Below are 54,318 nucleotides of genomic sequence, written 5' to 3'. Positions count from 1 at the left end.
CTGGCCATCGCCATGGGCACCAGCCACGGCGCCTACAAGTTCACGCGCAAGCCCGACGGCGACGTCCTGGCCATGAATGTGATCGAGGAAATCCACCGCCGCCTGCCCGACACCCATCTGGTCATGCACGGATCATCGTCGGTTCCGCAGGACCTCCAGGACATCATCAACCAGTACGGCGGCGAGATGCCCCAGACCTGGGGCGTGCCGGTCGAGGAAATCCAGCGCGGCATCAAGCACGGCGTGCGCAAGATCAATATCGACACCGACAACCGCATGGCCATGACCGGCGCGATCCGGAAGATCCTCGCCGAGAAGCCCGGCGAGTTCGACCCGCGCGCCTATCTGAAACCGGCCAAGGAGGCGATGCGCAAACTCTGCCAGGAGCGCTTCGTCCAGTTCGGCTGCGAAGGCCAGGCGTCAAAGATCCGCCCCTTGTCGACGGCCCAGATGGCCCAGCGCTACGCCAGGGGCGAGCTGAACCCGCATTTCGGCTCGACCACGTCCAAGGCCGCCTGACGCGCCTGATCGCGGCGCCCCGACGCCCTACCAGCCGCCGTATTGACCCTGGAAACGCCAGCGCACGTCCCGGACGTCGCGCTCGGCGTCGTCGATCGCATCCTGGGCCCGGCGCCATTCCCGCTCGGTGTCCGCGCGCTCGCGCCGGATCTCCTGAATGCGGTTGCGGATCGTCTCGCGCTGCTGGTCGGTCAGCCCCTCGGCCCGCGCCTCGGCCTGTTTGGCCGTGATCTTGTCGTCCAATTCCTCCAGCCGGTTCCCCAGCGAGTCCGCCTGGCTGCGAACGTTGACCAGGGCCTGCTCGACCTGATGAACGATCTGTCCGTCGCGATAGGCGGGAAGGAAGTCCGCTTCCAGATACGATGGACAGACCCCGCCGTAGCTGGAACCGGCGCGGCCCTCCCTGAACCCGCGATCCGGCCTGCAATACTGGACGAGGCCCTGCTCGCGTCCCGCGCCATAGACGGCGGCGTCGGGCGTGATCCCGTGTTTGGCGCAGGCCTCGGCATGGTCGTTGAGGCGGCTCATGGTCAGGCCCGCCGCGCCGTCCGCAAAGCCCTGTCCGGACCAGTCCCCGGCCATGCACTGCTCCGCGCTCATCGTCGCGCAACTGCCCAGAACCATGACCGCGCCGCCTGCGGCAGCCGCGAGAATCCACGATCGCATGACCCTCCCTCCGTAAAGCCAAGCTTAACCATGACTCAGAACGGGAGAGCCGCCAAGCGCGCCTTGTATTTCAGGCTGCCCGCCGTGCTAGATCAGCGACCGCCCGCTGAGCGGCGGAGCCGCCCTTGTCCGACGAACCTCTCCTTTCTGAAGACCTCCTCGCCGATGAGGAAAGCGCCACCATCCTAGAGGCGCGCCTCGAGACGGGCGGGGTCCGTCTCGACAAGGCCCTGACCGACATCTTCCCCACATTGTCGCGCGCGCGGCTGCAGGCCCTCCTAGCCGAAGGCGTCGTCAGCCGTGACGGCGAGCCCGTATCCGTGGCCTCCGGAAAGGCCCAGCCTGGCCTCTACGCCATCGCCCTGCCAGCCGTCGTCTCCGCCATTCCGCAACCCGAAGCGATCGCCCTCACGGTGCTGTACGAGGACGCCCACCTGATCGTCGTCGACAAACCGGCTGGCATGGCCGTCCATCCGGCGCCCGGTAGTGAAACCGGCACCCTGGTCAACGCCCTGCTTCACCATTGCGCGACGTCCCTGTCCGGCATCGGCGGCGTCGCCCGCCCGGGCATCGTACACCGGCTGGACAAGCACACATCCGGCGTGATGGTCGCCGCCAAGTCCGACGCGGCCCATGCCGGTCTCTCGGCCCTGTTCGCCGCCCACGACATCGAACGGACCTACATCGCCCTGACCCGCGGCGCGCCACAGCCGGAGAAGGGCCGCATCGTCTCCAACCTCGGCCGCTCGACTGGCGACCGCAAGAAGATGGCGGTGCTGAGAACCGGCGGACGCGAAGCCATCACCGACTATGTCGTCGAGCGGCTCTTCGGCGCCGCGCCCCAGAAGGGCAGCCGCCCCGCCGCCCCGCCCCTCGCCGCCCGCGTGGCCTGCACCCTGCACACCGGCCGCACCCACCAGATCCGGGTCCACATGGCCTCGAAGGGCGCGCCCCTGCTGGGCGACCCGGTCTATGGCACCGGCAGTCCCGCCAACCTCGTGCGCGCCGCGATCGCCGCGGCTGGCCTGACCCGCCAGGCCCTCCACGCGGCGATCCTCGGCTTCGTCCATCCGATCACGGGAGAGGCCCTGCGTTTCGAAACCCCGCCTCCCGAAGACATGCGGGTGCTCGAAGAAGGCCTGGCCCGGCTCTAGTCCGTCTTGATTAAGGACGCACTATCCGGTATACGTCCGTCATTCGGTGCCGTGGCGCCGGGGCAACGGTCACGCCGCGGTGTGACGATCCGCCTCTGACAAAGGCGGAAACCCGACCCTATTTCATCGGTTGAGGGGTGAGGCGACGGCGCACATCGGGTGGCCGCTTCCGGAGAGCCCGCTCGTTTTGACGGTCGGAGGGACCATATGGCTGTAGCTAGATCACTCGCGGTGATGTCGCCTGAACAGGGGCTTTCGCGATACCTGACGGAAATCCGCAAATTTCCGATGCTGGCGAAGGACGAGGAGTTCATGCTCGCCAAGCGCTGGACCGAGCACCAGGACCCCGAGGCCGCCCACCGTCTGGTGACCTCGCACCTGCGTCTCGTGGCCAAGATCGCCATGGGTTATCGCGGCTACGGCCTGCCGATCGGCGAGGTGATCTCCGAGGGCAACGTCGGCCTGATGCAGGCCGTCAAGAAATTCGACCCGGACAAGGGCTTCCGTCTCGCGACCTACGCCATGTGGTGGATCCGCGCCTCGATCCAGGAATACATCCTGCGCAGCTGGTCGCTCGTGAAAATGGGCACCACCGCCGCGCAGAAGAAGCTGTTCTTCAACCTGCGCAAGGCCAAGAGCCAGATCTCTGCCTTCGAGGAGGGCGATCTGCGTCCGGAACACCTCTCCGCCATCGCCACCAAGCTGGGCGTGTCCGAGGAAGAGGTCACCAACATGAACCGCCGTCTCGGCGGCGACTCCTCGCTGAACGCTCCAATCCGATCGGACGGCGAAAGCGAGTGGCAGGACTGGCTGGCCGATGACACCGCAGTGTCGCAGGAAACCGCCCTGGCCGAGAGCGAAGAGAAGTCGATCCGCATGGGCCTGCTCGAGGAAGCGATGCAGGAGCTGACCGACCGCGAGAAGCATATTCTGACCGAGCGTCGTCTCAAGGACGATCCGGTGACGCTGGAAGAGCTGGCCGGCCAGTACGGAGTCTCGCGCGAACGCGTCCGCCAGATCGAAGTCCGGGCCTTCGAGAAGCTTCAGAAGGCCATGCGCGCGGCGGCTGACGAGCGGAACCTGGTCGACGCCTGATGAACCCTCCCTCCCCGCATCGCGGGGAGGGACTCAGGTCACGGCCGAAAGGGCCTGGAACCTTTCGTCCCGCCAGCTCCCGCTGTCGAAAATGTCTCCCAGCACCTCGACCGCATCCCATACATCAACGTGACGCACGTACAGCGGCGCGAAGCCGAAGCGGATGACGTCCGGGCGCCGGAAATCCCCGACCACCCCGCGCGCGATCAGGTTCTGCATCACGGCCCAACCGCCTGGATGCGCGAACGAGACCTGACCGCCACGGGCCGCTGCGTCGCGCGGCCCGACCAGCATCAACCCATGCGCCGCGCATCGCGCCTCCACCCTTTCGATGAACAGATCGCCCAGCGCCGCCGCCTTGGACCGCGCCTGGGCCATATCCACGCCGTCGAAGGCATCCAGCGCCGCATCCAGCGCCGCCAGGCTGAGGATGGGCGGTGTCCCGCACAGCCAGCGGTCGATCCCGGCGGCCGGCTCGTAATCGTCCACGAAATCGAACGGCCGGGCGTGACCCATCCAGCCCGACAGAGGATTGCGCAACGCCGCCTGATGCCGCCTCGCCACGAACAGATACGCCGGTGCGCCGGGCCCGCCGTTGAGATATTTGTAGCCGCAGCCCGCCGCCAGATCCGCCCCGTCCCGGTTGAGGTCGACGTCCAGCACCCCCGCGCTGTGGCTCAGGTCCCAGAGACTCAGGGCCCCGGCGGCCCGCACCGCCGCGCTTTGCGCCGCCATGTCGCGCACGGCGCCGCTTCGGTAGTGAACGTGACTGAGCAGGACCAGGGCCGTCCGGTCGTCCAGCGCCGTCTCGAACGCCCCCGGCTCGACGACCCGCAGGTCGATCTCCGGCATGGCCCCGGCGAGACCCTGCAGGATGTAGAGATCGGTCGGGAAGTCGCCCCGCTCGATGACGACGGCCCGCCGCTCCGGCCCCCGGGCCCGAACGGCCCCCGCGGCCAGTTTGAACAGGTTCACCGACACCGAATCCGCCGCCGTGACCTCGTCCGCCTCCGCGCCAATCAGCCGGGCGATCTTGCCTCCCACCTGTCGGGGCAGGTCAATCCACCCATGGCGGTTCCAGCTGGAGATCAGGTCCCGGCCCCACTGTTGCTCGGTCGTCTCACGCACCCGCGTCGCCGCCGCCAGCGTCAGGGCGCCCAGGGAATTCCCGTCCAGATAGACGACCCCGTCCGGCAGACTGAACCGGTTCCGAACGCCGCCCAGCGGATCAGCGGCATCCCGATCAAGACAAGTCTGGCGGGTCGTCATTCGGGAGGCTCCTGTTGCCGGGCGGCTATCGCTCTCTACAGTGAGCCGCCACGCCGGTGAAACGGCGACATCGACAGGATCGCCCGGAATGCGCCCGCCCTTGACCGTCTTGGCCGCATCCCTGTCCGTCGCCGCCTGCATGTCCTCTCCCGCGCCTGTCGATCCGGTCGAGACCCGAACGCCTATCACCTTCAGCCAGCTTCTGAGCCAGCCTCGCGCGAGCGCGGACTTCCGCATCGCCTATGGCGCCGACCCACTCCAGTTCGGCGAGCTGTGGATTCCGAAGAGCGGCCGTCGCCATCCCGTCATCGTCCTGATCCACGGCGGCTGCTGGCGCGCGGATCTGCCCGGCGTCGAACTGATGGACTACATGGCCGCCGACCTCCGGGACCGGGGCTACGCCGTCTGGAATCTTGAATATCGCCGCATCGGCCACGCAGGCGGCGGCTATCCCGGGACGTTTCAGGACATCGCCGCCGGCCTGGATCATCTGCGCGCCCTAGGGCCGCAGTACGGCCTGGACCTGCGCAGGGTCGCGGTCTCCGGTCATTCCGCCGGCGGCCATCTGGCGCTATGGGGTGCGGCTCGAGACCGTCTTCCGTCGACCAGCCCGCTTCGCATCGTCGGCCCCCTTCCGGTGCGGGGGGTCGTAACGCTGGCCGGCATCGCGGATCTGACCGCCTATCGCGAGACGGGACCAGACGCCTGCGGCGGCCCCTCGACCATCGACGCGCTGGTGGGTGTTCAGGGAAGGGACGCCCCCAACATCTTCGCCGACACCTCGCCCCCCGCCCTGCTGCCGTTGGGCGACCGGCAGATCTTGGTGTCGGGCGCGCTCGACCACATCGTGCCGCCGCGGTTTGGCCAGGACTATGCGGCCGCGGCCGTATCGGCGGGCGATCCCGCGACGTCCGTGGTGTTGGAAGGAGCCGGGCATTTCGAGCTTGTCGACCCGACCTCGGCCGTCTGGCCGCGCATCGTGGCGGCCTATGCCGGCCTGCTTGGGTAGACTGCCGGGTGCGGGAGTCTCAGCCCGCGCGCTGCATCGGCGTGATCGGCGCCATGGCCAGCAGCGTCCCGATCGGGGCCGCAAGGGTCGCCTTGGTCACGGGTCCCGACGCCAGGGTGACCTCCAGCGCGCCGACCGCCACCACGAGCCGTGAATCCGACGCCTTGAGGGCCAGCGCCTTGAGCTGGGACGCCTGTTCCCGCACGGCGCGCACCGCCTGCATCGGATCGCTGTCGAACTTGTCCAGCGCCGCCGCCAGAATGCGCATGGCCTGATCCTTGGTAGCCGCGGTCGCCTCGGCTCCGGTGGGGGCCTCGTCCGCTTTTCTCTTGCCTGGCCCCGAAAACTCGCCCGAATTGAACCGCCGACGGTCCGGTCCGATATAGCCGACCGCCTCAACCCAGTCCCGGGGCTTAAGCGCGACGTTCTCGACCCGCTTGAACAGGTCGGCGCTGGTGAAGGGCTTGCGCAGGAATTCGTGCACCCCCGCGTCGCGCGCGCCCAGGATCGTGGTCGCCGTAGCCTCGGTCGTCACCATGATGATCGGCGCGCGGCGGCATCCCAGATGCGACCGCCTCAGCTTCCGCGCCAACGATTCTCCGTCCAGCTTGTCGCCGGTCCGCTCAGTGAACACTATGCCGGGCTCGAGTTCCGCCGCCCTCTGAAGCGCGCGATCCTCGGTTGGCTCGACCAGGATCCGGGCGGCGCCCAGTCCCTTGATGATCTCGCTCAGTATGCGTGCGGAATGGGGGTTCGGATCGACGATCAGAACCCGCCTCAGCATCGGGGCCATTCTTGCCAGCACTCGACGATCGGCAGCAAACAAGACGCAACTCTCCTCAGGGACGGTCATCCTTAACCGGCGCCGGTTAAGGCCGGTTGAATGCCCGGCCGCCCTCAGCCCCGGAAGGGATCGTGCATCATGATGGTGTCGTCGCGTTCGGGACTCGTCGACAGCAGGGCCACCGGGGCGCCGATCAACTCCTCGATCCGCCGGACATACTTGACCGCATTCGCATTCAGATCCCGGAAGCTGCGCGCGCCGGCTGTGCTTTCGCTCCAGCCTTCAAGTTCCTCGAACACCGGTTCGGCCGCGGCCTGGGCCTTCAGGCTGGACGGCAGATAGTCCAGCACCTCACCGTCGATGCGGTAGCCCGTGCAGATTTTGAGCATCTTCAGCCCGTCCAGCACGTCCAGCTTGGTCAGGGCGATACCGTCAATCCCGTTGATCGCCACCGACTGGCGGACCAGCACGGCGTCGAACCAGCCACAGCGGCGCGCCCGGCCGGTATTGACCCCGATCTCGCGCCCCACCGTCGCGAGATGGATCCCCACCTCGTCATTCAGCTCGCAGGCGAACGGCCCCTCGCCCACCCGGGTCGTATAGGCCTTTACGATCCCCAGCACATAGCCGACCCCGCGCGGCCCGATGCCCGATCCCGCCGCCGCCTGTCCGGCCACGGTGTTCGAGCTGGTCACATAGGGATAGGTGCCGTGGTCCACGTCCAGGAAGGCGCCTTGGGCTCCCTCGAACAGCACCCGTTTGCCGTCCCGCCGCGCCTGATCCAGCACCCGCCAGGCCGGTTGCACATAGGGCAGGATCTTGGGCGCAATCTCCAGCAGCTGCGCCAGCAGCGCCTCCGGATCGATCGGCTCGAGCCCCAGCCCCGCCCGCAGCGGATCATGGTGCGAGCGCAGGCGGTCGATCTTGACCTTGAGGTCTTCCACATTGGCCAGGTCGCAGACCCGGATCGCGCGCCGCCCCACCTTGTCCTCGTAGGCCGGACCGATGCCCCGCCCGGTAGTGCCGATCCGCGCGCCCGGTGCGCTCGCCGCTGCCTCGCGCGCCACATCCAGCGCCGGGTGGATGGGCAGGATCAGACAGGCGTTGTCGGCCACGATCAGCACCTCGGGGCTGATGTGGATTCCCTGCGCCTCGATTTTCCCGATCTCGCCGACCAGGTGCCAGGGGTCGACGACCACGCCGTTGCCGATGATCGAGGGCTTGCCCTGCACCACGCCGGACGGCAGCAGCGCCAGCTTGTAAACCTTGCCGTCCACGACCAGCGTATGACCGGCGTTGTGCCCGCCCTGGAACCTGACGACCATGTCGGCCCGGTTCGACAGCCAGTCGACGATCTTGCCCTTGCCCTCGTCACCCCACTGGGCGCCGACCACCGCGACGTTCGCCAAGACTGTTCTCCGCTGTCCGGGATTTCGGAATGCGGGCGCAGCCTATAGCGGGGGAATCGGCGGGTGTCCCGCCGCGGAGCGATTATTCCGCCAGCGCCGTCTCAAACGCCCAGTCCAGCCAGGGCGTCAGCGCCTCGATATCCGCCGTCTCCACGGTGCAGCCGCACCAGATCCGCAGACCCGCGGGGGCGTTGCGGTGGCTCTCGATGTCGAAGGCCGCGCCCGCATCCTCGACCAGCGCCTTCATCCGCATGACCAGCGCCCGGCGCGCATCGTCGTCCATGGCCGCCACGCGCGCATCCACGAACTTCAGGCACACCGAAGTCGTCGAGCGCGTCGCCGGGTCTCGCGCCAGATAGTCGACCCAGTCCGTCCGCCGGACCCACGCGTCGAGCGTCGCCGCGTTGGCGGCCGTCCGCGCGATCAGGCTGTCCAGACCGCCCGCCGCCAGCCCCCACTGGACCGCGTCGATCCAGTCCTCGATCGTCCACACCGAGAAGGTATTCAGCATCGACCCGTTGGCCAGCATCCGGTCGAAGCCGTTCGCATCCCGCAGCCGCAGCACCTTGGGCACGCTGCGCGGCGGTTCATAGCGGTCCAGCCGCGCCACCGCCCGTGGCGACAACGCCGCTACCCCCAGGCCCGCCTCGCCGCCCAGCGCCTTCTGGAAGCTGAACGTCACCACGTCCAGCTTGCCCCACGGCAAGGGCATGGCGAACGCCGCCGAGGTCGCGTCGCAGATCACCACGCCTTCGCGGTCGTCGGCGATGAAGGTTCCGTTCGGGGCGCACACGCCGGAGGTCGTGCCGTTCCAGGGAAACACCAGGTCCTTCTTCGGATCGACCTTCGAGGTATCGGGCCACCCGCCCCACGGCGCCGTCAACACCTCCGGGTCCAGTCTCAGATGCTCGACGGCGTCGCTCGCCCAGACCTTGCCGAAATTCTCGAACGCCAGGACCTGGACGGGCCGCTCGCCCAGCATCGACCACATGGCCGCCTCGACCGCCGCGGTGTCGGACCCTGGCACATAGACCAGCACCCAGTCCGCCGGGACCTCCAGCAGTTCCCGCGTCAGTCTCAGGCCGTGCGCGAACCGCTCCACCACCTCCGGCGCGCGGATGCCTCGGCCCAGCAGCTCATGAGGAATCGCCTGCGACGACCATCCCGGCCGCTTCGCCGTCGGCCCGGACGAGAACCACGGCCGCGCCGGTTTCACGTTCGGCCGATTGGCCATCAATCGCGCCACGGCTTGTAGGGGCCCGCGTCGCGCATCGCCTGCGCCAACTTGGTCAGCGCCGCGTTTTCCTCCTCGGGCAGCATGACCATCAGCCTGGCCAGAAGGTCGCCGCGCTTGCCGTCGGCGAACGCGCCTCGCCCTTTGAGCCGCAGCACCTTGCCTGAGCTCGACCCCTTGGGAATGGTCATCGAAACCGTCCCCTCGGGTGTCCGCACCGGGATCTTGCCGCCCAGAACGGCGTCGGTCAGGGATACCGGCAAGTCCATCGTCAGGTCCGCCCCGTCCCGCGTGAACACCGGATGCCGCGCGATCTTCAGCGTGATCAGGGCGTCGCCCGCCTCGCTGCGGCCCGAGGCACCGGGCGCGCCCTGACCCCTCAGCCGGATCGTCTGGCCGTCCGCCGCGCCCTTGGGGATGGTAACGTCCAGGGTTCGTCCATCCGAGAACTGGATTCGCCGCGTCGCGCCCGAGATCGAATCCTCAAGGCTGATCTCCAACGTCGCCTTTACGTCGGCTCCGCGACCCAGACCCGCATTGGAGAAGCCGCCGCCCCTCGCTCCGCCCGGCCTCGTCCCGCCGCCGAACATGCCACCGAACAGCTCGTCCAGATCGATGTTCTCGAAGCCCTGTTGCCGCGCCCCGCCCTGGCCGAACGGATTGCCGCCCGAACCGCCGCGGGTCGGTCCACCCGCGCCGAAGCCGCGGAACTGCTCACGGCCGTCGGCGTCGATCTCGCCGCGATCGAATTTGGCGCGCTTCTCCTTGTCGCCCAGCAGGTCGAACGCAGCCGTGATCCGCTTGAACCGCTCATCGGCCACGGTGTTGCCGGGGTTCTTGTCGGGATGCAGTTCCTTGGCGAGCTTTCGGAACGCCTTCTTGATCTCGTCAGCGCTCGCGCCCCTCGAAACGCCCAGTTCCTTGTAGGGATCGCCCGCCACGTTCGAAACCGCTCCTGCGCCGGGCTCAAGCAGCGCGAAGCGCATCAGCCCACCAATACCGAAACGATCAGTTAGGCCATCGAGGGGATTCCCGAAAGGCGCGCGGTCGAAATCTCTGGCGTGGCGATCAGCCGAGCGCCGCCCTCGCCTCGACGCCCCAGCCGTAGCCATCCCCCCACTGCGCCACGGCGATCGTCGCTCCCGGGCCGGGCCCGGCGGGAAAATCGATCGCGACGTCCGCCGCCGGATAGAGCGCCGCCACGCCCTCGGCCTCGAACGTCCGGAGCACCGTCGCTTCCGCCAGGATCCTGACCCGGAACCGCAGCGGATCGGCGGACGCCGGTTCGCCCTCCCAGCGGTCCCCGTCGATACGGGACCGCGCGACCCAGCCCAGGTCGAACCCCCCGTCAGCCCGGGCGCCCGCCCTCAGATGCGAAGGCGACCAGGGCCGGTCGTGGACGCCCGTGGCCGTATGGACCACCTCGCTGACCGCCGCCCCGCCGGGAGGTCCCCCCGTCGGACCGGCGCGCCAGATCAGCGGCAGCCCCCGCTCGGTCCGCGGCGACTCCGCCCGCGCCGGCGTAGAGTCCAGCAGAACCACCAGGGCCCCCGCCGCTGCGCCGGCCGCCATGGCGTTGTCTGTCCCCTGCTGCGCACGCAACAATCCGCCCAATCGCCAGACGCCGTCGCCCAACAACTCAGCCGTCCGGAATTGCACCATCTCCCAGCCGTCCTCCGTCTCGACGGCCGCCGCATTGCCGCCCGCGAGCACCGCGATGGCGGGACGGCTTTCCGGAGTTCGTCCCTCGACCCGGACAGCCAAGGTGTTCACCGCATCCCAGCGATGTCTGGGGCCTGGAGCCAGCGGTTCCGTCAGCACGCCCACGGTCGCAGGTCGCGGGATCTCGCCTCGCGCCGCCAGGGCATCCGTCGACGGTCCCGCGAACACCTGCATCGGCCGCCATGGCTCCCCGGCGGCGACCGGGATCGGTCGTCCGTCGATCTCGGCCCCGGCCAGGGGCGGCAGTTCCATCATCCGAAAGAAGGGCGCACCCACCATCGTGCTCGTCCTGTCGGCCCTGGGCCCGCCCTCGTCCGCCCCGGCGTCCACCGACGATATCCGCTCCAGCATCGCGGACGGCGTCTCGTCCATGTCCAGCCGCATGACGCGCCAGTCGCCTTCCCGACCTTCGACCGAGACCCGGTCCCCCGGTTCCAGCCGCATGGCCGCCAGCGGCCCGAGCGCCGCTGTCAGCCGTTCGTCCGCGAGTCGTTCGAGGGCCCGTTCCGCAGCCGCCCGCGCCAGCGAGGCCGAACACACCGCCGGCAAATCCAGGTCGACCCCGCCGCCCTCGCCCGCTGACCGCATGATCGCCGACCCCGTCCGATAGTCCGCGTCGCCGTCGATGAACCTTACCCGCGCCGTCCCTGGCGACCCCTCCAGCGTCCGATCCGCCCGGATGCTCGCGCCGTCCTCCGGCAGCCCCAGAGCCTCCGTCGTCAGCGCCGCCTCCGCCAGACCTTCCCCAACCACCGCGACCTTGCCGCCCCGCTCGGCCGCGACGAGCCCCAGCGCGGCCAGAAGCGGCTCCAGCGCGTCCCGCGTCCGCATCGGCCTGTCGATGACATAGCCCTGCACCGCCCCGCTCACGGCCCCCACCTCGAAATCTTGCGCGGTCAGCCCACCACGCTCCAGAACCGCCGCGATCAGATCCCGCGTCTCGCCCCCCAGCCGGCCATTCAGCCAATGCCCGGTCCGCCACGCCCCCGCATCCGCCCACACGTCTCCGCGACCCGGAAACGCGGGCCAGGGCCGCGCGTCCCAGCACCAGGCGTCCGCCCCGTTCAGCATCGGTCCGCCATAGACCGCCGACACCGGATTGTTGTCCGGGACCGCGTAGTGCCGCAGGACCGCCTCCAGCGCGCGTCGCTGCATCCGGTCGTCGCGCACCCCGTTTGAGAAGGGCGGCAGACCGCTCTCGGCGCTCTTCGGATCCTGGAACAGGTTGGGCGCATTGCCGCCCCGGTCCACGGCCGCGCAGCCGAACTCCGTCAGCCGGATCGGTTTCATTCCGGCAACCCAGGCCGTCGGGGCCGAATTCCGTACGCCGCCCGGCCGGTCATGATGCGCGTTACTCCACCAGCCCTTCAGGTCCTTGGGCCGGAACATCCAGTCCTCGCCATGCGCCGTGTCGGCGATCGCCGTGCGGGTCTGGATGACCCGGTCGGCCTCCGAGGCGTAGAACCAGTCGAACCCCTCTCCGCCCGCCACTTGCGCCGTCAGATAGGCGGGGTCGTCGGGCCCGGCGAAAAGCATGCCGTCCACGCCGCCGTCGCCGGCCCGCCAGTCGCCCAACGGCGGATACCAGTCGACGCCCACATAATCGATGTTGGCGTCGGCCCACAGCGGATCCAGATGGAAGAGCGCGTCGGCCCCCTCATGCCGCCCGAAATATTCGGACCAGTCGGCCGCGTAGCTGATCGCCACGTCCGGTCCGACCACCGCCCGACACTCGGCCGCCAGCGTCCTCAACTGATCCACCGCCGGAAAGCCGCCGACGTCGTCGCGGGTCCAGGTCAGCCCACGCATCTCGGAGCCAATCAGCAGCCCGTCCGCGCCGGTCTCCGCCGCCAGCGCCGCATAGTGAAGCGCCAGCCGCCGCAGGCCCCGGCCCGCCGCCGTCCCGAACATGGCCTCGACGTCCGCCGCCGCCTGACCGCCGTCACGTCCCCTGACCCGTCCCCGCCACGGATAGGCCGCCTGTTCCGTTCCGCCGTAAGGGTCTGGCAGGCTGTTCCTCGCCGGCACGTCCATGAACACGAAGGGGTACAGCGTCACCTCCAGCCCCCGCGCCTTCAGTTCGGCGACGGCCTGCCGCACGCTCTCGTCCGATGGGGTGCCGCCATAGGCCGGGGCGCCGCCGCTCTCCGAGATCACGTGCGCTTCCGCACGCGCCAGCCCCGCGACCGACCAGCTCAACGGCTCTGTCGCCTTCCCGACCCGCTCCACGCCGGGCCGGATCGTGCACTGCGCCGCGCGCAGGTCGGTCCCGAACCAGCCGATGACCAGGCTGACCCGCTTCAGACCCGGGGCCTGGGCCATCAGTTGATCCAGCGATACGATGAGGTCCGTCCGCCCGTCCCCGCCATGGACATTCTCCGCCGTTGTCCGCGTCAGCCCTTCACGGCGCGTGACGACATCGGTCGCCAGCACGAACTCCCCGGCGCCGGGGATCAGGCACACGCCCTCCAGCCGGTCCTCGAGCGCCGTCCCGCCGGCTCCCGCCCTTCGGAAAACCTCGAAGGCCAGCTGCGGGGGCCGGTTCCCATAGGCGCCCAGAGACAGGTCCTCGAACACCGCGTAGGCCGTTCCCCGATACGACGGCGCGGTTCCCTCGACCGCTTCGATCAGCGGATCCGGTATCTGATCGGCGCCGCCGCGATGCACCCGCATCGTCACGCCTGACAGGTCCATGGGCCGCCCATCGGCCCACACCCGGCCGATCCCGTCGATCTCGCCCTCGCACAGGGCGACAGCGAAGCTCAGGGAATAGTCGTACTCGACCGCTCTCGGCCCGCCCTTGCCGCCCGAGATCGTGTTTCGTCCCTCAAGGAACCGGGCCGCCCAGATCACCTGCCCCGTGACCCGGGCCCGCCCGAACACGGCCGCCATCGGCGCGCCCTCGGCCGAACCCTGCACCTTCAGCGTCTCGAGCCGTGGCCCCTTCTGTCGCGCCGGTTCCAGCCCCGAGATGACCCTCTGGTCGATCGTCCGCCCGAGGGTCGACCCGATCACCGCCCCGATGGGCCCGCCGACCGCCTGCCCCACGCTGCTCAGGATGACCTGCGCCATTCAGTCGTTTCCCCTGCTTCCGGCCGGCCAACCGAACACCGCGACCAGCCGGCGCCGCCACCAGGCCCCCATCCAGCTCTCCACCACGGCCCGGCCCCAGTAGGCGTGGATCATCCGCGGCTCGGCGCCCGCCGTATCGCTCAGGATCGCGCAGTGTTTGACCGGACATCCGGCCGCCATGCGGAACATCAGCACATCCCCCGGCGCCGCATCCGCGACCGGCTTCTCCGTCAGCCAGCGCCGCGCCGCGGCCAGCAAGGTCTCCTCGCCCCCGACCTCGGCCCAGTCGGCCTGATAGGCCGGCGGGGATTCCGGCTCGCGTCCCACCAGGTCGCGCCAGACGCCGCGGACCAGTCCCAGACAGTCCGCCCCCTCGCCCCGCACGCTGGCCTGATGCCGGTACGGCGTTCCCAGCCAGGTCCTGGCGACCGCGGCCGCCCGCGCGTTCATCGGCGGCTCCCGCCGTCATTGCGTCCACCTTCGACCGGAGCGGCAGTCAGGAAGTCGTCGCCGGGAATGTCCGGAAAGCCCTGAAAATTGGTCCCGTTAGCGAATGTCCCCACGCAGGTTTCCCAACGCTTGTCGCACTCGGCGCCAGGAAAGGCGGCCCGATCGATCCGGCACCGCCCGTCGCCCAGCAGGGCGTCGCATCCCCGTCCGTAGGTGCGACCAACCACCCGCTCCAGCCGGGCGAGCGGCCCCTCCAGTTCGGCGACGAAGCCTCCACCCTCGCGCCGGATCCGCGCCAGCGTCGCCGTCCAAAGACGCATCCGCAGCTCCGGCCGCTCCCAGTCCACCCGCCACAGCGCGACCGCCGCCCCGTCGTACAGTCCCGCCTCGACGTCCGCATCCGTGATCGCCGCGTCATCCAGGGCTCCGGCGATCGCCCCCGATCCCGCCGCCAGGCCGACCGCGCTGTCTGCGGCCCCGGCTGTCCAGCCGCTCGCTGCCTGGCAGGTCACCCCCTCGACGGTCAGGTCGCGGTCATGGTCGGTGAAGCCCGTTTCGACTCCGTCCGTCCGTCGCAGCACCCAGGCGTGGCACAGCGTCGCCGCACCGCTCTCGATGCGGGCGGCCATCTCCTCCGGCATATCGCGCATGGCTAGACCCGCACCTCGATCAGCGGCGCGGCCGCCATCCGTCCGGCATCGAAACTCTCCAGCGTCACCTCGATCCGATCCGTGTCGAACCGCACCGGCGTGTCGAACTCGAAACCTGCTGTGACGGCCACACCGGCGGCCGGCGCCGCGTCCAGCGTGACCAGCCCTGTCGCGTGATCGACCGCGAACGTCCCGCTCGCCTGTTCGACCCCGCCCACCGCCAGCCGCACCGTGCCTTCGACGGGTTTGGCGATCCGCCGTTCCGCCGCGGTCTGGTCGTCGCCGTAGCGTTTCGACAGCGGGAACACGGTCCGCGCCCCGTCGCCCTGGGCCAGCATCTGATCCACCGCGCTCACGGCCGCGCCCGGCGTGCAGGACTTGCAGTCCGCGAAGTCCCGGAACCGGAACCCGTACAGGCGTCCCCGGCGCGCCTCGAAGAAGCTGGTCAGGGTCGCCATGTCGTCCAGCGATCTCAGATTGGCCCCGATCAGATAGCGGCGGCGCCCCTGCGCCCAGGGCGTCGAACGCCGCTCGAACCCGGACCCCAGGGTCACGATCTCGGTGCGTCGCTCCACGCCGCCCGTCGACCCGAACGCCAGCCGCGCGGGCAGCCTCACCTCGTGAAAGGCCATTCACTCTCTCCTGTCCGGATTTCCAGCGGTCGCTTTCGCTTGTCGAGCGAGCACCGTTACGCCATCCTCCCATGCCGGACCGCGGGTCCGGATCGCGCGGGGAGGGCGTCATGAGCCTCGAGAGTTCATCCCGGATTCAAAGCTTTGACTGGCAAAAGCTGCTGTTTTCGTTCGAGGGCCGCACCCGGCGCTCGCATTTCTGGATCGGGTGGCTGATCTGTCTGGGCGTCGGCGTCGTCGCCGGGTGGATTCCCATCCTCGGCGGCCTGATCTCCCTGGCCCTGATCTGGCCCCAGTTGGCCATCGCGGTAAAACGTCTTCACGACATGGGCAAGACCGGCTGGCTGGTCGCCATTCCCTGGGTCGCGAACATCGTCGGCGTCTGCGTCGGGGTGGCCATTCTGGGGGTCTCCGCCATCATGAACCAGGCCGCCCTGGACCGTGAGGATCCGGCCGCCATCATGGCCCTGCTCGGCCCGGCCTTCGGCATCGTCGTGCTCCTGCTCCTTGTGAACCTGGGCTTCCTGCTCTGGATCGGCGTCACCGACAGCCAGCCCGGCGACAACCGCTTCGGTCCCAGTCCCAAGGAGGTCTGACTCCCGGCCGATTCCTTGTCACAGCCTGCGCGCGCCCAGTGATACGGCGCGCGCCAGCACCTGGGCGATCTGGGCTTCCGACCGCAACAGGCCCGGCGCTCCCCCATCGACGCGGACATTGACGGTCACGCCGGCGCTGCCGGCGGGTTCTATCGTCCCCGCGCCCGCGGGCCGGAACACCTCCGGACCGCGCTCGCCGACCAGGTAGGCGCCGCCGCCCGCGACAGATCCCCCGTCCGCTCGCGACCCTGAAAAAATCGTCCGCACGGCTGCGGCGATGGCGTCCGATAGCCCTCCTACGCCGCCCGATCCCGCCGCGGCGTTCACCGCCGCCAGCATCGCCCGCGCCAGTTCGGCCAGCGTCACCTCGCCATCCGCCGCCGCTTGCGCCAGCGACCGTGTCAGGCTCTCCCCGGCCCGGCCGAAGGCATCCTCGATCGAGGCCGCGGCCCGTTCCGCCGGCTCCCGCAATCCCTCCAGCGCCGCCGCCGCCTCGGCCGCCTTCATCGGCACCACGTCCAGAGCGGACGGTTCGAAACTGTCAGTCATCCGGCCAAGTCTCCGCCATCCGCATCAGATCGGCGCGCCCGATCGGCGCCGGGTTTGCGGGCGCCTCGGTCAGCATCCGCCATTCCTTCAGCGACAACCGCCAGAACGCCTCGGGCCCGACGCCCAGCATCGCCGCGGTCCGCGCCATGCCGCTCCACGGCGTCTTCATGCCGACGCGGCGAAGGCCCGGGCCACCGCCTCCGCCGCCGCGCGCGGGTCGATCTCGGCCCGCTCCAGGCCCGCCGCGAGTTCCCGCTCTCCGCCGCCGCGCAGCAGTGCGGCCAGCACCGCCATCAGGTCCCGTCCGGACAGCGCCCGCATCCGCTCCGCCAGCGCCCCGACCGACTCCAGCCCCAACGCCGTCTCAATCTCCGCCAGCGCTCCCAGCGTCAGGCACAGCCGCCGCTCGGCCCCCGCCAGCATCGCCGCCGTCTCGCCCCGCGCACCGTTGAGTCCCATCACAGGGCGCCGAATGTCACTTCACCGGCGCTGGCCAGGCTGATGGCGAACGTCGCTTCGCCCTCATACTCGCCTGCATACTCCAGCGCGGCGACGAGGAAAGGCCCCTCCAGCACGCCGAAGTCGGGCACGACCAGGCGCCACGTCCGCGGCGCCTGGTTGAAGAAGGCTTCGCGGATCAGGGCGTCCGACGTCGCATCGCGAAAAATCCCCTGGCCCGCCACGGCCGCCGACCTGACGCCCGCCCCACCCAGCAGCTCGCGCCAGCGCCCGGCGCTGTCGCCGTCGGTGGCGTCCACGGTCCGGGCGTTCAGGCTGATCGTCCGCGCCCGCAAACCCGCCACGGTCGTGAACGCGCCCGGCGTGTCCTCGATCTTGAGCAGGATGTCCTTGCCCCGTTGCGCCGCCATGTTCAGATCTCCTCCGTGACGGCGCGCACGCGCAGCACCGCAAATGTCCGCGCCCCGTCGGCGCCCGGAAACACGTCCGCGAACGCGACCCGCAAGGCGGCCGTCCGCACCCCGTCGGCCTCCACCACGGCGTCCGCCAGCCGCAACCGCACCGCCGCCAGCACCGCCTTGGCCTCCTCCGTCCCCCGGAACCGGGACACGACCGTCAGCGTCAGGGCATGCTCGACCCCGCCCCCGTCCGCCCGCACCGGCCGGCTTTCGCTGCGCCCGATCAGAAGGTGGGGAAACCCCGGCCCCTCCGGCGGAGCATCCCAGATCCGCGCCGGCGCGCCCAGCAGCGCCTGCACCGCGGCATCGCCCTTCAGATGTGCGACGAGCGCCTTCTGCAGCGCCAGTTCATGCGCGCTCATCGCGTCCGCTCCAGGTTCAGTATCGCCTGCCCGCCGACGGTCTCGCCCGAGACGATCCGCCAGTCGCCACCCCCAAATCTCAGCATCCGGCCCGGCGTCAGCCGCACATCGGCCCGCGTCTCGGCGGTCACCGTCTCCACGACGCGCCGCCCGCCGGCCTCCGTCTTTTCTCGCCGCCGCCGACTCCCCAGCTTGAGCCAGGCAGACCCCAGCGGTTCCCAGTTGACCGCCCGTCCGCCGTAGGGCGTCTCGGCCTCGACGCCTTCGAACAGACCCGCCAGCGCCCTCACAGCCGCACCACGCGAGACGGCGCGATCCACGCCTCGACGGGCGCGATGGGCATCTCCCGATCACCCCGCTCGTAGGCGCGCAACACCAGCATCAGAATTGCCAGCCTCAGCGGCGCCGGCGACGTCGAGGTCAGGGCCAGCCCGACATCCTCCGCGACCCGCGCCCGGGCCGCATCGATCAGCGTCTGGATCAGACCATCCTCGGCGTCATGCTCGACGCGCAGGAACAGCTTCGCCTCCGCCAGGGTGACGGGTGCGGTCATGGGATGTCTCCGATGTTGGAAGGGAGGCGGCAGGCATCAGTGAACAGGCGACACGGTTCGGTCCCCCGCCCGCCCACTGTTGCCTGCGGCCTGTCGTCTGCTGCCTCGGCTAGCCTCAGCTCGCCGCGAACTTCATCACCTTGATGGCGTCGAAATTCTGCACCCCGCCGCCGACGCGCTTGGTCGTGTAGAACAGCACATAGGGCTTGGCCGAATAGGGGTCCCTCAGCACCCGCACCCCGGCCCGGTCGACGATCAGATAGCCGCGCTGGAAGTCGCCGAAAGCGATCGCCGCGCTGTTGGCGGCGATGTCCGGCATGGTCTCGATCTCGGTCACGCGATAGCCCAGCAGGCTCGCCGTCTCGCCCGCCCGCTGCGCCGGCTGCCAGATGTAGTTGCCGTCGGCGTCCTTGAATTTGCGCACCGCCGACACTGTCTTGCGGTTCATCACAAACCGCCCGTTTGGCCGGTACTGGGCCTTGGGCGCATAGACCAGGTCGATCAGCCGGTCGGTCGGACTGTTCGGGGCGAACGCCCCTGCCGCGCCCGACGCCACATGGCCGATCTCGCCCCAGACGGCGCTGGCGTCCGCCACGATCGGATAGCTCAGAAAGCCCTTCGGCTTGTTGACGCCGTCCCCGGTGACGAAGGCCGCGGTCTCCTGGGCCGCGAAGGCGTCCTCGACCTCGGCCGCCAGCCATTCGTCCAGGTCGATCAGGGCGTCGTCCAGCAGGGACTGGGTCGCCGCCGGGTTGGCGTACAGATCGGCCGAGGGGAATTCCAGCAGCGCCAGGGTGGCGGGGTCCGTCTCCGGTCTCGCCGCCGTCTCGGCCACCCAGCCCGAGGCCACGCCCGCCGTCGACACCGGCTTGCGGAACACCCCGGCGCCGACCGTGCGCACCGTGGCGATCTCACGCATCGGCGATCCGGCCATCAGCCGCCGCTCGATGGCCCGCTCGGTCTGTTCGGGCACGACATAGCCGGCCGAGTTCGACGCCGTGCTCAGTCCCGTCTTCAGCTCCAGCCCGAACGAAGCGCCCGTCTTCAGATAGCCGTCGAAAGCCGCCTTCTCCTCCAGTCCTCCGCCGTTCGGGGAGAATGACGGGACGGAGGTTTGCCCCAGCTCCGGTCGCCGCCCTTCGCTCACCACGCGGTCAAGCCGCGCCTGCGCCGAAGCCACCGCCTGGTCGATCCGCGCCACCTTCTGTTCCAGCAGGGTGTCGGCCGAGGCCTTCTTCTCGATCTCATCCAGCCGGGCGTCGTTCGCCCCTTTGAACGCCTCGAACGCCGCCATCATCTCGTGCATGGCGGCGCGCGCCTCCGGCGTGGCCGGGGCCTGTTTGGTCTCTTTCATTTTTGCTCCAGTTGAAGGGACGGCGGGCATAGGCCAACCGTCATCGTCCGGGCGTCCCGGACAGGCCGCTGACACCCGGAGGCGTCTTTGGACTTCACGAACCCTTGAATGCGCGGTCCTCCCCGCACGACCGGGTCCGGATCCCGCTGAGCGGGACCCTCTCGCCGAGCCGCTATCCGGCGCGCCGGCGGTTCACCGGTTGCGGCGGCTTCCCGATGTCATCGTCGCGGCGCGCGCCACCCCGAACCGCGCGCCTGGCAGCATCGGGAACGTCACCAGAGACACCTCCCACAGATCCACCTCGACCAGCACCCGCAGCCGCCCCTCGCGACGCGCCCGGCTGCTCCGAAACCCGATCGACAACCCGTCCAGCGCCCCTGCCCCGGACAGGGCCCCCGCGAACCGCGCCTCGGCCGACCAGTCCATGATCCGGCCCTGAACCCACAGGCCGCGTTCGTCCTCGACCATCCGGTCCCAGACTCCGACCACCGCCCGGTTCTCATGCTGGTGCAGCATCCGCACGCCCCGCGCGCCCGTCCTGGCCAGGCTGGCGGAGAAGGCGCCCTTGGCGACGACGTCCCCGTTCAGATCGGCCACACCCCACAACGAAGCGTAGCCTTCGATCCTCAGGCCTGCATCGGCCCCGGCGAGCGCCGTCATCCGCGGCGTTCCAACCGGCGCTCGACCCGCTCCACGGCCGCCCGCGTCGCCACGCTCTGCTCCTCCAGCCGCGCCAGCCTTTCGGCCACCAGCCGCTGCTCGGCGACCCGTTCCTCAAGCGTCGCGATCCGGGCCGCCGCCCCGCCGGCCCAGACCAGTCCGCCGATCGTCTGCAGCGCCAGCGCCCCGATCAGCGCCACCGGAACCTTCTTCAGGCTTTCCATCAGTCACCCAGCCCCGCCATTCGCCGCCGCTCGTCATCGGTCAGGAAGGCCGCCGCATTCAGTCGCGCCCACAGCGCGTCCCGCTCGGGCTGCAACGCGGGCAGCGCCTCCAGATCCGCCTCGATCCTGATCCCCGGGAACCGTCCGCCGAGCCACCCGCCCAGCGCCGCAGCCGTCTTCCGCGCCAGCGGAACCACCGTCCCCCGCCAGAAAGCCGCATTGGCCTCGCGATAGTTGGCGTAGGTCGCATCCCCGGGAATCCCCAGCAGTTGCGGCGGCACCCCGAACGCCAGCGCGATCTCGCGCGCCGCGGCATGCTTGCCGGCGATGAAATCCATATCGGCGGGAGTCCAGCTCATCGGCTTCCAGTCCAGCCCGCCTTCCAGGATCAGCGGCCGCCCGGCGTTCACCGTCCCGGCGTGGCTCTCGTTGACCTGCGCCCGTAGTCCCTCGAACTGCTCGGCCGTCAGCCGCTCCCCATCCTTCGCCGCATAGACCAGCGCCCCGGAGGGCCGCGCAGCATTGTCCAGAAGCGCCTTGTTCCAGGCCCCCGACGCGTTGTGCACATCAATGGCCGAAGCCGCCGCCTCCAGCGGCGAAAACCCGTAATGATCGTCCGTCGGATGAAACAGCTTCAACTGCATCACCGGCATCCAGCCGTCGGCCGCGCGGCCGATCCGCACCGATCGTCCATCGACGGAATAGTCATACGCCTCGGCCCAGCCGGCGCGTCCCGGGACCACCTTCACCCGGTCCGGTCGCAGGGTCCAAAGCTCCTCGGGCTCGGCCTCGCCCACCGCCTCGGCATAGGCGTTGCCCGCCGTCTGCAGCGCCCCGTACAGCGTCTCCAGCCACTCCGCCCCCGACTGCTCGGGATTGGGTCGCGCCAGCAGCCGGGCCAGCGGGTGGTTCTCTGTTCTCACCCCATCGGCGAACAGGACCAACGGGGTCGACGCCGCCGCCTCCGCGATCATCCGCACGCAGCGATAGGCCACCGCGTTCTTCCCGAACCCCTCGACCGCCAGATGGGCGTAGTCGCGCGGCGTCCACCGCGCCCGCCCGCCGCTGGTCAGGGCGATCAGCGCCCCGGCCCGGCTGTCCTTGATTTCGGGCGCGGTTTCACGCCCGCGGCGACCGATCGGCCAGCGCAGCTTCTGCATCCTGTTCCTTCCCGAATATCCGTCCCGGACCGCCCGGTGCCGGAACCACCGCACAACGCGCCCAGGCTCCGCCTGGCCCGCCGCGCGCGGAGCAGGTCCGTCAACGTCTGGACGAGGGCGACCGCCAGGCCCGGGCTGCGACCCGGTCCCGATTTCCCGTCATGCCCAAACAGTACCGGACCAGCGCACCAAGGCGGGCAGATCAGATCGGGAAAAGACCATCCTGTTGTTCGGAAAAGACTTTATCTCTTGAACCCGACTATAGATTCCCGAAAGGTCAGCACAGCGTCACGCCATGTCAGGCGCCGCAAGGTCGCCTCGCGGTCAGGCCGCCGCCTCATCCGCGCCGGGCTTTGTCGCTTTCGCGGCGGATTGCGAGGCGCGGGTCATGACCGCCAGCAACTCCGCGACCTGGATCGGCTTGCCGACGTGACCGTCCATCCCGGCTGCGATGCAACGCTCCACGTGCTCCGGCTGGACGTTGGCTGTCAGGGCGACGATCGGGGTCCGCGCCACCGCCCCGCCCATGGCGCGGATCGCGCGCGTCGCCGCCAGTCCGTCCATTACCGGCATATGCACGTCCATCAGGATCAGGTCGTATCCGCCGGACCGGGCGGCTTCCACCGCCTCGGCCCCATCGCGGACGGTGTCGAGAGCCACGCCAAACCCGTCCATTATCGCGCTGACCAGTTCCCGGTTCGCCGGGGCGTCGTCGGCCATCAACACCCGCAGTCCGGCTGGAACGGCCAGAGCAACCGGACCGACCGGTACCGCCGCCGTCTTCGCGCAGCGCAGGGGGATCGTGAACCAGAAGGTCGACCCCTCCGCAGGCCTGCTCTCCGCGCCGATCTTCCCCCCCATCATCGTGATCAGGCGGTGCGAGATGGCCAGTCCCAGTCCGGTCCCGCCGTAGACTCGTGTGGTCGAGGCGTCGGCCTGGGTGAACCGGTCGAACAACTGTCTGATCTTGTCCGGGGCGATGCCGATCCCGCTGTCGCTCACGGCCACCCTCAACTGCCCGCGATCCTCCGCGACCGTCAGTCTGATCTCGCCCTCCGAGGTGAATTTCACCGCATTGGAGAGGAAGTTAAGGGTTACCTGCCGCAGCCGGCCCTCGTCTCCCATCAGCGCCGCCGGCAGCCCGGCCGCGACATCAACGGTCAGGGTCAGGCCCCGGGCCAGGCATTGCGACTCCACGATCGCCGCCGCGGCCGCCGCCAGGGCGCGGGGATCGAACGGCTGCGGATCCAGATCGACCGCGTCAGCCTCCAGCTTGGAGTAGTCCAGAATGTCGTTGATCACGGCCAGCAGCGCCTCGCTCGCCGTGGCGATCCGGTTGGCCCAGGTCCGCTCGGCCGGAGGCAGGTTCGAGCTGCCTGCCAGCAGGCCCGAGAAGCCGATCACGCTGGTCAGAGGCGTCCGCAACTCGTGACTCATATTGGCCAGGAACTCCGACTTGGCGCGCGCCCCGGCCTCGGCCCGGTCGCGCGCCTCTGTCAACGCCTCCTCCAGATGCTTTGTGTCGGTCACGTCGCGCACGACATCCTGGAACTCGACAACCCGCCCGTCGTCGTCGCGGATGATCGATGTCCGGGCTTCGAACCAGCGGACTCCCGATCTTGTCAGGCCCCGATACGTCACGCCGCGATGCGCCCACTCGGGCGGGGAATTGACGAATTCCCGGAAACTCTCGGCCAGGGCCGGCACATCGTCGGGATGGATCATATCCGTCACGGGTCGTCCGATCACGTCCTTGGGGGCGTATCCGCTGACCGTCTCGATGGATGGCGACACATAGGTCACCACGCCGTCCACGCCGTATGCGATGATGATGTCGGTCGCGCGATCAGCCAGCAGCCGGTAACGACGCTCGCTTTCGGCGATCCGTTGTGCCGCTTCTTCGGCTTCGGTCACATCCTGGAACACGCCGAACATCGCCGTCACGCGTCCGTCCGCGTTCCGCTCGGTTTGCGCCCGCGTCTCGACCAGCCGTTCCTCGCCATCGGCCCGGATCAGACGCGCCCGGATTCGGAAGGCTTCGCCAGCCGTCAAGCCATGCATGACCGCTTCCCGGACCCTCGCCCGATCGTCGGGGTGGAAAAACGCGATCGCATCGTCCAGCCCGGGATCGTAGGTCTCCCTCGTCACGCCGTAGATGGCGTAGACGCGGTCCGACCATGTCGACTTGAACGTCTCGGCGTCCATTCGCCAATGCCCGACGCCGGCCATCTCCTCGGTGAGGCGCAGCAGTTCCAGCTGTTCCTCTCGTTCGCGGGCAGCCTCAGCCCGGTCGAGAATCTCGCCGGCCATGCGGGCCAGCAGCTTCAGGTTCTCGATCTCCGCATGGCTCGGCCGAGGACGCGCCCGGATGTCCATCACGCCGATGGCGCCCACGCTTTCGCCGACCGCGTTGACGACGCCGACGCCGGCGAAGAACCGGAGATGGGGTTTTCCAGTCACCATCGGATGGTTGCGGACCCTTTCGTCCGCCAGGGCGTCCTCGATCACCAGCACAGCGCCGGGCCCCTGGCTGGCCACCATATTGGTCGCCGACAGATTCCGCGGCATCTGGCTCTGACCGAGGCCGACGTTGGCGCGGAACACGGTCCGGTCGCCGTCGCACACTCCAATCATGGCATGAGGCATGTCGAAGATGGCGCAGGCGAGCGCTGTCAGCCGGTCGAACGGGCTCTCAAGGTCCAGTTGGCTCGCCGCCGCTTTCCGCAGCGTTTTCGAACTCTTCGCTCCCATGCCTTCAGTTTGCGGGGCGAACAACGAAGTTTCGGTTAGCGGCCCTGGTCGCCGCCTCTTTCGACCATCCACTCCGGCGCCTCGAAGTCCAGGGCGTCTTCGGACCGCTTCAGCGCGCGTTCCGAGACCGTCTGGCCCCGCACCGACACGCCAGCCCTGTGCACGCTCTCGGGATCGCCAGACACCAGCGGATGCCAGTCCGCCAATCCCCGGCCCTCATTGATGCGGCGGTATCCGCAAGACTTCGGCATCCACTTCAGCGCCTCGATGTTCCACGGCGTCAGCTTGATGCAATCGGGCACATGCTCGCGCCGGTTGGCGTAGTCGGTGCAGGTGCAGCGCGCGGCGTCGAACAGCTTGCAGTGCACCCGCGTCGGAACCACTTCGCCGGTGTCTTCGTCCTCGAACCGGACGAGGCAGCACAGACCACAGCCGTCACACAGGCTTTCCCACTCTTCGCGGGTCATCTGTTCGAGGCGTTTGGCTTGCCAGAAGGGCCGTTCCATCGGCGGCCTGTTAAACCCTCCGCGCCGCCCTGTCTCGCACAAGTCGCCTGCGCCTGCCGGTGGTCATGAAGCCCCGTACACCCTATATGGCCGCCTTCGACCGCGCGGCCTCCCCGTCGCCCCCAAACTCCCCGCGCGTGTCCAGGGTTTCCATGGCTCCCCGTCCTCCTCTCGTCGCCCTCAAGAACGTCCGCCTCCAGGACGGCCAGCGCCCGCTGTTTGACGGCGTCGACATCGCCGTCGAGCCGCGCACCCGCGCCGCCCTGGTCGGCCGCAACGGGGCCGGCAAGTCGACCCTGATGAAGATGGTCATGGGCCTGATCGAGCCCGACGCCGGCGATCGCTCCGTCCAGGCCGGCGTCCGCTTCGCCTATGTGCCCCAGGAGCCCGTCATCACCGGCGAGACCCTGCTTGACTACGCCGCCTCGGAAGGCGCCGAGCGCTGGACCGCCGAGGCCTGGCTGGCCACCTTCGGCCTCGATCCCGAAAAGCCCGCGGTCAACCTGTCCGGCGGCGAGATCCGCCGCGCCGCCCTGGCCAAGGCCTTCGCCGAAGAGCCTGACCTGCTGCTGCTCGACGAGCCGACCAACCACCTCGACATCCTGGCCATCGAATTGCTCGAGGAGGAACTGCTCCAGGCCCGATTCTCGGTCCTGGTCGTCAGCCACGACCGCGCCTTCCTCAACCGCGTCACCCAGTCCTGCCACTGGCTGGAGGGCCGCCGCGTCCGCACGCTCAACAAGGGCTTCGCCGCCTTCGACGAATGGTCCACCAAGGTCCAGGATGAAGAAGCCCAGTCCCTGCAGCGGCTGACCAAGACCATCGAGCGCGAGACCGAGACCTTCTACCGCTCCATCACCGCCCGCCGTACCCGCAATGAAGGTCGCGCGCGCTCGCTCGAAGCCCTGCGCGCCGATCGCAGCGAACGGCTCAAGGACGTCCCCCGCGAGCTCAACCTCGGCGTCGATTCCGGCGCCACGTCCGGCAAGCTGGTGGCCGAGCTCAAGGGTGTGACCAAGACCTTCGGCGACCGCACCGTCATCAAGCCGTTCACCACACGGGTCATCCGCGGCGACCGGCTGGCCATCGTCGGCCCCAACGGCGCGGGCAAGACCACCCTGGTCAAGATCCTGCTCGGCCAGCTCAAGCCTGACGAGGGCACGGTCCGCCTCGGCGCCAATCTCGAGCCCGTCTACCTCGACCAGTCGCGCGAGGGCCTGCGCAGCGACATGACCCTGTGGGACGCCCTGACTCCCGGCGGCGGCGACAGCGTGCTGGTGCGCGGCATATCCAAACACGTCGCCGCCTACGCCAAGGACTTCCTGTTCCAGGAAGGCCAGTTGCGCCAGCCGATCTCCACCCTGTCCGGCGGCGAGCGCAACCGCCTGCTGCTGGCCCGCGCCCTCGCCAAGCCCGCCAACATGCTGGTCCTCGACGAACCGACCAACGACCTCGACATGGACACGCTCGACAAGCTGGAAGAGCTGCTGGAGTCCTACGACGGCACCCTGATCCTGGTCAGCCACGACCGCGACTTCGTTGACCGGCTGGCGACCTCGACCATCGCCATGAACGGCCGTGGCGACATCGTCGAGACGCCCGGCGGCTGGACCGACTTCATCCGCCAGAACCCCGGCTTCCTCCAGCCCGGCGCCAACCCCCGGCCGCAGGACAAGGACGCCGCCCGCCGCGCCGAGGCCGCCCCCGCGCCCGCCTCGGTCTCCGCCGCGCCGAAGAAGCCCGGCAAGCTGACTTTCAAGGACGCGCACCGCCTGAAGGAGCTGGAAGGTCTGCTCGCCACCCTCCCGGCCGACATCGCCCGCCACGAGGCGACCCTGGCCGACCCCGGTCTCTACGCCCGAGACCGCAAGGCCTTCGACCGCGCCACCGCCAACGCCGACCGCGCCCGCGCCCTGCTGGCCGCCGCCGAGGAGGAGTGGCTGGAGCTCGAGGCCAAACGCGAGGCGCTCGGCGTCTGACGCCCGAAAAGGGCGCGTTTCGGACGAATTTCAGGGCGTCTTCCTGCGACTGTGCAGAACCTGCAAATCCTTCACCCGTCGAAGGAAATTGCTCTTTCATCACAAGCGCCGATCGTATTCGCACGATTTGTCCCCAGACTCATCCACAACAGCCCGTTCCAGACCGCTTGCCACATCCGCGGATCGGAGCGAGCTTGATCAGGCCGAGGGACACGGCGGCGCGGAAAACCGGGGAGACCCGGGGCTCAAAGCGGACCGGCCCGGCTCTCTGATCGAACGCACCGGGGGGTTTCGACCTTAACGGACGGGAGACAGGATCAAGGCCCAAGGGACTTTTCGAAGGCTTCGGCCGGAGAAGACCCCGAGGGAACCGGATCGGGATCGATGGACGGCGCGGGGCTCGACCTCGTGGAACGCCGGAGACCAGGAGCGCGACAGGATACAGTCGACCATCATCAGGGTTCGCCCCGCTGATGCAAGGCCAGGGTCCTGAACCTCAATGGCCAAGTCCAACCCGGACTTGGCGAGGGGACGAGGGAAGCCGGTTCGCCGGGGACCTTCGTCCCCTCGCTCAATTCCGGGTCTGATGTTTCCGAAATCATGACGCCTGAGCCCAAGGTCTGCGCCATCGCGGACCAGGACATTCAGGGCGAGACAACCGCTACACGCCGGCGTGACATACGAGACAAGTCGCGACATCAGTTACATTTCGCTGGCCGCCTGCATCCCGCCCCTCGCAGCGGCCGGACGGCCACAGAGCGCCCCTTCCCCTTCTCCCGGCTGAGCCGTAAACCAAGGCCATGACCTTGCGCGGGAATCGGCCAGCCTCGCTCCACCGCCGCGCCGTGATCGCGGGCGCCGGCGCGCTGGCGGCTGCGGCGGCCGTATCGGCTTGCCAGCGGTCCGAGGCCCCCGTCGACGAAGAGGGCCGCGTCCGTCTGCGCTTCGCCACCGACTGGCGCGCCCAGGCCGAGCACGGCGGCTTCTATCAGGCCCTGGCTTCGGGGGCCTACGCCCGCCGCGGACTCAACGTCCAGATCATCCAGGGCGGGCCCGGCGTGAACGTGCCCCAGCTGCTCGCTTCGGGCGCGGTCGAACTGGGCATGGGCTCCAACAGCTTCATCCCCCTGAACCTCGTCGCCGAGGGGGCGCCGGTGAAGGCCGTCGCCGCCTTCTTCCAGAAGGACCCCCAGGTCCTGATCGCCCACCCCGACCCGGCTCTGAAATCCATCGCCGACCTTCAGGGCCGGCCCTTCCTTCTGGCCGACGCCTCGATCACCGCCTTCTGGGTCTGGCTGAAGGCGAAATACGGCTTCACCGACGATCAGGTCCGCAAATACACCTTCAACCTCGCGCCCTTCCTCGCCGACGAGCGGGCCGTGCAGCAGGGGTATCTGACCTCCGAGCCCTACACGATCGAGCAGACGGCGGGCTTCACCCCCAAGGTCTTCCTGCTGGCCGACGAGGGCTATCCCTCCTACGCCACCATGGTCCTGGCGCCCGACGCCTTCGCCCGCGACAACGCCGCCGCCCTGCGCAGCTTCATCGCCGGCTCGGCCGAGGGCTGGCGCGACTACATCCAGGGCGACGGCAAGGCGGCTGACGCCCTGATCCGCAAGGACAACCCCGAGATGACCCAGGCCGTCCTGGATCAGGCCCGGGCCAAGCTGAAGTCGAACGGTATCGTCGACGGCGGTGACGCGGCCCTCTACGGCCTCGGGGCCATGACCGCCGAACGCTGGCAGGCCTTCTTCGACGTCACCTCGGGCGCCGGCGTCTATCCGGCTGGCCTGGACTGGCGCAAGGCCTTCACCACCCAGTACCTGCCCGGTCGTGGCTGAGGCGACAGTCACGCTCTCGGGCGCCGTCGTTCTCTATCAGGGCCGCCCGCCGCTCGGGCCCGTCGATCTGGCCATCGCCCCGGGCGAGATCGTCGCCATCGTCGGCGCGTCGGGCGCGGGAAAGTCCACCATCCTGCGGGTGCTGGCCGGACTGGAACGACCTTCGGAAGGCCGGGTCGATCGCGGCGCCGCCCCTGGCCGCACCGGCTTCGTGTTCCAGACCGCCACCCTGATGCCCTGGGCCGACGCCCGGACCAATGTCGCCCTGCCGCTCGAACTGGCCGGCGTCACCGCCTCCGAAGCGCGTCGTCGGGCGGACGAGGCGCTGGCCGCCGTGGGTCTGGGCGACCGCCTGACCGCCCGCCCTCGCCAGTTGTCAGGCGGCATGGCCATGCGGGTGTCGCTGGCCCGCGCCCTGGTCAAAGAACCCGACCTGCTCTTGCTCGACGAGCCCTTCGCGGCGCTCGACAGCGTCACCCGCCGTCGCCTCATCGAGGACCTGCACCGGCTGTGGGCCGCCCGGTCGCCCCGGCCCGCCATCGTCTTCGTCACCCATGATGTGGAGGAAGCCGTCTATCTCGCGGAACGCGCCCTGGTGCTGGACGCGGCGAGCGGACGCATCGCGACGCAACAGGCCTCACCCGGCGCCCTGCCGCGCCCCGAGGGCTGGCGCATGGACGCGGGCTATCGCGCGGCGGTGGAAGCTCTGGCCGAGGCCCTCGCCGCCGCCATGGCGCCCGCGCCGCGCGAGGTCGCATGACGCGTCTCCTCCCGCCCCTCCTGCTGACCGCCCTGCTGCTGGCGGCATGGGAAATCGCCTGCCGGGCGCTGCATGTCCCGCCGTGGTTCCTGCCTCCGCCCAGCGCAGTCGCCGTCGCCCTGGTGGACCGGGCGCCGGTTCTCGCTGCATCCGCCGCGGCGACCTTCCGGATGGCGATGCAGGCCCTGATCGCCGCCGCCGTGCTCGGCGGCGGCCTCGCCCTGGCCGTGTCGCTGAGCCGGTCCGCCGAACAGGCCGTGCGCCCCCTGGCCGTCGCCCTGCAGGTCACGCCGGTCGTCGCCATCGCGCCGCTGGTGCTCATCTGGACCGGACTGGACCACGCCGACCGGGCCGTCGTCGCCCTGGCCGCCGCGGTCGCCTTCTTTCCCTTGTTTTCCGGGGTTCTGACCGGGTTGAAGGCGGCCGATCCCGACCTTGAGCGGTTGTTCGACCTCTACGGCGCCTCGCCCGTCCAGCGCCTGGTTCGCCTCCGTCTGCCGGCCGCCCTGCCCTTCATGCTGGAGGGGCTTCGCGTCGCCTCCGGCCTGGCGGTGATCGGCGCCGTGGTGGCCGAGTTTGTCTCGGGCTCCGGCGCGACCCAGGGGCTGGCCTGGCGCCTGCTGGAGTCCGGCAACCGCCTGCGCACCGCCGACATGCTCGCGGCGCTGGTCCTCCTGATGGCCATGGGCCTGACTCTCAATGCGCTGGTGGGAGCGCTGGAACGAGCCGTACGGCGGCGAACCCTGTAAATATTCACCCTGGGCGTGTGCGCCCGGGTAGGCCGCGTTAGGCCCGCCTTAAGGCCCTGACGACTAGGCTGAAGCCCCAGTCCCCTGCGTCCGGAGCCGCACCTTGCGTCGCGCCCACAGCCTCCCGATCGCATTCCTCGCCGCCACGACCCTGGCCGGCGCCGCCGCCGCCCAGACACCGGGGCCGGCCGCCCGCCCGGACCTGCGCCAGCTTTCCTGGTCTGGCCGGACCCTGACTGCGACGCCGACTGACGCGCCCGTCCCGGCGCGCGGCGATCTGCGCCGTCCCAACCTCGTCATCCCCCATGGCGGCTTCAGCGCGACTGCGTCCCCGGTTTCACCCGCCGCCCCGGCGCCCGCGCCGCGCCGAACCCTGACGCCCGCCAACGCCTGGATACGGCCGCCTTCGCCGCCTCCCGCCCCGGTCGCCGCCGCGGTCCCGGCGTCGGCGCCGGCCTATGCCGAAGCGCCCGCGCCGGTTCGCGTCGCTCCGTCGGCGCCGCGCGACGCTGCGACGCCGGAATACCTCCCGGATCAGGGCGGTCGCGGCCAGCCCGTTCCCGCCGACGTCGCCTATGCGCCCGCCGCCGAACCCGCCCCCTCGGGCGTGGTCGCGCCGGCCCAGGGTGACCCGGCCGATCCCCTGGCCCCGCGCCGGGACGCGCCGATCTTCCGCCTCCAGCGGGGGGCGCCCGCGCCTGGGCCCGCCGCCGAACCCCCGGCCCCCGCGCCCCGCGCGGAAGCCGCCGCGCCGACGGTTCGTCGCGTGGCCGAGGTGACCAATACCGGCGAGCGTCCGCCGCAACAGGGCGCGCGCTACTACTCCGTCCATCGCCAGAACGGCCGACAGCCCGACGTGCTGCAAATGCCCGAGCCGACCTATGTCGACGCCCTGGCCATCACCATGACCGCGACCCCCGCGTCGCAGGACCTCGCCCAGCCGGACCAGGGTCCGACCCTGATCCGCGACAACCAGGGCCGCATGCGTCCCGCTCCCGCCGCGTCCGACGGGGACCATCAGTGAGCGAGACCGCGGCCCAGACCTTCGCGCCTTCGCGCCTTCCCGACCTGATCGCCCTGGCCGAGGAGGGTTCCAGCGAGAAACGGCGCGCCCTCCTGCGTGAACTGACCGACCATTTCTTCGGCGGTTCGGCCCGTACGACCACCGAGGACACCCTGTACGGCGCGGTCCTGGCCCGGTTGGCGGCCGACATGGAGGGCGCCGTCCGCGCCGAGCTGTCGGCCCGCTTCGCCTCTGCGCCCGACGCTCCGCACAACCTGATCCGCAAGCTGGCCCATGATGAGGCCGCCGTGGCCGGCGCCGTGCTGGCGGCCTCGCCGGTGCTCACCGAAGACGATCTGCTGGGCGTCGTGCGCAAGCACGGTCAGGACCACCTGAGGGCCGTCTCGGCCCGGTCCACGGTTTCCGAAGCGGTCTCGGACGTCATCGTCGAGCGCGGCGACGACGAGACCCTGGGCACGCTGCTGCGCAACGACGGCGCCCGGCTGTCACGTCGGGCCTCGGAAACGGCGATCGAGCGCGCCAAGGCCAATCCGGCCCTGCACGAGGCGGCGGTCGAACGGGCCAGCCTGCCGCCAGACCTGCTGAACGAGATGTATTTCGTGGTCGAGGCCCGGCTGCGCACCCGGATCCTGGAGCAGAACGCGCGTCTGGATCCGGCCCTGCTGGAAAGCGCCATCGCGGCCGGTCGCACCCGCATCGCCACCGACGACGGCGCCCTGCCGGCCGACTACGCCGAATGCCTGGCCTATGTCGAAGAGCTCAAGGCCGCCGGGCAACTGTCGCCCCGGATGCTGGCGCGCTTCCTGCGTTCGGGGGGAACCACATCCTTCCTGATCGCCCTGGCGCAGTTGTCGGAGATCGATTTCCACACCGCCCGCCAGATCGTCGAGCGCCGCGAACTCGACGCCCTGGCCGTGGTCTGCAAATCGGCGGACCTGGATCGCGCCCTGTTCCTGACCTATGCGGTGGTGCTGCTGAACGACGACGGCGACGCCATGGCCAAGGCCCACGCCTACGCCCGCATGTACGCCGAGCTCAGCCGCGACGCCGCCCTCCGCACCCTGCGCTTCTGGCGCATGCGCCGCGGCGCCCAGGCGGCCTGAACCACGACCGGACGCGGAAACGCCCGCCTCCGTCGCCGGAAGCGGGCGTCTCGGATCACCGGTAAGGCGGCGTTACTTCTTGGCGCGGCCGGGGGCGGCGGCGCGGGCCGGCTTGCGGCCGCCCTGGCCCAGGCCCATCGACTTGGCCAGATCCGAACGGGCCTTGGCGTAGTTCGGGGCGACCATCGGATAGTCTTTCGCCAGACCCCATTTGGCCCGGTATTCCTCGGGGCTCATATTGTATTTGGTGCGCAGGTGGCGCTTCAGCGACTTGAACTTGCGGCCGTCCTCGAGGCAGATCAGGAAGTCGGGCGTGATCGACTTGCGCACCGGAACCGCCGGGTCCTTGACCTCGGGCTCGGGTTCGACGGCGCCGCTGGAAACCTGGGTCAGGGCCGCGTGAATGCTGGAAATCAGACCCGGCACTTCAATCGCCTGAACGTTGTTGTTGCCGACATAGGCCGACACGATGTCCGCCGTCATTTCGAGCAGTTGAGCGTTGTCTTCCACGTGCAGGCCCCGTCTTGTTGAAATCGGTTCTGGACTGAATCAGTCGGTGATGCGGTGAATAGATTTGTTCCGTGCGGAAAGCAACCGGACGCCGGATCACCGCAACGACCTCTCAATGGATACGGGAAGTTTACTATAGCCGCCACCGACCCGCGTAAAACCGGGCGCCGGCCCGGCTGCTCTTTGGTATTCAGCGTCCGAAATTTTCCGCCAGGGCCAGCATGGCCGCGCGTTCGGGGGCGGAGTAGTCGTCCAGCCCCTCTTCCTCCCCGTCGCGAATGGCCCTGAGCAAGGCCGGCGTCAAAGCCGAGGACAGCGACCAGTTCCAGTATCGCAGCACGGTCTGGGCCCGATCGACGGCCAGCATGTCATAGGTGATCTGGACCCGCTCCCACGTCGGATCGACCGAGCCGTCCGCGGCCGTCTCGGGCCGGCGCATCGACCGCCAGAGGTTCCGCAGGTCGTTCTTGCCCAGACCCGTGGCCTTGCACAGGATCGCCAGCGGCTCGCCCCCCGGGTCGCCCAGGATCTTGGCTCCCGTGATCGGCTTGACCCCCGACAGATAGGCGATCTCGGTCGCCACCTCCCGGTTCAGCCCGCCCACGGCCGCCGCCGCGACGGCCTGTTCCAGGCCGCCATAGGGACTCTTGGCGATGGCCGCACGGTTGCGCTGGCGGCGCTCGATGAACTGCAGCGCCTTGCGCGACACCGGGTCCTGCCAGTTCTCTTCTGCGGCCATGGCGAAGACGTCCTCGGCGACCTCCTGCATGACTTCCCGGGACACGGCGAAACGCTGCAGGATGGTCCGGCGGTCGTCGGGCCCGCACCACCAGAACATGACATAGGCCCCGGAGGGGCGAAGCTCGGGCCGCTTCAGCACCGGGCCGCACAGCTGCGGCTCCTGCCGGCTCAGACTGACCACGCCCTCGATCGCGGTCTGGCACAGGCGGGCGGTGTTGTTGCGCAGCACGGCCTCGATGACGTGGCTTTCGCCGAAGCTCAGCAGCGTCTCCGTCACCACCTCGGACAGGGACCTGCGACTGGCCATCAGGAAGCGGTGGTCCGGGCCGGTGTCGCGGGCGCAGGCGACCAGATCGGCGTCGGACAGCGAGGCGCACTGTTCGATCAGCAGGCCCGCGATCGCCGGATCGTCGCGCAGCAGCATACGCGCCAGGGCATTGGGCAGTTCGGCGAGGGGCGCCAGCCGCTGGGCCACCCGGCGGCGGTCCTCCGCGCTGGCCAGGCGCAGCATCTCCACCAGCAGGTCGCCGGTCACGGCGCGCTCGAAGGCGTTGATCCGGCTGGCCGGCAAGGACACCACGTCGGCCAGGCGCTTCAGCAGCGCATGACGCGCGCGGAAGCCGCCTTCCGGGGCGGCATCCTCGTGAATGGGCGCGAGCTCGGACATGTCGGGCCGACGGTAAGGCCGCGCCGGTTAACCGGCTGTGACGGTCAAAGACCCTCGAACAGCGCCGTCGACAGATAACGCTCGGCGAAGCTGGGGATGATGGCGACGATGGTCCTGCCCGCGTTTTCGTCCTGCGAGGCCAGTCGGAAGGCCGCCGTCAGCGCCGCGCCCGACGATATTCCAACCGGAATCCCCTCCAGCCGCGCGGCCTTGCGGGCCATGTCGAAACTGTCCTCGTTGGAGACCTGCTCGACCCCGTCGATCACGGAGCGGTCGACGATCGACGGAATGAAGCCCGCCCCGATGCCCTGGATCTTGTGCGGTCCGGGCTCGCCGCCCGACAGCACCGGCGAGGCGGTCGGCTCCACGGCGATCATCCGCACCGAAGGCTTGCGGGCCTTGAGCACCTGGCCGACGCCGGTGATGGTCCCGCCGGTGCCGACTCCGGCGACGACGATGTCGACCGCACCGGCCGTGTCGTTCCAGATTTCCTCGGCCGTGGTGACGCGGTGGATGGCGGGGTTGGCGGGGTTATCGAACTGGGCCGGGATGACGGCGTCGGGGGTCCGCGCCTTCAGCTCCATGGCCATGGCGATGGCCCCCTTCATCCCCTTCTCGGCGGGGGTCAGCACCAGTTCCGCTCCCAGCAGGGCCAGCATCTTGCGCCGCTCCATCGACATGCTCTCGGGCATCACCAGGATCAGCCGATAGCCCTTGGCCGCCGCGACGAAGGCAAGGGCGATGCCGGTATTGCCGCTGGTGGGCTCGATCAGCACGGTGTCGGGACCGATCTGCCCCGCCTGCTCCATCGCCTCGATCATGGCCACGCCGATGCGGTCCTTGACCGAAGCCATCGGGTTGAAGAACTCCAGCTTGGCCAGCACGGTCGCCTTAGGCTGGTACTCGGCCGACAGTCGCGGCAGACCGACCAGCGGCGTGTCGCCTATGGTGTCGAGGATCGAGGCGAAGACCTTGCCGCGTCCGGCTTTCAGATGGCGGGAGGGGTCATAGGGCGTGTCGGCCATTGGCGGTCTCCGGAACAGGGTCGCCAAGAGATAAGCCTTGAGACGGAACCGCAAGGGCGGAGAGCGGGGAAAGTTCCCCGACGAGGGCCGCCGCCGCCGCCTTCACCCCCCGTTAACCACGATGACGCATCCCTGAAGGCCTGTTCCGGGGCTTTCCATTGCGCAATCTCGCCGCCGCCGTCGAAGCGATCGACCCGCTGGTCGTGACCGGCAAGGTCGCGGGCGTGAACGGGCTGCTGATTGAATCACGCGGCGGGCTGTCGCGCCTCGCCGTCGGCGCGCGGGCCGAGATCGAGCGTCGCCACCTGAGCCCCCTGCCCGCCGAGGTCGTCGGCTTCCGCGACGCCAAGGCTTTGCTGATGCCGTTCGGGCCGGTCGAGGGCGTGGCCCCGGGCGCCGACATCCGCATCGTCTCCTCCGCCGCCAGTGTGCGCCCGACCATCGCGTGGCTGGGCCGCATCATCGACGCCTTCGGCCAGCCCATCGACGGCAAGGGCCCCTTGCCGGTCGGGCCCGCCGCCTATCCCCTGCGCGCGCCTCCGCCCCCGGCGCATTCGCGCGGCCGGGTCGGCGAGCGGCTGGACCTCGGGGTCCGCTCGATGGACGTCTTCACCACCACCTGTCGGGGCCAGCGCCTCGGCATCTTCGCCGGTTCCGGCGTCGGCAAGTCGGTGCTGCTGTCCATGCTGGCCCGTCAGGCGACGTGCGACGTCGTCGTGGTCGGCCTGATCGGCGAACGGGGCCGGGAGGTCCGCGAATTCATCGAGGAGACGCTGGGCGAGGAAGGCCTGCGCCGCGCCATCGTCGTCGTCGCCACCTCCGACGAACCGGCCCTGAAGCGCCGCCAGGCCGCCTATATGACCATGGCGATCAGCGAATATCTGCGCGACCAGGACCTTGAGGTCCTGTGCCTGATGGACTCGGTCACCCGCTTCGCCATGGCCCAGCGCGAGATCGGCCTCGCCGCCGGCGAGCCCCCGACCACCAAGGGCTACACCCCGACCGTCTTCACCGAACTGCCCAAGCTGCTGGAACGGGCGGGCCCCGGCCCCGTCCGTCCCGACGGCACGACCGCCGGTCCGATCACCGCCCTGTTCACGGTGCTCGTTGACGGCGGCGACCATGACGAGCCCATCGCCGACGCCGTGCGAGGCATCCTCGACGGCCACATCGTCATGGACCGCAAGATCGCCGAACGCGGCCGCTTCCCGGCCATCGACGTGCTGAAGTCCGTCAGCCGCACCCTGCCCGCCTGTCAGACGCCCCCCGAGCGCGAGCTGAACAAGCGCGCCCGCCAGTGTCTCAGCGCCTACGCCAACATGGAAGAGCTGATCCGCATCGGCGCCTACCGCACCGGGGCCGACCCGATCGTCGACCGCGCCATCGCCCTGAACCCCGCGCTCGAGGCTTTCCTCGGCCAGGACAAGGACGATCACACGCCTCTTTCCGATTCCTTTACCCAGCTGGAAGCAATCCTGAACCAGGGAATGATCCAGTGAGGACGAGTACACGCACATGACCGCCTGGGCCCAGTCTCTGATCCGTATTTCCAACTACGAGGTCGAGACGCTGCAGAAGCGTCTCGCCGAGATCACTGCCCGCCGCGCCTCCGCCGAGATGCGCATCGCCGTACTGCAGGCCGAGGCCGAGATCGAACAGGAACGCGCCCGCTCCGACGCCGACGCCGCCATGTTGCTTCAGGCCTATCTGAGCGGCTGGAAGCTCCGCAAGGGCGCGGCCGAGGCCGATGTGGTGGTCCTCGACGCCGAGGAAGAAGGGGCCCGCGACGCACTCACCGGCGCCTTCGAGGAACTGAAGAAGTTCGAACACGTCGCCGAAACGACCCGGCTGAACAGCATCATCGCCGCCGGCAAGCGCGAAACCGCGGCCTTCGACGAACTGGGCCTGAGAAGGCGTGCGGGCTAGATTGCCTTCTCCCTCCCCTTCGTGGGGAGGGTGGCCGTCGCGCAGCGACGGCCGGGCCGGGAACGTCAGTGCGGCGCCGACGGGCAATGCTTCATACAGCCCCACCCGGGTCGCTTCGCGATCGTCCCTCCCCACTTCGGGGGAGGGAGAATGATCGACCGCCGCTCCCTCCTCGCCACGCCCCTCGCCCTCGTGGCCTGCAACCGCTTCGCCTCGGCCCAGCCCGCACCCGGTGGGGAGGCCGCGCCGCTGAAGGACCTCGCCCCCTTCCCCGTCGGCGCCACCGGCATGACCGGCCAGCTGTCGGACCCGCTCTGGGCCGCCCAGATGCGCAAGCACGTCAGCCAGCTGACCCCCGAATGGGAGCTGAAGCCCGAACGCATCCTGCAGCCGGACTTCACCTGTGACTTCTCCGCCTCCGACCGGATCGTGGACTGGGGCCGCGAGCAGGGCCTGCGCGTCCACGGCCACACCCTCGTCTGGTATTCCCAGGGCGGGCAGACCTTCACCGACGACCTTCCCCGCGCCCGCTTCGCCGCCGAATACGACCGCTACGTCTCGACCGTGGCCGGACGGTATAGTGGGAAGATGGCCGGCTGGGACGTGGTCAACGAGCCCGTGGCCGAAGACGGCGACGGCCTGCGCGACTGCCATTTCAGCCGGGCCCTGGGCCAGGAGGGCTATATCGTCCGCGCCTTCGAACAGGCCCGGGCGGCCGACCCGGAGGCGGTGCTCTTCCTCAACGAATACAATCTCGAGAACCTCCCTCGTAAGGGCGCGACCTTCCTGCGGCTGGTCGAGCGGCTGATGACCCTCGGCGCGCCAATCGGCGGCATCGGGACCCAGTCCCACCTCGACATCGAAATCCCCGCCGGCCGGATCACGACCTTCTTCAAGGACGCCGGATCCCTCGGCCTTCCGATCCATGTGTCCGAGCTGGACTTCTCGATGCGCTCCGACAACCGCCTCGACACCCGCTCCCTCGCGACGAAACGCGCCCAGCAGGTCGCCCGCGTCGGCGAGCTGGCCGAGTCCTTCATGGCCCTGCCGGCCCGCCAGCGTTACGCCTTCACCACCTGGGGCCTGCGCGACACCGACAGCTGGTTGCTGCGCCCCGACGGCAGGGGCTGGACCGACGACAGCCCGTTGTTGCTGGATTCGAAGGGTCGCGCCAACCCGGCCTATGCGGCCGTGGCCGGCGCGTTCCGCCGACTCTAGGCGGGTTCGACCGCCACGCCCGCCGCCTTCAGATCCGCCGCCAGCGCCTCGACCGCCGCATCCAGCCTCGCCGCATCGCGTCCCCGCACGACCAGATTGGTCCCGGTCTCGCCTGTCGAGCCATGCCCGAACGGATAGCTGCCGAAGCTGATCTCTCGCTCCGCCCGCGCCGCCGCCGTCAGGATATCCGCGATCGCCCCCTCGCCCACGCCCGTGACCTTCAACGTCCGGGCGTGAACGACCGCCCCGGTCCGCAGACGGGGCGCCACGTCCTCCAGCATGGCGGTCATGATCTTCGGCACCCCGGCCATGACGAAGACATTGCCGATCTGGAACCCCGGCGCGTCCGTCACCGGATTGGCGATCAGCGTCCCGCCTTCGGGAATCCGCGCCATCCGCCGCCGCGCCGCATTGAAGTCGTCGCCATAGCGCCGCTGCAGAACGGCGATCGCCTCCGGATGCTCAGGCAGGGCCACGCCAAAGGCCGACGCGACCGCGTCGGCGGTGATGTCGTCGTGCGTCGGTCCGATCCCGCCGGTGGTGAAGACATAGTCGTGGGCGGCCCTCAGGGTGTTCAAACCGTCGACGATCTGCGCCTTGCGGTCCCCGACCGTCCGGCACTCCAGCAGGTCGATCCCGAGCGCCGCCAGAAACCGGGCGATGACGTTCAGATTGGTGTCCTGCGTCCGGCCGGAAAGGACCTCGTCGCCGATGATCAGGACGGCGGCGGTGGGCGGGGCTTGGGTCATGCCCGATGTCTAGCCCATGTTTCCGGCGTCCCGAAGTTGGAACACGCGTGCGCGGCGGCGCCTCAACCCGGCCTTGAGGTTTGTGCTATAGTCTCCCACCTGAGACGCGACCCGACGCCCGAAAGCCCCGCCTGATGTACGAGACCCCCGAACTCGACGACGACGCCTTCGTCCGCACCCACGAAATCCGCGTCCACGACGCGGAGGCTTTCGAGGGCATGCGCAAGGCCGGCCGCCTGGTGGCCGAGGCGCTGGACATGATCACGCCCTTCGTCGTCCCCGGCGTCACCACCGGCGAGATCGACGACCGCATCCGCGAATTCACCCTCGACCACGGCGCCCTGCCCGCCTGCCTTGGCTACAAGGGCTATGAGAAGACCGTCTGCACCTCGATCAACCACGTCGTCTGTCACGGCATACCGGGCGACAAGGTCCTGAAGGACGGCGACATCGTCAACATCGACCACACCGTCATCGTCGACGGCTGGCACGGCGATTCCAGCCGCATGTACGCCGTCGGAAACATCAACGCCCGCGCCCGCAAGCTGATCGACGTCACCTATGACTCGCTCGAGGCCGGTCTGGCCCAGGTTAAGCCGGGAAACACCTTCGGCGACATCGGCTACGCCATCCAGCAGGTGGTCGAGGCCAACCGCATGTCGGTGGTGCGGGATTTCTGCGGCCACGGCATCGGCCGGCTGTTCCACGACAGCCCCAACGTCCTCCACTACGGCCGCCGCGGCGAGGGCGCGACGCTCAAGACCGGCATGTTCTTCACCGTCGAGCCGATGGTGAATCTCGGCAAGCCGCACGTGAAGGTCCTGTCCGACGGCTGGACCGCCGTGACCCGCGACAAGTCGCTGTCCTCGCAGTGCGAACACACCATCGGCGTGACCGAGGACGGGCTCGAGATCTTCAGCGCCAGCCCGGCGGGACTGTTCCGCCCGAAATTCTAGGCTAACCTGCCTCCCGCTTCAGGGGAGGCGCATGCTCGACCAACCGCCCGACAAGCGCAGGACGCCCCACCACGCCGGGCATCGCGAACGGCTGCGTGAACGCGCCCGTGGCGCCGGGATCCACCACCTCCCCGACTACGAACTGCTTGAGCTGTTCCTGTTCCGCAGCCAGCCGCAGGGCGACGTCAAGCCGGTCGCCAAGGCCCTGCTGGCCCGGTTCGGCTCGCTTGCGGCGGTGCTGGCCGCCTCGATTGAGGACCTGGTGACCGTGCGCGCGGAGGATGCGAAGGGCCGGACCCGCGGCGTCGGCGCCGAAACCGCCCTCGACCTCGCCGCCCTGCACGAAGTCGCCCGCCGCGTGACCCGCGAGGAAGCCGCCGGCCGCGCCGTCATCTCGTCCTGGACCGCCCTGATCGCCTATGTCCGCATGAGCCTGCAGCATGAGCCGCGCGAGCAGTTCCGGGTCCTCTACCTCGACAACCGCAACCAGCTGATCCTCGACGAGATCCAGAATCGCGGCACCGTCGACCATGCCCCGGTCTATCCGCGCGAGGTCGTGCGGCGGGCGCTGGAGCTGTCGGCCAAGTCCATGATCATCGTCCACAACCACCCCTCGGGCGACCCGACGCCCTCGCGGCCCGACATCGAGATGACGCGTCAGGTCATCGAGGCGGCCCGCGCCCTCGGCATCGACGTCCACGACCACCTGATCGTCGGCCGCGACGGCGTGGCCAGCTTCAAGCAGCTGGGGCTGATGTGAGCGGGCCGTCGCGCCGGGCGCTGTTGGGCGCCGCGCCCCTCGTGGCCATGGCTGGGTCGGCGGTCGCGCAGGATCGGACGCCCGACATCATGGTCTCCACCTGGAATTTCGGCGCGGCGGCCAATGCGGCAGGCTGGGCGGCGCGGCTGGGCGGCGGCTCGGCCCTGGACATGGTCGAGGCCGGCGGCCGCGTGGCCGAGGCCGACGAAAGCAACTCCTCCGTCGGCCTGGGCGGACTGCCCGACCGCGACGGCCGGGTGACGCTGGACGCCTGCGTCATGACCTGGGCCGGCGACATCGGCGCGGTCTGCGCCCTCGAGGACGTCGTCCACGCCGTCTCGGTGGCGCGCCGGGTCATGGAGCGCACCCCCCACACCATGCTGGTCGGCCCCGGCGCGCGCTCGTTCGCGGTCGACCAGGGCTTCGAGACGCAGAACCTGTTGACCCCCCGCGCCGAGGCGGCCTGGCGCGAGTGGTTGAAGACGGCGAACTACGCCCCCCGCGCTAACAGCGAGAACGCCGACTGGCGCGGCCGGGGTACTGGAATGCCGGGCGGGCCGGGCGATCACGACACCATCGGCCTGCTGGCCATCGGCGCGGACCAGCGCATGGCCGGCGCCTGCACCACCTCCGGCATGGCCTTCAAGATGCGCGGCCGCGTCGGCGACAGCCCGATCATCGGCGCCGGCCTCTACGTCGACGACGAGGTCGGCGGCGCGACGGCCACCGGGGTCGGCGAGGACGTGGTTCGCGTGGCCGGTTCGCATTCCGTGGTCGAGGCCATGCGCCACGGCCTCGACCCGACCGCCGCCTGCCGCTCGGTGATCGAACGACTGGCCCGCCTGCGGGGAACGAAGGTCGCCGCCTCCCAGGTCGCCCTGCTGGCGCTGGACAAGGCGGGCCGCGCCGGCGCCTTCGCCCTGCAGCCCGGCTTCACCTTCGCCGTCACCGACGCCGCCGGCCGCACCCGCATCGAACGCGCCGGAGCCCTGTTCGCATGACCACCCTCGTCACCGAACGCCTGACCCTGACCCCGGTCGCCGTGAGCGATCTGGAGGACCTCGTGACCCTGTGGGCCGATCCGGCCTTCGCCACGGCCATCTTCCCCGCCCCCCTGAACTCCGAGGACGTCTGGTTCCGCCTGCTGCGCGACATCGGTCACTGGGAGGCTCTCGGCTACGGCAACTGGGCCATCCGCGAGACCTCGACCGGCGCCTATGTCGGCAGCGTCGGCGTGCTGGATTTCCACCGAATCCTGACCCCTGCCTTCGACGCGCCCGAACTGGGCTGGGGCGTCGCGCCGCGCTTCCAGGGCCGGGGCTTCGCCTTCGAGGCCCTGTCCGCCGCCCTGGCCTGGTGCGATGACGCCCTGAACGCGCCGCGCACCGTCTGCATGATCTCGCCCGACAACGCCCCGTCCCACGCCCTGGCGAAGCGCGCGGGCTACGCCCCCTATGTCGAGACGACCTACAAGGGCGCGCCGGTGGTGCTGCTGGAACGTCTGGCGCAATAGGCCGCCGTAGCCAGCCATTAAGGTTTACGCCGCATCATCCCGGCGAATCCGGAGACCGCGCCTTCCATGCCCATGCCCGTCGAAACGCTTCGCGGCCATCTGACCGAAGCCTTTCCCGACGCCGAGATCGTCATCGACGATCTGGCCGGCGACGGCGACCACTATCGCGCGCGCATCGTCTCCACGGCCTTCGCGGGCCTGCCGCGCGTGCGCCAGCACCAGCTGGTCTATGCCGCACTCAAGGGCAAGATGGGCGGCGAGCTGCACGCCCTGGCCCTCGAAACCTCCACGCCGGCGGGAGATTGAAACCATGCGCTACCGCCCCTTCGGCCTGACCGGCCAAGCCGTTTCCTGCCTGACCCTGAGCCTCGGCGCCCGCGACATCGCCGGCGGTCCCGAGGCCGGACGCGAACTGGTCTATTCGGCCCTGGAAGCCGGCATCAACAGCTATCGCCTCGAGACCGCCGACCCCGTCCTCGCCGAGGTGCTGGGTCAGGCCCTCAAGCACGTCGATCGCAAGCTGGTGCAGGTGTCGCTGACCCTGGGCGCCGGCGACGGCCGCCGGGGCTCGGACCGCGACTTCTCGGCCGAGGGCATCACCTCCGCCATCGACAGGGCCCTGCACGCTTCGAACCTTGGCTGGTTCGACATGGCTCTGCTGGACGAGCCGGTCGACAACGAACTGCCCCAGTCCACCCTGAACGCGCTCAAGGCCCTGCGCGCCACCGAACGCGTCCGCCTGCTGGGCGTGTCCGGCGACGGCGAGGTGATGGACACCTATGTCTCGACCGGCGCCTTCGACGTGCTGGCCACGCCGTTCCACGTCAACGCCAGCTGGCAGATCCGGTCGCGCCTGCGCGCCGCCCGCGAGCAGGACATGGCCATCTTCGTCTACGGCTATTTCCCCGACAGCCTGAACACGGCCAAGAAGGCCGCGAGCGCCCACGTCGAAAAGAAGAAGGGCCTGTTCGGCTTCGGCGGCGGTCCCAAGGTCAAGGAGGGTCCGCTGGCCCACGCCGGCACCTTCGCCTTCCTGCACCGCACCAACAACTGGACCGCCGAGGCCATCTGCCTGGCCTACGCCCTGACCGACCCCTCGGTCTCCAGCATCATGATCGAGGCCAGCGACATCGAGCGGCTGAACACCCTGTCGCAGGTGCCCGACCGCGACATGCCGCCGGGTCTGGCCGCCCAGATCGAGATGGCGCGGGTCGCGAGCGCCAAGGCGGCCTGAGGCCGCAGGCCCCTTGACCCCCCGCTCCGCGGTCCATACCTGACGGCCTTCACTGAAAGGCCAGTATCCCGTGACCGATCAAGCCGTGACTTCCGCCGCCGGCGCCGACCCCGTCCAGGCCTTCATCGGCGAGACGGTCAAACAGCATGACGTGGTCCTGTTCATGAAGGGCACGCCGGACGCGCCGCGTTGCGGCTTCTCGTCGCTGGCGGTCCAGATCCTCGACCACGTCGGAGCCAGCTTCGTCGGCGTCGATGTGCTGCAGGACGAGGCCCTGCGCGACGGCATCAAGGCCTTCAGCGACTGGCCGACCATCCCCCAGCTCTATGTGAAGGGCGAATTCGTGGGCGGGTCGGACATCGTGCGCGAGATGTTCAACGCCGGTGAACTGCAGACCCTGCTGGCCGACAAGGGCGTGCCGCTGGGCGACGGCGCCGACGACTCCGGGACCTGATGGCCCGCGCGGTCCTGGAGCCGCGCGACGACCGCGAAATCTTCGTCGTCCCGCTGACGGTCCTGCCCGAACACATCGACGACAATGGCCATGTGAACAATGTGGTCTACGTCGGCTGGCTGCAGGACGCCGGCACGGCCCACTGGAACGCCCGCTTCGACGGCGAGACCCGGGCCCGCTGGTCCTGGGTCGCGGTGCGGCACGAGATCGACTATTTCCGCCCCCTGCCGCCCGGGGCGCAGGGCGTCGTGGCCCGGACCTGGGTCGGCGATCCTCACGGGCCGCGCTTCAACCGTTATGTCCACATCGAGGACGGAGAGGGCCGACTGTGCGCCCAGGGCGTGTCCGAATGGGTGCTGGTCGACGCGACGACCCTGCGGCCGCACCGCATTCCGCCGACCATGCTTCCGACGTTTGAGCGCCGCTCCTAGCCCGGCGGCAGCTGGTAGGGGTTCTCGACCGACAGGCGCGAGCCGTCGGCCAGCCCCAGTTCCTCGAACGACCAGCGCATCTCGACCCCCTCGGGGCGAATCTCGCGGCACCGGTCTTCCTTGATCCGGCGCAGGGTGATGATGGGTCCGTCGCTGGACTGGCGGACGACCGGCTGAATGTCGGCCTTGGCCGTGCAGCCGTTCGAGCTGACCCAGAAGGCGGCCTGGTTCCGGGCGATGACGGCGGCGTGGACGGGTTCGACATGACCCGGCAGGTCCGCGCCCTGCGCAGGCGCCGACGCCCCGAAGCGATCAGCCAGGGCGCAGGCCGACAACAGTGGGACCAACACCAGAACGGCGGCCACAAGAGCGACCCGTTTCATGCCAGCCTCCTCGCCGAACCCTGAACGCGAGGAAAATGCGCCTGTTCGGGTCGCATGTGAACCCGCCGCCTGCCTGAGCCGCCTTGTTCAACCGGAGCGGCGGTTGATTCACCGTTTTCCGCCAAATTTGCCACCCTGTTACAAGTCGGTACTCTACCTCTGGTCGGCCCGATGGCGCAGACGAAACGGCGATGACGATGGCGGACAGGCAGCCGACCCGACGTCCCGGACGGAACGCGAAATCCGGCGAGCCGCCGACAACGCCAGCCCGCAAGGATGAGCTCAAGACCGCGAGATGGCGCATCACCGAAGCCGGCGCCGCGGTCGCCGCCTTCCTTCTTTCCCTGAGCATCTTCCTGCTGGGGACCTTCCAGTCGCTTCGGGGCGCCGAGATCGTTCTGTTGCCGCCGCAGACCGTCCTTCTCTATCGGGACGCCCCTACCCCCTCCACCGACGTCCTGATGCTCGCCGTCGAAACCGGCATGATCAACACGGCCCGCGCCGACTATGGCGATGTGGCGGTTGACGCCTATGCAAGCATCGGGGGCACGGAGGCCGCTGCGGCGCGGTTTCCCTATGACGGCTCGCTGGACCCGGTGGCCCTGCCGGTCGAGGTCGACCGCACGGCCGACTGCCCGATCGACGCGCGCTGCGTCCCCGCCACTGGCCTGGCGCCGCCAAGACCGGGGCGGTTGGGTCTGATGGTGATCGAGCGTCGACCCGAGCTTCTGAGCGTGCCCGGCGGGTCATCGCATTCGGTCTGGCTGGGTTTTTCGTTCGCCAACTGTCGTGGGCAGACAGCGACCTGCGATCGCTACTCGAGTTTCACAGATGCGCTTCAGCAGCTGCGACGCGCGCCGGAGTTGTCATTTCGCGTAACACTGGACTTTCACTCTGACGGGCGTAAGACGATTCTGTGCGCCTTTGACGAGCAGGGCGCCACGAGCCGACGGGAGTTTCTGGATTTCTTGGAGGAACGAGGATGGGCTACCTTAACGTGTCGTCGAGAATTGCGGTCCTGAGCCTTGGCTTGTTGGCTCTGGCCAGTTGCAAGGAGGCTGGCCAGAACTCCGAAAACAACCTGGTGCCATTGCCAGACGACGGATGGTCGTTCGTGATCTGTCCGGGTGACCGGCGATGCGGCCTCATGGACGAGGTTGCGTTGAGACCCACGACCTGCAAGCTCAAGCGGACCCACTATACGTTCCAATGCGGCCCGCAGGCTCGCCCGTGTCCCGGAGACGGTTGCCCGACCGGTGAGCCCGGCCTCAGCGTCAACGCTTGCCGGGTCCACGAGGCCTTCGTCGAGGTGGACTGCCCCAAAACCCCTGCTACCGATCCGGCGGCGGAAAGCGCAGCGCCCGCCGCAGCGGCGCCCGCGCAACCCGTTCCTGTCCCGGCTGAAAAAGCAGCCGAATAAAGGGCCGTCTCGCCGATCGACCACGAAAAAGGGCCCCGGATCGCTCCGGGGCCCTTCTTTTTTCTGGATCCCGCCGAGGCGGAAAACCGTCCTTACGAGGAGTAGTATTCCACGACCAGGTTCGGCTCCATCTTCACCGGGAACGGCACGTCGGCCAGTTCCGGCACGCGGACGAAGCGGACCGAGAAGCCGCGGTCGCCGATCTCGATATAGTCGGGGATGTCGCGTTCCGACGACTGCTGGGCTTCGAGCACCAGCGCCATGTTGCGGGACTTTTCCTTGACCTCGACGACGTCGCCGACCTTCAGACGGTACGACGCGATGTCGACCTTCTTGCCGTTGACGGTGACGTGGCCGTGGCTGACGAACTGACGCGCGGACCAGACGGTCGGCGTGAATTTGGCGCGATAGACCAGGGCGTCCAGACGGGACTCCAGCAGGCCGATCAGGTTCTCCGAGCTGTTGCCCTTGCGGCGCGAGGCTTCCTCGTAGGTCGCGGCGAACTGCTTTTCGGTGATGTTGCCGTAGTAGCCCTTCAGCTTCTGCTTGGCCTTCAGCTGCAGGCCGAAGTCAGAGACCTTCGACTTGCGGCGCTGGCCGTGCTGGCCGGGGCCGTACGAGCGTTTGTTGACGGGGGACTTGGCGCGACCCCACAGGTTTTCACCCATGACCCGGTCGAGTTTGTACTTGGCGCTATGGCGCTTGGACATGTGTCACTCTCTCATGATGCGGCCCGGTCCCTCCCCAACTGGAGGGACGATCTCAACGGCGGTCCACGCATCGTCCGTAGTGGTTCGCGCGTCCGGCGGGCCGGATGCGTGAGGGCGGGCTTATGACGGCCACTCCCTCCTGAGTCAAGGCTGGGCGGCCGTTTCCGGAACCCAGACGAAGCCGTCGTCCCGGCGCTGGAACCGCCCCACGCCCGGGAAGGGGAAGTGGCCGCCGTAGATCCGCAGCGCTCCGGTCGCCCCGCGTGACAACAGGCCCTGACGCGTGGCGACGCCTGCCGCGCTGTCCGTATCCCAGCCGTTGACCCACTCCGGCCGCTGCACCGAGATGATCGAGCTGTGCAGGGCGTCGCCCAGATACAGCAGCCGGTCCGTTGCCGAGACGATCTCATAGCCCGAATGCCCCGGCGTATGGCCGGCCAGAGGCACGGCCTTGATCGAGGGCGTGACCTGCGCCCCTGGCGCGAACGGCTGGACCTTGGGCGTCACCGCCGCGAGCAGGGCCGCCTCGCCGGCCTTGGCGGCGCCGGCCTTCATGTATTCCCACTCGGGTTCGCTGATGCGGATGACCGCATTGGGGAAGGCCAGCCGCCCGTCCGCGCCCGCCAGCCCGCCAACGTGATCGCCGTGGGCGTGCGAGATCAGGATGTCCGTGACCTGGGCCGGATCGACCCCGGCGGCCCGCAACGAGGCCATCAGCTTGTTCTGCGTTCCCATCCGCCCGCCCGCGCCGGTGTCGATCAGCACGACGCTGTCGCCGTCCCGCACCAGCAGCGGCTGCACCGACAGGTGAATGACGTCCCCGGCCTGGCCAGCCGCCATCAGCGCCGTCCGCGCCCCCGCCGTGTCCGCCCACGGGCTTTCATTGGCCGCGTTCGGCAGGGCGATCTCGCCGTCCTTCAAGGCCGTGGCTTCCAGCGCGCCGATACGGAAGGCGTAAACGTCGGAGCGGGTCGCCGTGGCAGGGGCGGCGGCTGGAGCGGCGGCCTTGTCCGCCTCGGCAGAACAGGCGGCGATCGAGGCCAGGATCAGGGCGGCGGCGGCCAGGCGGGCATGCACGTTCATCGGTCGGCTCTCCGGTTGGGGGTACGGCGGCGCTTGAGATTGGGACGCCCCATCCGCCGCGCCAGAGCGGCGCGGCGGATTCCGGCGATCAGCGCGCGGCCGCGAACAGTGCGTTGGCCTTGTTCCAGTTCACCACCGTCCAGAAGGCCTTCAGATAGTCGGCCCGGCGGTTCTGGTATTTCAGATAATAGGCGTGTTCCCAGACGTCGGCGGCCAGGACCACCGCGCCCTTTTCGTCGGCCACGTCCATCAGCGGATTGTCCTGGTTGGGGGTCGAGGTGACCTTCAGCTTGCCGTCCTGGACGATCAGCCAGGCCCAGCCCGAGCCGAACTGTCCGGCGCCGGCGGCGTTGAAGGCCTCCTTGAACGTCTCCATCCCGCCCAGGTCGCGGTCGATGGCGGCGGCCAGTTCGGCCGAGGGTGCGCCGGTCTTGTCCGCGGGGGCCAGCAGCTCCCAGAACAGGCTGTGGTTCCAGTGCCCGCCGCCATTGTTGCGCACAGCCTTGGGCGCCCTGGAGATCGAGGCGAAGAGTTCCTCGAGCGTCTTGCCCTGCAGGCTCGCGTCGGCGTCCACCGCCTTGTTCAGATTGTCGACATAGGCCTGGTGGTGCTTGTCGTGGTGGAAGGTCATCGTCTCCTTGTCGATGGCCGGCTCCAGCGCGTCATGGGCATAGGGGAGGGGCGGAAGCGTGAAGGCCATGGAGAGGCTCCTTGCGACAGGTTCGGGGGGAGCCCGTATCTAGGCGCCCGCTCGCCGAACCCAAGCCGGGCCGCACCATTTCGTTCCGTCTCCTCTCCAACGGGGAGGGGGACCGCGAAGCGGTGGAGGAGGCGCCGCCTCAGCTCAAGCAGGCAGATTCGCCTTCAGGCAGTCCCGCACCGCGCGGCGCAGATCGCCGGTGGATGAGGCGAAGTCCACGCCCTCGGCGTCGAACACGGCCCGCACCGCCGCGTCCAGCCCGTTCGCCAGCGCCGCCTGCACCTTCGCCTCGCCCTTGGGATGCAGGCAGAAGCCGACCTCGACGCACAGGGCGGCGAACATCGGGGCGTAGTCGGGGGCGGGCGTGTCGGTCATGCGCGCTCCTAACACAGTCTCAGGGCAGCAGGCCCGTCAGCCAGTGCATTATGTTGAGCCCGAACTGCGCATTGCCCGGCGCCACGTTCATGCCGAAGCGCGTATCGGGTCGCCCGTCGGGCCAGCGCACCACTTGGGCCGAAAGCATGCCCGCCTCGCCCAGAACCACGACGCGGCCCTCGCCGTAGGTGAAGGCGATCCCCTGCGCCCGGCCCGCCGCCGAATGCACCGCCGGATTGTCCGAGGCGCCGCTCCGGATGGCCTCCGCCACGGCGGTCGCGTCCTGCGGCGTCGCGGCCTCCCACGCCTGCGGTCCGAGGCGCATCAGCGCCGAAGCGCCTTCCGGCGCGATCAGCGACTGGCCGGTGAAGGCCGTGATCGAGGCGATGGCCTCGTCGGCGTCGCGCCCGCGCATGATGGCGTGGTCGCCCAGCCGCTCGCCGGCATAGGTCAGCCGGCTGGTCACGCCGTCGTCGTTGTCCGCCGGCTCGAAGGTCCAGCCCTTGCCCATGCCGACGCCGAACCGCGCCGCCAAATCCGCCGCGGCCACGCCGAAGGGCGCATGGTCGGCGATCAGCAGCAGTCGCCCGCCGCCCCGCACCCAGGCCTCGACGGCCTCGATCTCGCTGGCCGTGAAGGCCGAACCCCCGTCCGTCAGGCCCGCGTTGGCGATCACCAGCACGTCGGTCCCGTCCAGCCCGCCCGCATCGAACGGCGCGGTTCCCCCGCGCACCTGATAGCCATCGGCCCGAAGCAGCGCGACGAAGGGCGCGTAGCGACCGTCGACGGTGTGGAAATTGTCATGCGCCCCGTCGATCGTCACGACCGGCCCATCCGCCGCGAAGGCAGGACGGGCGACCGTCGGGCGGAAGTCGGGATCGGTCATCTGCTGCTGCGCCAGCGCGGGCGCGGCGGCGGCCAGGACCATCAGGCCGAGCGCCAGGGCGAAACGTCTCATCGGAAATCCTCCGGTCTGGGAGCCAGTCTAGCCCTTCAGCCGCGCCGCGTGAAACGCCACATGGTCGGCGATGAAACTGGCCATGAAGAAATAGGAGTGGTCATAGCCGGGCTGCATCCGCAGGCTGATCGTCTGGCCCGCCGCCGCGCCCGCCGCGACCAGCAGCTCCGGCTTCAACTGCTCCGCCAGGAAGGGATCGGCGTCGCCCTGGTCGATCAGGATGTCGTCGTAACAGCCCTCGCCCACGCCGCTCTCGATCAGCCGCGCCGCATCGTGCGCCTCCCACACGGCCCGGTCCGGGCCCAGATAGGCGGTGAAGGCCTTCTCGCCCCACGGACACCGCGTCGGCGAGGCGATCGGGGCGAACGCCGAGACCGAGCGGAACAGATGCGGATGACGCAGCGCCAGGGTCAGCGCCCCGTGCCCGCCCATCGAATGGCCGCTGATCGACCGCGCCTTCGTGGTCGGGAATTCCGCATCGACCAGGCCGATCAGCTCCTCGACGACATAGCTTTCCATGCGGAAATGCGGCGCCCACGGCGCCCGGGTAGCATCGACATAGAAGCCCGCCCCCTGCCCGAGGTCATAGGCCGGGTCGTCGGCGACGCCCTCCCCGCGCGGCGAGGTGTCCGGCGCCACGATGATCACCCCGTGCGCCGCCGCCGCCGCATAGGCCCCCGCCTTGGTGGTGAAATTGTCCTCGGTGCAGGTCAGGCCCGACAGCCAGATCAGCACCGGAAACGGCCCCTCCCCCGGCGGCGTGAACACCGACAGCGTCATGGGCGTGCCGGTGGCCGCGCTGTCGTGGCGCAGATAGCGCAGCACGCCGCCGTGGACGATGTGGGTCTTCAGGGTTTCCATGCCCGACCCTCTAACGCCCTCCGTGTCATCCCGGAAGCCGCGCAGCGGCTATCCGGGCCGGTGCAGGGCGCACACCTTGTTGCCCGACGGGTCGCGCAGATAGGCCAGGTTCAACGTGCCGAACGGGCCGTTGCGCTCGCCCGGCGGGTCCTCGATGGCCGTGCCGCCGGCGGCGACGCCGGCGTCATGGAAGGCCTGGACCATCTCCGGCGTCTTCGCCGCGAAACCGATGGTGCCGCCGTTGGCGTGGCAGGCCGGCTCGCCGTCGATCGGCGTGCCGACCGCGAAGGCGCCCATGCGGGTCCGCCACCAGTACCGTCCCTTGGGGTCCGGCCCGCTGGCCGGATCCAGGCCCAGCGCCCCCAGCGCCGCGTCATAGAATTTCCGCGACGCCTCGACGTCGTTCGCGCCGACGGTGATGTGGGTGAACATGGCTTCCCTCCAGCTTGTACGTTTCTTTTAGAGACTAACCTCAATCCGATTGCCTTGTCATCCCGGAAGCCGCGCGGCGGCTATCCGGGACGACGTCGATCCTCACCCGTCTCTCCCGGAAAGCCCGCAGGGTGAGCCGGGAGCAGGGTCAGGCCCATGCCGCCGCGCGATCTCGGCGCCCGGTCCGGTTCAGCAGAGCGTCCCGGATAGCCGCCGCGCGGCTTCCGGGATGACAAGCTAACGGCCCCTCTAGAACACCACCACGCTGCGGATGCTCTCGCCCGCATGCATCAGGTCGAAGGCCTCGTTGATCCGCTCCAGCGGCAGCGTATGGGTAATCATCGGGTCGATCTCGATCTTCCCGTCCATGTACCAGTCGACGATCTTCGGCGTATCGGTCCGGCCCCGCGCGCCGCCGAAGGCCGAGCCGCGCCAGACCCGGCCGGTCACCAGCTGGAACGGCCGCGTGGCGATCTCCTTGCCGGACTCGGCCACGCCGATGACGATGCTCTCGCCCCAGCCGCGGTGACAGGCCTCCAGCGCCTGACGCATCACTGTGGTGTTGCCGGTGCAGTCGAAGGTGTAGTCGGCCCCGCCCCCGGTCAGCTCGACCAGATGCGCGACGACATCCGGCACATCCTTGGGATTGACGAAATGCGTCATCCCGAACCGGCGGCCCCACTCTTCCTTGGCGGGGTTGATGTCGACGCCGACGATCATGTCGGCCCCGACCATCTTCAGCCCCTGGATGACGTTCAGCCCGATGCCGCCCAGGCCGAACACCACGCAGTTGGCCCCCGGCTCGACCTTGGCCGTATTGACCACCGCCCCGACCCCCGTGGTCACGCCGCAGCCGACGTAGCAGGCGCTCGCGAACGGCGCGTCCTTGCGGATCTTGGCGAGGGCGATCTCGGGCAGGACGGTGAAATTCGAGAAGGTCGAACAGCCCATATAGTGGGCGATCGCCTGGCCCTTGTAGCTGAACCGGCTGGTGCCGTCGGGCATGACGCCCTTGCCCTGGGTGGCCCGGATGGCGGTGCACAGATTGGTCTTGCGGCTGAGGCAGCTTTTACATTGCCGGCACTCGGGCGTGTACAGCGGGATGACATGGTCCCCGACCGCGACCGAGGTCACCCCCGGCCCCACCTCGACCACCACCCCCGCCCCCTCATGCCCGAGGATCGACGGGAAGACGCCCTCGCTGTCCAGTCCGTCCAGGGTATAGGCGTCGGTGTGGCAGATGCCCGTCGCCTTGATCTCGACCAGCACCTCGCCCGCGCGCGGCCCCTCCAGATCGACCTCGACGATCTCGAGCGGACGTTTGGCCTCGAAGGCGACGGCGGCGCGGGTTTTCATGGGCGGGTCCTTTCGCGAGTCGTCCACGTTCTAACGATCCGGCTGCCGGCCCGAAACCGCCTTGACCATTGCCAGCCAGTTTTCGATCGCTCACCGTTGCGGCATGCCCGCGGCGAAGAATGTGACCATCTACCTTCGCACACGACGTTGGGTGGACCACGACCTCGCCACTCAACGGCGACCGCTCTCCATCTTCGGCCCGCTCTTCTTCATCATCCTCGTGATGACGGGCGCGCACTTTATCGGACCCGTTGCGGAAGGGAGCGCCCGGGTGGAGATCATTCCGTTGGGCGCAGGCTGGGCCGCGTTCGTCGCGTGGCGGATCACGCGTCTGTTGAGAGCTGTCTCGATCATCGGCGATCGGGAGTTTGATCAACGGGGGAAATTCCTCCTGTCCCCCGAATATCACCGAAGCGAAAGCGTCACTGCGACGTCGCAACGTAAACGCTTACGGCGGCGTGGGCGCGGACGATGACGCGCAATATCCGAAACCTCGTCATCCTCACCGGCGCCGGCATATCCGCCGAGTCCGGCGTCCCCACCTTCCGCGCCGACGACGGCCTGTGGATGGGCCATCGCATCGAGGACGTGGCCACGCCCGACGCCTTCGCCCGCGACCCCGCCCTGGTGCAGGACTTCTACAACCGTCGTCGCCGTCAGCTTTCCGAGGTCCGGCCCAACGCCGCCCACCTCGCCCTGGCCGATCTCGCGGCGCGCTGGGACGGCGATATCCTGCTGGTCACCCAGAACGTCGACGACCTGCACGACCGCGTCCATGCCGAAACGCCGCCAGCCCCGGGCTTCGACCTGGTCCACATGCACGGCGAACTGCTCAAGGTCCGCTGCACCCGCACGGGCCGGGTCTGCGACTGGCCTGGCGATCTCGCGGCCCACGAGCCCTCGCCGCACCACGGCGAAGGCCGCCTTCGCCCGCACATCGTCTGGTTTGGCGAATTCCCGCTGGAGATGGACCGCATCGACGGGGCGCTCGCCGCCTGCGACCTGTTCGTCGCCATCGGCACCTCCGGCGCGGTCTGGCCCGCCGCCGGCTTCGTTCGGCAGGCCGGGTTCGCGGGCGCCCACACCGTGGAGATCAATCTCGA

At 69.4% G+C, this 54,318-nt stretch carries 61 protein-coding genes (2 of these 61 only partly in view); 25 read left to right on the top strand and 36 right to left on the bottom strand.

Going from position 1 to position 54,318, the window contains the following annotated elements:
• On the top strand, positions 1-519 hold the end of the coding sequence (gene fba / locus ASD59_RS03405) for a class II fructose-bisphosphate aldolase (protein WP_055828309.1). 567 nt of this gene lie to the left of the window's left edge; only the last 519 of its 1,086 coding nucleotides appear in the window; its start codon lies beyond the left edge, outside the window; it ends in the stop codon at positions 517-519.
• 27 nt (positions 520-546) lie between these two features.
• Here the strand turns inward: fba and ASD59_RS03400 are convergent, their stop codons facing one another.
• On the bottom strand, positions 547-1,185 hold the full coding sequence (locus tag ASD59_RS03400; protein WP_055828305.1) for a DUF2799 domain-containing protein: 639 nt from the start codon (positions 1,183-1,185) through the stop codon (positions 547-549).
• Positions 1,186-1,310: 125 nt separating this feature from the next.
• On the opposite strand from ASD59_RS03400, the gene ASD59_RS03395 reads away from it, so the two are divergent.
• Positions 1,311-2,339: an RluA family pseudouridine synthase gene (locus tag ASD59_RS03395; RefSeq protein WP_055828302.1), complete on the top strand. Its 1,029-nt coding sequence runs from the start codon at positions 1,311-1,313 to the stop codon at positions 2,337-2,339.
• Positions 2,340-2,546: 207 nt separating this feature from the next.
• Complete coding sequence (rpoH, locus tag ASD59_RS03390; protein WP_055828299.1) at positions 2,547-3,434, top strand: RNA polymerase sigma factor RpoH; 888 nt, start codon at positions 2,547-2,549, stop codon at positions 3,432-3,434.
• A 33-nt stretch (positions 3,435-3,467) separates the two neighbouring features.
• Here rpoH and kynU read toward each other — a convergent pair whose 3' ends face one another.
• Positions 3,468-4,703: a kynureninase gene (gene kynU, locus ASD59_RS03385; RefSeq protein WP_055828296.1), complete on the bottom strand. Its 1,236-nt coding sequence runs from the start codon at positions 4,701-4,703 to the stop codon at positions 3,468-3,470.
• An 88-nt stretch (positions 4,704-4,791) separates the two neighbouring features.
• Here kynU and ASD59_RS03380 point away from each other — a divergent pair, with 88 nt between their 5' ends.
• The gene (locus tag ASD59_RS03380) at positions 4,792-5,712 is read left to right on the top strand and encodes an alpha/beta hydrolase family protein (RefSeq protein ID WP_200943725.1); all 921 of its coding nucleotides are present in this window, start codon (positions 4,792-4,794) and stop codon (positions 5,710-5,712) included.
• 19 nt (positions 5,713-5,731) lie between these two features.
• Here the strand turns inward: ASD59_RS03380 and ASD59_RS03375 are convergent, their stop codons facing one another.
• From ASD59_RS03375 to ASD59_RS03340, 8 genes are all read right to left on the bottom strand, one after another.
• Positions 5,732-6,496, bottom strand: coding sequence for a response regulator (locus ASD59_RS03375; RefSeq protein ID WP_235561708.1), 765 nt, complete (start codon positions 6,494-6,496; stop codon positions 5,732-5,734).
• A gap of 113 nt (positions 6,497-6,609) precedes the next feature.
• On the bottom strand, positions 6,610-7,905 hold the full coding sequence (locus ASD59_RS03370) for an adenylosuccinate synthase (protein ID WP_055828289.1): 1,296 nt from the start codon (positions 7,903-7,905) through the stop codon (positions 6,610-6,612).
• Between the two features lie 82 nt (positions 7,906-7,987).
• Entirely contained in the window at positions 7,988-9,139 is a 1,152-nt protein-coding gene (locus tag ASD59_RS03365; RefSeq protein ID WP_055828286.1) for a phosphoserine transaminase, read from the bottom strand.
• Complete coding sequence (locus ASD59_RS03360) at positions 9,139-10,080, bottom strand: DnaJ C-terminal domain-containing protein (protein ID WP_055829671.1); 942 nt, start codon at positions 10,078-10,080, stop codon at positions 9,139-9,141. The genes ASD59_RS03365 and ASD59_RS03360 overlap by 1 nt, the downstream gene beginning before the upstream one ends.
• Positions 10,081-10,207: 127 nt before the next feature.
• Positions 10,208-13,933, bottom strand: coding sequence for a baseplate multidomain protein megatron (locus ASD59_RS03355; protein ID WP_055828283.1), 3,726 nt, complete (start codon positions 13,931-13,933; stop codon positions 10,208-10,210).
• Entirely contained in the window at positions 13,934-14,383 is a 450-nt protein-coding gene (locus ASD59_RS03350; protein WP_055828280.1) for an NlpC/P60 family protein, read from the bottom strand.
• Positions 14,380-15,033: a baseplate hub domain-containing protein gene (locus ASD59_RS03345; RefSeq protein ID WP_055828276.1), complete on the bottom strand. Its 654-nt coding sequence runs from the start codon at positions 15,031-15,033 to the stop codon at positions 14,380-14,382. Before ASD59_RS03345 ends, ASD59_RS03350 begins: the two co-directional genes overlap by 4 nt.
• A gap of 2 nt (positions 15,034-15,035) precedes the next feature.
• On the bottom strand, positions 15,036-15,665 hold the full coding sequence (locus ASD59_RS03340) for a DUF2460 domain-containing protein (RefSeq protein ID WP_055828273.1): 630 nt from the start codon (positions 15,663-15,665) through the stop codon (positions 15,036-15,038).
• Positions 15,666-15,775: 110 nt separating this feature from the next.
• On the opposite strand from ASD59_RS03340, the gene ASD59_RS03335 reads away from it, so the two are divergent.
• Positions 15,776-16,261 carry a DUF805 domain-containing protein gene (locus tag ASD59_RS03335; RefSeq protein WP_055828270.1) on the top strand — a complete coding sequence of 162 codons (486 nt, stop codon included), beginning with the start codon at positions 15,776-15,778 and terminating at the stop codon, positions 16,259-16,261.
• Between the two features lie 18 nt (positions 16,262-16,279).
• Here the strand turns inward: ASD59_RS03335 and ASD59_RS03330 are convergent, their stop codons facing one another.
• The 13 genes from ASD59_RS03330 to ASD59_RS03275 all read right to left on the bottom strand — a co-directional run bounded on the left by ASD59_RS03330 (position 16,280) and on the right by ASD59_RS03275 (position 25,297).
• Positions 16,280-16,810, bottom strand: a complete 531-nt coding sequence (locus ASD59_RS03330; RefSeq protein WP_055828267.1) for a phage tail tape measure protein — start codon at positions 16,808-16,810, stop codon at positions 16,280-16,282.
• Positions 16,803-16,958 carry a phage tail assembly chaperone gene (locus tag ASD59_RS13805; RefSeq protein ID WP_082560026.1) on the bottom strand — a complete coding sequence of 52 codons (156 nt, stop codon included), beginning with the start codon at positions 16,956-16,958 and terminating at the stop codon, positions 16,803-16,805. Before ASD59_RS13805 ends, ASD59_RS03330 begins: the two co-directional genes overlap by 8 nt.
• A 17-nt stretch (positions 16,959-16,975) precedes the next feature.
• Positions 16,976-17,269 (bottom strand): GTA-gp10 family protein, encoded by a 294-nt coding sequence (locus ASD59_RS03325; RefSeq protein WP_055828262.1) that lies wholly within the window; start codon positions 17,267-17,269, stop codon positions 16,976-16,978.
• A complete protein-coding gene (locus tag ASD59_RS03320) occupies positions 17,269-17,679 on the bottom strand; it encodes a phage major tail protein, TP901-1 family (protein ID WP_055828260.1) in 411 nt (136 codons plus the stop codon). The genes ASD59_RS03325 and ASD59_RS03320 overlap by 1 nt, the downstream gene beginning before the upstream one ends.
• Before the next feature lie 2 nt (positions 17,680-17,681).
• Positions 17,682-18,089 (bottom strand): DUF3168 domain-containing protein, encoded by a 408-nt coding sequence (locus tag ASD59_RS03315; protein WP_055828257.1) that lies wholly within the window; start codon positions 18,087-18,089, stop codon positions 17,682-17,684.
• Positions 18,086-18,379 (bottom strand): phage head completion protein, encoded by a 294-nt coding sequence (locus ASD59_RS03310; protein ID WP_200943729.1) that lies wholly within the window; start codon positions 18,377-18,379, stop codon positions 18,086-18,088. Before ASD59_RS03310 ends, ASD59_RS03315 begins: the two co-directional genes overlap by 4 nt.
• Positions 18,376-18,642 (bottom strand): head-tail connector protein, encoded by a 267-nt coding sequence (locus ASD59_RS03305; RefSeq protein ID WP_055828254.1) that lies wholly within the window; start codon positions 18,640-18,642, stop codon positions 18,376-18,378. The genes ASD59_RS03310 and ASD59_RS03305 overlap by 4 nt, the downstream gene beginning before the upstream one ends.
• Positions 18,643-18,757: 115 nt before the next feature.
• Positions 18,758-19,996: a phage major capsid protein gene (locus tag ASD59_RS03300; protein WP_055828250.1), complete on the bottom strand. Its 1,239-nt coding sequence runs from the start codon at positions 19,994-19,996 to the stop codon at positions 18,758-18,760.
• A 192-nt stretch (positions 19,997-20,188) separates the two neighbouring features.
• On the bottom strand, positions 20,189-20,656 hold the full coding sequence (locus ASD59_RS03295) for an HK97 family phage prohead protease (protein WP_055828246.1): 468 nt from the start codon (positions 20,654-20,656) through the stop codon (positions 20,189-20,191).
• Positions 20,653-20,880, bottom strand: a complete 228-nt coding sequence (locus ASD59_RS03290; protein WP_055828243.1) for a hypothetical protein — start codon at positions 20,878-20,880, stop codon at positions 20,653-20,655. The genes ASD59_RS03295 and ASD59_RS03290 overlap by 4 nt, the downstream gene beginning before the upstream one ends.
• Positions 20,880-22,040, bottom strand: coding sequence for a phage portal protein (locus ASD59_RS03285; protein ID WP_055828240.1), 1,161 nt, complete (start codon positions 22,038-22,040; stop codon positions 20,880-20,882). The genes ASD59_RS03290 and ASD59_RS03285 overlap by 1 nt, the downstream gene beginning before the upstream one ends.
• Positions 22,041-22,364: 324 nt before the next feature.
• Entirely contained in the window at positions 22,365-24,791 is a 2,427-nt protein-coding gene (locus tag ASD59_RS03280; RefSeq protein WP_055828237.1) for a PAS domain S-box protein, read from the bottom strand.
• 35 nt (positions 24,792-24,826) lie between these two features.
• A complete protein-coding gene (locus ASD59_RS03275; protein ID WP_055828235.1) occupies positions 24,827-25,297 on the bottom strand; it encodes a YcgN family cysteine cluster protein in 471 nt (156 codons plus the stop codon).
• A gap of 152 nt (positions 25,298-25,449) precedes the next feature.
• On the opposite strand from ASD59_RS03275, the gene ASD59_RS03270 reads away from it, so the two are divergent.
• The 6 genes from ASD59_RS03270 to ASD59_RS03245 all read left to right on the top strand — a co-directional run bounded on the left by ASD59_RS03270 (position 25,450) and on the right by ASD59_RS03245 (position 32,753).
• Complete coding sequence (locus tag ASD59_RS03270) at positions 25,450-27,276, top strand: ABC-F family ATP-binding cassette domain-containing protein (RefSeq protein ID WP_055829668.1); 1,827 nt, start codon at positions 25,450-25,452, stop codon at positions 27,274-27,276.
• Between the two features lie 800 nt (positions 27,277-28,076).
• Positions 28,077-29,117 carry an ABC transporter substrate-binding protein gene (locus ASD59_RS03265; RefSeq protein WP_055828232.1) on the top strand — a complete coding sequence of 347 codons (1,041 nt, stop codon included), beginning with the start codon at positions 28,077-28,079 and terminating at the stop codon, positions 29,115-29,117.
• Positions 29,110-29,877 carry an ABC transporter ATP-binding protein gene (locus tag ASD59_RS03260; protein WP_055828227.1) on the top strand — a complete coding sequence of 256 codons (768 nt, stop codon included), beginning with the start codon at positions 29,110-29,112 and terminating at the stop codon, positions 29,875-29,877. The genes ASD59_RS03265 and ASD59_RS03260 overlap by 8 nt, the downstream gene beginning before the upstream one ends.
• The gene (locus tag ASD59_RS03255; protein WP_055828225.1) at positions 29,874-30,626 is read left to right on the top strand and encodes an ABC transporter permease; all 753 of its coding nucleotides are present in this window, start codon (positions 29,874-29,876) and stop codon (positions 30,624-30,626) included. Before ASD59_RS03260 ends, ASD59_RS03255 begins: the two co-directional genes overlap by 4 nt.
• Positions 30,627-30,729: 103 nt before the next feature.
• Complete coding sequence (locus ASD59_RS03250; protein ID WP_055828223.1) at positions 30,730-31,650, top strand: hypothetical protein; 921 nt, start codon at positions 30,730-30,732, stop codon at positions 31,648-31,650.
• Entirely contained in the window at positions 31,647-32,753 is a 1,107-nt protein-coding gene (locus ASD59_RS03245) for a DUF2336 domain-containing protein (protein WP_055828221.1), read from the top strand. Before ASD59_RS03250 ends, ASD59_RS03245 begins: the two co-directional genes overlap by 4 nt.
• A gap of 72 nt (positions 32,754-32,825) precedes the next feature.
• Here the strand turns inward: ASD59_RS03245 and ASD59_RS03240 are convergent, their stop codons facing one another.
• The 3 genes from ASD59_RS03240 to cysK all read right to left on the bottom strand — a co-directional run bounded on the left by ASD59_RS03240 (position 32,826) and on the right by cysK (position 35,696).
• Positions 32,826-33,263 (bottom strand): MucR family transcriptional regulator, encoded by a 438-nt coding sequence (locus ASD59_RS03240; protein ID WP_055828219.1) that lies wholly within the window; start codon positions 33,261-33,263, stop codon positions 32,826-32,828.
• A 190-nt stretch (positions 33,264-33,453) separates the two neighbouring features.
• Positions 33,454-34,671, bottom strand: coding sequence for a DUF2336 domain-containing protein (locus ASD59_RS03235; protein WP_055828216.1), 1,218 nt, complete (start codon positions 34,669-34,671; stop codon positions 33,454-33,456).
• 44 nt (positions 34,672-34,715) lie between these two features.
• The gene (gene cysK / locus ASD59_RS03230) at positions 34,716-35,696 is read right to left on the bottom strand and encodes a cysteine synthase A (RefSeq protein ID WP_055828213.1); all 981 of its coding nucleotides are present in this window, start codon (positions 35,694-35,696) and stop codon (positions 34,716-34,718) included.
• A 158-nt stretch (positions 35,697-35,854) separates the two neighbouring features.
• Between cysK and fliI the strand changes: the two genes are divergently transcribed.
• The 3 genes from fliI to ASD59_RS03215 all read left to right on the top strand — a co-directional run bounded on the left by fliI (position 35,855) and on the right by ASD59_RS03215 (position 38,840).
• Positions 35,855-37,195, top strand: coding sequence for a flagellar protein export ATPase FliI (gene fliI, locus ASD59_RS03225; protein WP_055828211.1), 1,341 nt, complete (start codon positions 35,855-35,857; stop codon positions 37,193-37,195).
• 16 nt (positions 37,196-37,211) lie between these two features.
• Positions 37,212-37,622, top strand: a complete 411-nt coding sequence (locus tag ASD59_RS03220; protein ID WP_055828209.1) for a flagellar export protein FliJ — start codon at positions 37,212-37,214, stop codon at positions 37,620-37,622.
• Positions 37,623-37,772: 150 nt separating this feature from the next.
• On the top strand, positions 37,773-38,840 hold the full coding sequence (locus ASD59_RS03215; RefSeq protein WP_055828207.1) for an endo-1,4-beta-xylanase: 1,068 nt from the start codon (positions 37,773-37,775) through the stop codon (positions 38,838-38,840).
• Here ASD59_RS03215 and ASD59_RS03210 read toward each other — a convergent pair.
• On the bottom strand, positions 38,837-39,589 hold the full coding sequence (locus ASD59_RS03210; protein WP_055828205.1) for a competence/damage-inducible protein A: 753 nt from the start codon (positions 39,587-39,589) through the stop codon (positions 38,837-38,839). The two genes, ASD59_RS03215 and ASD59_RS03210, sit on opposite strands and share 4 nt — an antisense overlap.
• Positions 39,590-39,723: 134 nt before the next feature.
• Here ASD59_RS03210 and map point away from each other — a divergent pair, with 134 nt between their 5' ends.
• From map to ASD59_RS03170, 8 genes are all read left to right on the top strand, one after another.
• On the top strand, positions 39,724-40,545 hold the full coding sequence (gene map, locus ASD59_RS03205) for a type I methionyl aminopeptidase (RefSeq protein ID WP_055828202.1): 822 nt from the start codon (positions 39,724-39,726) through the stop codon (positions 40,543-40,545).
• Between the two features lie 31 nt (positions 40,546-40,576).
• The gene (gene radC, locus ASD59_RS03200; protein ID WP_055828199.1) at positions 40,577-41,305 is read left to right on the top strand and encodes a RadC family protein; all 729 of its coding nucleotides are present in this window, start codon (positions 40,577-40,579) and stop codon (positions 41,303-41,305) included.
• Positions 41,302-42,306: a N(4)-(beta-N-acetylglucosaminyl)-L-asparaginase gene (locus ASD59_RS03195; RefSeq protein WP_235561707.1), complete on the top strand. Its 1,005-nt coding sequence runs from the start codon at positions 41,302-41,304 to the stop codon at positions 42,304-42,306. Before radC ends, ASD59_RS03195 begins: the two co-directional genes overlap by 4 nt.
• Positions 42,303-42,818: a GNAT family N-acetyltransferase gene (locus ASD59_RS03190; RefSeq protein WP_055828195.1), complete on the top strand. Its 516-nt coding sequence runs from the start codon at positions 42,303-42,305 to the stop codon at positions 42,816-42,818. The genes ASD59_RS03195 and ASD59_RS03190 overlap by 4 nt, the downstream gene beginning before the upstream one ends.
• Positions 42,819-42,884: 66 nt before the next feature.
• A complete protein-coding gene (locus ASD59_RS03185) occupies positions 42,885-43,124 on the top strand; it encodes a BolA family protein (RefSeq protein WP_055828191.1) in 240 nt (79 codons plus the stop codon).
• A gap of 4 nt (positions 43,125-43,128) precedes the next feature.
• Positions 43,129-44,052 (top strand): aldo/keto reductase, encoded by a 924-nt coding sequence (locus ASD59_RS03180; protein ID WP_055828188.1) that lies wholly within the window; start codon positions 43,129-43,131, stop codon positions 44,050-44,052.
• Positions 44,053-44,122: 70 nt separating this feature from the next.
• Positions 44,123-44,506, top strand: a complete 384-nt coding sequence (gene grxD / locus ASD59_RS03175) for a Grx4 family monothiol glutaredoxin (protein ID WP_235561706.1) — start codon at positions 44,123-44,125, stop codon at positions 44,504-44,506.
• On the top strand, positions 44,506-44,937 hold the full coding sequence (locus ASD59_RS03170) for an acyl-CoA thioesterase (protein WP_055828185.1): 432 nt from the start codon (positions 44,506-44,508) through the stop codon (positions 44,935-44,937). Before grxD ends, ASD59_RS03170 begins: the two co-directional genes overlap by 1 nt.
• On the opposite strand, the gene ASD59_RS03165 is transcribed toward ASD59_RS03170, so the two are convergent.
• Positions 44,934-45,320, bottom strand: coding sequence for a hypothetical protein (locus ASD59_RS03165; RefSeq protein WP_055828182.1), 387 nt, complete (start codon positions 45,318-45,320; stop codon positions 44,934-44,936). The genes ASD59_RS03170 and ASD59_RS03165 overlap by 4 nt on opposite strands.
• A 191-nt stretch (positions 45,321-45,511) precedes the next feature.
• On the opposite strand from ASD59_RS03165, the gene ASD59_RS03160 reads away from it, so the two are divergent.
• Positions 45,512-46,342: a hypothetical protein gene (locus ASD59_RS03160; RefSeq protein WP_055828178.1), complete on the top strand. Its 831-nt coding sequence runs from the start codon at positions 45,512-45,514 to the stop codon at positions 46,340-46,342.
• Positions 46,343-46,832: 490 nt separating this feature from the next.
• Here ASD59_RS03160 and rpsD read toward each other — a convergent pair whose 3' ends face one another.
• The 8 genes from rpsD to ASD59_RS03120 form a co-directional block, all read right to left on the bottom strand.
• Entirely contained in the window at positions 46,833-47,450 is a 618-nt protein-coding gene (gene rpsD / locus ASD59_RS03155; RefSeq protein WP_055828175.1) for a 30S ribosomal protein S4, read from the bottom strand.
• Between the two features lie 144 nt (positions 47,451-47,594).
• Positions 47,595-48,533: an MBL fold metallo-hydrolase gene (locus ASD59_RS03150; protein ID WP_055828172.1), complete on the bottom strand. Its 939-nt coding sequence runs from the start codon at positions 48,531-48,533 to the stop codon at positions 47,595-47,597.
• Positions 48,534-48,621: 88 nt separating this feature from the next.
• Complete coding sequence (locus ASD59_RS03145; RefSeq protein WP_055828169.1) at positions 48,622-49,233, bottom strand: superoxide dismutase; 612 nt, start codon at positions 49,231-49,233, stop codon at positions 48,622-48,624.
• Positions 49,234-49,377: 144 nt separating this feature from the next.
• Positions 49,378-49,608: a hypothetical protein gene (locus tag ASD59_RS03140; protein WP_055828166.1), complete on the bottom strand. Its 231-nt coding sequence runs from the start codon at positions 49,606-49,608 to the stop codon at positions 49,378-49,380.
• Positions 49,609-49,627: 19 nt separating this feature from the next.
• On the bottom strand, positions 49,628-50,566 hold the full coding sequence (locus ASD59_RS03135) for a DUF4350 domain-containing protein (protein ID WP_055828163.1): 939 nt from the start codon (positions 50,564-50,566) through the stop codon (positions 49,628-49,630).
• Between the two features lie 27 nt (positions 50,567-50,593).
• The gene (fghA, locus tag ASD59_RS03130) at positions 50,594-51,427 is read right to left on the bottom strand and encodes an S-formylglutathione hydrolase (protein ID WP_055828160.1); all 834 of its coding nucleotides are present in this window, start codon (positions 51,425-51,427) and stop codon (positions 50,594-50,596) included.
• Positions 51,428-51,475: 48 nt separating this feature from the next.
• Entirely contained in the window at positions 51,476-51,859 is a 384-nt protein-coding gene (locus ASD59_RS03125) for a VOC family protein (RefSeq protein ID WP_055828156.1), read from the bottom strand.
• Positions 51,860-52,108: 249 nt separating this feature from the next.
• Positions 52,109-53,215 (bottom strand): S-(hydroxymethyl)glutathione dehydrogenase/class III alcohol dehydrogenase, encoded by a 1,107-nt coding sequence (locus ASD59_RS03120; RefSeq protein ID WP_055828152.1) that lies wholly within the window; start codon positions 53,213-53,215, stop codon positions 52,109-52,111.
• Between the two features lie 61 nt (positions 53,216-53,276).
• Here ASD59_RS03120 and ASD59_RS03115 point away from each other — a divergent pair, with 61 nt between their 5' ends.
• A complete protein-coding gene (locus ASD59_RS03115) occupies positions 53,277-53,690 on the top strand; it encodes a hypothetical protein (protein ID WP_055828149.1) in 414 nt (137 codons plus the stop codon).
• Positions 53,687-54,318: the 5' portion of an NAD-dependent deacylase gene (locus ASD59_RS03110; RefSeq protein ID WP_055828146.1), read on the top strand. It continues 94 nt past the right edge of the window; the window shows 632 of its 726 coding nt (coding positions 1-632); its start codon is at positions 53,687-53,689; its stop codon lies off the right edge, out of view. The genes ASD59_RS03115 and ASD59_RS03110 overlap by 4 nt, the downstream gene beginning before the upstream one ends.

Origin of the sequence: Brevundimonas sp. Root608 (genome assembly GCF_001427825.1) — a bacterium.
Taxonomy (GTDB): Bacteria; Pseudomonadota; Alphaproteobacteria; order Caulobacterales; family Caulobacteraceae; genus Brevundimonas.
The sequence above is the reverse complement of the archived record's forward strand: the minus strand, read 5'-3'. Positions and strand labels throughout refer to the sequence as shown.

What these genes read in the sequence shown, in the direction of transcription:
- ASD59_RS03170 (WP_055828185.1), top strand. Translation starts at nt 44,506, where the DNA reads ATGGCCCGCGCGGTCCTGGAGCCGCGCGACGACCGCGAAATCTTCGTC.
- ASD59_RS03180 (WP_055828188.1), top strand. Translation starts at nt 43,129, where the DNA reads ATGCGCTACCGCCCCTTCGGCCTGACCGGCCAAGCCGTTTCCTGCCTG.
- ASD59_RS03305 (WP_055828254.1), bottom strand. Translation starts at nt 18,642, where the DNA reads ATGACCGCACCCGTCACCCTGGCGGAGGCGAAGCTGTTCCTGCGCGTC.
- ASD59_RS13805 (WP_082560026.1), bottom strand. Translation starts at nt 16,958, where the DNA reads ATGGCGCGGACCGCGGCGATGCTGGGCGTCGGGCCCGAGGCGTTCTGG.
- fghA (WP_055828160.1), bottom strand. Translation starts at nt 51,427, where the DNA reads ATGGAAACCCTGAAGACCCACATCGTCCACGGCGGCGTGCTGCGCTAT.
- map (WP_055828202.1), top strand. Translation starts at nt 39,724, where the DNA reads ATGTACGAGACCCCCGAACTCGACGACGACGCCTTCGTCCGCACCCAC.
- ASD59_RS03165 (WP_055828182.1), bottom strand. Translation starts at nt 45,320, where the DNA reads ATGAAACGGGTCGCTCTTGTGGCCGCCGTTCTGGTGTTGGTCCCACTG.
- ASD59_RS03140 (WP_055828166.1), bottom strand. Translation starts at nt 49,608, where the DNA reads ATGACCGACACGCCCGCCCCCGACTACGCCCCGATGTTCGCCGCCCTG.
- ASD59_RS03295 (WP_055828246.1), bottom strand. Translation starts at nt 20,656, where the DNA reads ATGACGGCGCTCGCCGGGGCCGATGCAGGCCTGAGGATCGAAGGCTAC.
- ASD59_RS03280 (WP_055828237.1), bottom strand. Translation starts at nt 24,791, where the DNA reads ATGGGAGCGAAGAGTTCGAAAACGCTGCGGAAAGCGGCGGCGAGCCAA.
- rpoH (WP_055828299.1), top strand. Translation starts at nt 2,547, where the DNA reads ATGGCTGTAGCTAGATCACTCGCGGTGATGTCGCCTGAACAGGGGCTT.
- ASD59_RS03325 (WP_055828262.1), bottom strand. Translation starts at nt 17,269, where the DNA reads ATGGGACTCAACGGTGCGCGGGGCGAGACGGCGGCGATGCTGGCGGGG.
- ASD59_RS03355 (WP_055828283.1), bottom strand. Translation starts at nt 13,933, where the DNA reads ATGGCGCAGGTCATCCTGAGCAGCGTGGGGCAGGCGGTCGGCGGGCCC.
- ASD59_RS03135 (WP_055828163.1), bottom strand. Translation starts at nt 50,566, where the DNA reads ATGAGACGTTTCGCCCTGGCGCTCGGCCTGATGGTCCTGGCCGCCGCC.
- ASD59_RS03340 (WP_055828273.1), bottom strand. Translation starts at nt 15,665, where the DNA reads ATGGCCTTTCACGAGGTGAGGCTGCCCGCGCGGCTGGCGTTCGGGTCG.
- ASD59_RS03400 (WP_055828305.1), bottom strand. Translation starts at nt 1,185, where the DNA reads ATGCGATCGTGGATTCTCGCGGCTGCCGCAGGCGGCGCGGTCATGGTT.
- ASD59_RS03125 (WP_055828156.1), bottom strand. Translation starts at nt 51,859, where the DNA reads ATGTTCACCCACATCACCGTCGGCGCGAACGACGTCGAGGCGTCGCGG.
- ASD59_RS03275 (WP_055828235.1), bottom strand. Translation starts at nt 25,297, where the DNA reads ATGGAACGGCCCTTCTGGCAAGCCAAACGCCTCGAACAGATGACCCGC.
- ASD59_RS03120 (WP_055828152.1), bottom strand. Translation starts at nt 53,215, where the DNA reads ATGAAAACCCGCGCCGCCGTCGCCTTCGAGGCCAAACGTCCGCTCGAG.
- ASD59_RS03300 (WP_055828250.1), bottom strand. Translation starts at nt 19,996, where the DNA reads ATGAAAGAGACCAAACAGGCCCCGGCCACGCCGGAGGCGCGCGCCGCC.
- ASD59_RS03315 (WP_055828257.1), bottom strand. Translation starts at nt 18,089, where the DNA reads ATGAGCGCGCATGAACTGGCGCTGCAGAAGGCGCTCGTCGCACATCTG.
- ASD59_RS03290 (WP_055828243.1), bottom strand. Translation starts at nt 20,880, where the DNA reads ATGGAAAGCCTGAAGAAGGTTCCGGTGGCGCTGATCGGGGCGCTGGCG.
- ASD59_RS03185 (WP_055828191.1), top strand. Translation starts at nt 42,885, where the DNA reads ATGCCCATGCCCGTCGAAACGCTTCGCGGCCATCTGACCGAAGCCTTT.
- ASD59_RS03270 (WP_055829668.1), top strand. Translation starts at nt 25,450, where the DNA reads ATGGCTCCCCGTCCTCCTCTCGTCGCCCTCAAGAACGTCCGCCTCCAG.
- ASD59_RS03190 (WP_055828195.1), top strand. Translation starts at nt 42,303, where the DNA reads ATGACCACCCTCGTCACCGAACGCCTGACCCTGACCCCGGTCGCCGTG.
- radC (WP_055828199.1), top strand. Translation starts at nt 40,577, where the DNA reads ATGCTCGACCAACCGCCCGACAAGCGCAGGACGCCCCACCACGCCGGG.
- ASD59_RS03215 (WP_055828207.1), top strand. Translation starts at nt 37,773, where the DNA reads ATGATCGACCGCCGCTCCCTCCTCGCCACGCCCCTCGCCCTCGTGGCC.
- ASD59_RS03265 (WP_055828232.1), top strand. Translation starts at nt 28,077, where the DNA reads ATGACCTTGCGCGGGAATCGGCCAGCCTCGCTCCACCGCCGCGCCGTG.
- kynU (WP_055828296.1), bottom strand. Translation starts at nt 4,703, where the DNA reads ATGACGACCCGCCAGACTTGTCTTGATCGGGATGCCGCTGATCCGCTG.
- cysK (WP_055828213.1), bottom strand. Translation starts at nt 35,696, where the DNA reads ATGGCCGACACGCCCTATGACCCCTCCCGCCATCTGAAAGCCGGACGC.
- ASD59_RS03210 (WP_055828205.1), bottom strand. Translation starts at nt 39,589, where the DNA reads ATGACCCAAGCCCCGCCCACCGCCGCCGTCCTGATCATCGGCGACGAG.
- ASD59_RS03335 (WP_055828270.1), top strand. Translation starts at nt 15,776, where the DNA reads ATGAGCCTCGAGAGTTCATCCCGGATTCAAAGCTTTGACTGGCAAAAG.
- ASD59_RS03220 (WP_055828209.1), top strand. Translation starts at nt 37,212, where the DNA reads ATGACCGCCTGGGCCCAGTCTCTGATCCGTATTTCCAACTACGAGGTC.
- ASD59_RS03145 (WP_055828169.1), bottom strand. Translation starts at nt 49,233, where the DNA reads ATGGCCTTCACGCTTCCGCCCCTCCCCTATGCCCATGACGCGCTGGAG.
- ASD59_RS03330 (WP_055828267.1), bottom strand. Translation starts at nt 16,810, where the DNA reads ATGACTGACAGTTTCGAACCGTCCGCTCTGGACGTGGTGCCGATGAAG.
- ASD59_RS03345 (WP_055828276.1), bottom strand. Translation starts at nt 15,033, where the DNA reads ATGCGCGATATGCCGGAGGAGATGGCCGCCCGCATCGAGAGCGGTGCG.
- ASD59_RS03285 (WP_055828240.1), bottom strand. Translation starts at nt 22,040, where the DNA reads ATGCAGAAGCTGCGCTGGCCGATCGGTCGCCGCGGGCGTGAAACCGCG.
- ASD59_RS03350 (WP_055828280.1), bottom strand. Translation starts at nt 14,383, where the DNA reads ATGAACGCGCGGGCGGCCGCGGTCGCCAGGACCTGGCTGGGAACGCCG.
- ASD59_RS03375 (WP_235561708.1), bottom strand. Translation starts at nt 6,496, where the DNA reads ATGCTGAGGCGGGTTCTGATCGTCGATCCGAACCCCCATTCCGCACGC.
- ASD59_RS03365 (WP_055828286.1), bottom strand. Translation starts at nt 9,139, where the DNA reads ATGGCCAATCGGCCGAACGTGAAACCGGCGCGGCCGTGGTTCTCGTCC.
- ASD59_RS03255 (WP_055828225.1), top strand. Translation starts at nt 29,874, where the DNA reads ATGACGCGTCTCCTCCCGCCCCTCCTGCTGACCGCCCTGCTGCTGGCG.
- ASD59_RS03235 (WP_055828216.1), bottom strand. Translation starts at nt 34,671, where the DNA reads ATGTCCGAGCTCGCGCCCATTCACGAGGATGCCGCCCCGGAAGGCGGC.
- rpsD (WP_055828175.1), bottom strand. Translation starts at nt 47,450, where the DNA reads ATGTCCAAGCGCCATAGCGCCAAGTACAAACTCGACCGGGTCATGGGT.
- ASD59_RS03160 (WP_055828178.1), top strand. Translation starts at nt 45,512, where the DNA reads ATGACGATGGCGGACAGGCAGCCGACCCGACGTCCCGGACGGAACGCG.
- ASD59_RS03320 (WP_055828260.1), bottom strand. Translation starts at nt 17,679, where the DNA reads ATGGCGGCGCAACGGGGCAAGGACATCCTGCTCAAGATCGAGGACACG.
- ASD59_RS03380 (WP_200943725.1), top strand. Translation starts at nt 4,792, where the DNA reads ATGCGCCCGCCCTTGACCGTCTTGGCCGCATCCCTGTCCGTCGCCGCC.
- ASD59_RS03150 (WP_055828172.1), bottom strand. Translation starts at nt 48,533, where the DNA reads ATGAACGTGCATGCCCGCCTGGCCGCCGCCGCCCTGATCCTGGCCTCG.